We start from the raw sequence: 56,555 nt of genomic DNA, 5'->3' as shown, positions 1-56,555 counted from the left end.
CGGCTGGTGCTGGTCGAGGGCGTCTGGGGTGCGGTGAGCCCGGTCGGCATACCGGCGGACCGCCTCACCGCCCTCCTGGAGCCGCTCGCCGGGCACCTGCGCGTGGAGCCGCTGTCCGGCGAACCGGCGCTGTGGGGGAGGGTGGTGGACGACGAGCGGTACGCGGTGGTGGCGACGGTCTAGTGCCGCGGGGCACTAGGTCAGCAGCGACTCCAGGCCGCCCTCGACGGAGGCGAGCGCCTCCAGTTCGTCGAGCGCGGTGACGGCGGCCGCCGCCGCCTCGGGGTCCCGCTGTGCCAGACCGCTCGCGGCGAACTCGTCCTCGTCCAGGCGCAGTACGTCGGTGCCGTCCGCGGAGCGCCACAGGTCCAGGTCGAGATCCTCCACGACGAGTTCGGCGCCGGAGCGGACGGCGGGGCGCGTGACGTCGCAGTACCAGCCCTTGAGGGTGCCGTCGGCGGCGCGGACCTCCTTCACCGCGTACCAGTGGTCCCGCCAGTAGTGCTCCGTGAAGACGTCCCCGGGCTCGAAGCGGACGAAGCCGAAGTCGCGCACGCCGTCGCCCGCCCAGGCGGCGCGCACCGTGACGTGGTTGCCGTCGTCGCCGACCAGCTCGGCCGGGTAACGGATCTTGGTGCGGCCCGCCTTGACCAGGACCACGTCCAACTGCTCCCGCGTCTCAGCCGAGTTCGCGGACATACCGAACCTCCGTGGCGCAGATCTCGTAGCCGAACCACTTGTTGATCGCGATCATCGGGCCGTTCCCGGTGTCGTTGCCGGTGAACGCCTCCGTGAACCCGGCGGCGCGGGCGCGGTGCAGGGAGTCGTTCTTGGCGAGCTTGGCCAGGCCCCTGCCGCGGTGGGCGCGGGCTGTACCGGTCATGGCGGTGCCGTAGCGCTTGCCGCCGTCGGTCCGCGCCAGGCTGAAGGCGGCGGGGCGCCCGTCGACGACGGCCACCGTGGTCAGCTCAGGGCTCATCAGCGGCTGCTGCCAGGTCTCCCGCAGCCATGCCTCGTAGTCCGTGAACTCCTGGCCGACGTCGCTCGGTTCGTCCGCCATCGTCTCCGCGTCCAGCTCGAACACCGGGCGCGGATCGTCCGCGAAGTCGGCGCCGGTGCGCAGCTCGACACCGGGCGGCGTGGCCTGGAGCGGGGGCAGCGCGCCGCTCGTGAGGTCGAGGCGGAGGAAGTGCGCGGAGCGGCTGGCCCGGTACCCGTGGCGCTCGGCGAAGGCGCGGTGGTCCGGCTCGTCCAGGACCCAGGCGTACAGCTTCCTCGCGCCGCGGGCCGCCAGATACTCCTCCGCGGTGCGCGCCAGCAGGGTGCCGGCGCCGTGCCGGGTCCGTTCCGGGTGGACGTACAGGTTGACATACCCCTGGCCGGGCTCCGGGCTGTCGTACACCAGGCCGACCTGGGCCGTGCCGATCACCTCGCCGTCCTCCTCGGCGAGCAGCGGGCGGTAGTGGGCGTCCGGGTGCGAGCGCGCGATGTCGTAGGCGACGGAGTCCGGGGTGTACAGCATGAACGGCAGGGCGCGGTCCATGACGCGGACGAAGCTCTCCAGGTCGGCTCGTACATCGGGGCGCAGGTCGCGCACGATCACAGTCATGTGGCCGGACGTTACGGGTCGGCCGCGCCCGGCTGCCTCTCATTTTCCGGTGGGCCGAGCGCGGCGGGTCCGGGCCGGGCACAGCGCGTACGGGTCGAGCACCCTCGGGGTGCGGGACAATCGTGCCCGTGACCTTGAAGATCCACATCGACGACAGCGCGCCGTCGTACGAGCAGGTACGGGCGCAGATCTCCGAGCAGGCGCGGACGGGGGTGCTGCCGGTCGGGTACCGGTTGCCGACCGTGCGCGGGCTGGCCGAGTCGCTGGGCCTCGCGCCGAACACGGTGGCCAAGGCCTACCGGGCGCTGGAGAGCGACGGGGTGATCGAGACGCGGGGGCGCAACGGCACGGTCGTCGCCGCCGCGGGGGCCGCCGCGGAGCGGGAGCTGGCGTCGGCGGCGCAGGCCTACGTGGAGCGGGCCCGGCGGCTGGGCGTGGACGAGGACGCGGCGCTGGCCGCCGTGAGCGACGCGGTGCGGGCGGTGTACGGGGCGGGGTGAGGGTGCGGGGCGGGGCGGGGCACACCAGCGGGTGGGCGCCGGGGGTTCAGCCGAGGAGCCGCTCGAAGACCGCGGCGTCCCGCACCGCCGCCCCGTTCTGGTCGTTGTTGAAGTACGCGTACACGTCCTCGCCCTCGCTCCAGGTGTCCGTCACCCGCCCGGCCCATGTCTGGAGCGACCGCCTGCCGTACCGCGGCCACTCCCGCGCGCGGCCCTCGTGGAAGCGGACGTATCCCCAGTCCGCGGTGCGCCACAGCGGGGTCATGGCGCGGGCGCGGCGGTCCGCCCAGCACAGGGCAGCGCCGCGGGCCTCCAGGACCTCGCGCACCCGGGGTGTCCACCACGACTCGTGCCGCGGCTCGACCGCGACGCACACCCCGGAGGGAAAGCAGGCCAGGCAGGCGTCCAGCAACCCGGGGTCGGCCCGCAGCGTAGGCGGGAGCTGGAGCAGCACCGGGCCCAGGCGGTCACCCAGGCCCGCCGCGTGCCGCATCAGCCGGGCGACCGGCTCCTCGGGCTCCTTGAGCCGCTTGATGTGGGTCAGATAGCGGCTCGCCTTGACCGCGACCACGAAGTCCGCGGGCACCCGGTCCCGCCAGGCCTCGAAGTTCTCCCGCGACGGCAGCCGGTAGAACGCGTTGTTGATCTCGACCGTCGGGAAGCGCGCCGCGTACTCCTCCAGCCAGAGCCGCATCGGGCAGCCGTCCGGATAGAGCACGCCCCGCCAGTCCTTGTACTGCCAGCCGGAGGTGCCGACGAACCAGGTCATACGTCCATCAAAGCATCGGACACGGATGACCGGCTCATCCGTCCCTCAACGCGTCGATCGCGGAAAACCGAGTCAGTCGGCCCTCGATGCGTCGGTCACAGAACCGGGGCATGCGTCCCTCGACGCGTCGGTCACGGAACCGGGGCATCCGTCCCTCGACGCGTCGGTCACAGATAGAGGCCCGCCTCCACCCCGTCGCGCGGCTCCGGCAGGGCCGTCGGAGAGGTGCCCCGGCGCAGCGCGTACAGCTCCGCCAGGGTGGCGCCGTCGCGGCCCACGCCCTCCTCCGTGCCCAGCCAGTCCACGGCCTCCCGGCGGGTCAGCCGGCCCACCTCGATACGGGCCAGACAGCGGCCGGGACGCACGACCGCGGGGTGCAGGCGCTCCAGGTCCTCGTTGGTCGTCACGCCGACCAGGACGTTGCGGCCCTGGCCGAGCAGACCGTCGGTCAGGTTCAGCAGCCGCGACAGCGCCTGTCCCGCCGTGTGCTTGGCCTCGCCGCGGATCAGCTCGTCGCAGTCCTCCAAAAGCAGCAGCCGCCAGCGGCCCTTGCCCGTGGAGTCGTCCTCCCCGATGGCGATGTCCATCAGATAGCCGACGTCGGAGAAGAGCCGCTCGGGGTCCAGGACGCAGTCCACCTGGCACCAGTCCCGCCAGGACCGGGCCAGCGTGCGCAGCGCCGAGGTCTTGCCGGTGCCCGGCGGGCCGTGCAGGAGCAGCAGCCGGCCCGCGATGTTCTCGGGCACCGTGTTCATCAGGCCGCTCATCGCCTCGGCCACCGGCGCGGTGTAGTTCTCGCGCACCTCGTCCCAGATGCCGGCGGCGATCTGCCGGGTGGTGCGGTGCGGGCCGCGACGCGGGGAGTAGTACCAGAACCCCATGGTCACGTTCTCCGGCTGCGGTTCGGGTTCGTCCGAGGCGCCCTCGGTGGCCTGGTCGAGGACCTTCCGCGCCAGCTCGGCGCTGGTCGCCGTGACCGTGACGTCCGCGCCGCGGTTCCAGCGGGAGACCAGCAGGGTCCAGCCGTCGCCCTCGGCGAGGGTGGCGCTGCGGTCGTCGTCGCGGGCGATGCGCAGGATGCGGGCGTCGTCCGGGAGCAGCGTCGCGCCGGACCGTACGCGGTCGATGTTCGCCGCGTGCGAGTACGGCTGCTCGCCCGTCGCGAAGCGGCCGAGGAACAGCGCGTCGACGACGTCGGACGGCGAGTCGCTGTCGTCGACGTTGAGCCGGATCGGCAGAGCGTCGTGTGGGTTCGCAGACATGCCGCCATGATCCGGCACGGGCGCGTCCCATGCATCCGGTTTCCGCAGTGCGCCCGGTGTGCCGGATGAGCCCGTTTGCGGAGCCTGTGTCCGGTGAGGAAGCTGTCTGTCCCGAACCTCTGCCGCACGGGTCGATCCCCCGATTACTGTTGCCCTCGATGGGACGTCATGGGTGGGTCTCGGGGGCACGGCGGTGGCGGCTCACCGCACTGCTCGGCGTGGGTGCGGCGGCTCTGGCGCTGGTCGTGACCCTCCTCAACACGCTTCCGGGGAACGGCGCGAGCACCGACGGCACCTCACGCGACGGCGACAAGGTGCACGGCACCCCCACCAGCACACCGGACGCACGGAACCCCGAGGTCGGCTGGGGCTTCACCCACACCCAGTTCAGCGCCGACGAGGGCAGCGCGGCCGCCGTCGAGCGCGTCGGGAGACGGCTGGTGGACATCGGCGGGCTGCCGCAGAACCAGCACCTCATGGGCTGGGGCGCCGACAACCCCGAGCCGGTGAAGGGGCGTTACGCCTTCGAGGACCTGGACCGCAGGATCGACTTCGTCCGCGCCTCCGGCTCCACTCCCGTCGTCACCCTGTGCTGCGCCCCGGACTGGATGAAGGGCGGCGAGCCCGGCGTCGGCAACACCGACTGGAGCCAGACCGCGCTGGAGACCGCGCCGGAGCCCGCGCACTTCGAGGACTTCGCCGCGCTCGCCGCGACGGTGGCCAAACGCTACCCGGACGTACGGCACTTCATCGTCTGGAACGAGTTCAAGGGCTTCTGGAACGACGCCGAGGCCCGCTGGGACCACGAGGGCTACACCCGGCTCTACAACCTCGTCTACCGGGCGTTGAAGAAGGTCAACCCCGAGATCATGGTCGGCGGGCCGTATCTCGTGATGGACAGTGTCGACCCCCGCTCGCCGGACGCCTCCGCCGGCTTCAAGGGCCCCTGGGGCGCCATGGACCAGCGGGTCCTCGACGCCTTCGCCTACTGGAACACGCACAAGGCCGGCGCCGACTTCGTGGTCGTCGACGGCTCCAGCTACACCAACGACGACGAACTCCTGCCCGACGAGTTCGCGGCGACCGACAAGTTCACCGCGGTCAGCCGGTGGGTGCGCGAGCAGACCGGCGACCTGCCCCTGTGGTGGGCGGAGTACTACGTCGAACCCTCCGACAGCAGGGACGAGCGCGAGGGCTGGTCCGAGAGCCGCCGGGTCGCCGTGCAGGCCGCCGGGATGATCGCGCTGGCCAAGGGCGGCACCACCTCCGCCTTCTACTGGAACCCGGAGAACGAGAAGGGCACCGACTGCGCGGGCTGCCTGTGGACGCCGACCAGCGGCAGCGACGGCGGGCAGAAGCTGCCGATGTTCGATCTGGTGAGCCGGTTCAGCACGGCCTTCGCGCCGGGCACCGGCCACAGGACGGTGTCCGTCGCCGCTGACGACCTGCCCCATCTGCGCGTCCTCGCCACCGACGACAGGGTCCTGGTGGTCAACACCCTCGACCGGAGAATCAGCACCGAGGTGGACGGCCGGAAGGTCGCCCTGCAGGCCTACGAGGTCAAGTGGCTCACCCGGTAGGACGGGTGAGCCACCCGGCCCCTACTTCATCGTCAGGAACCGCTGCACCAGCGAGGCCAGCAGCACCGCGAGCAGCGGCAGCGAGAACCAGAAGCTGCTCTGCAACCACTGCAGTTGCCGCACGCTCGGCCGGACCGCGACCCGGACCACCTCGCGTGCCGTGAGCAGCACGACCAGGGCGAGGGCCGCGAGACCGCCGACCACCGACCAGGGCGTCCAGGTCACCTGCGGCCCGATCGGACCCGGATCCGCCGTCGGCGCCCTGCCCGCGGGCTGCTCGGCCAGCGCGTACATGGTGACGTCCGGGTTGACGAAGACCTTCCTCAACTCCGCCCGCTTGTCCAGGTTCCGGATCAGCCGCGGCTCCCAGCTCGCGGAGTAGCCGACGTCCAGCTCCAGATAGGTCACCTGGCTGCGGTTGATCATCAGATACGAGTTCGGCCCCGCGTCCCTGAGCGCCTTGACCAGGCTCGACACCAGGACCGGGTCGGCCGGCGCCGCAGTCGGCAGATACTCGACCTTCTCCATGTCCCGCGCGCCCCACGGCATGGCCGGTGTCACGTTGTCGACCGTGTCGTTGCTGAGCCACAGCAACCGGACCGTCGGGTCGTCGTGGGCGTACACGTACTCCATGGCGGCGACCTCGCCGGGCCGGATCCGCTCGAACGGCTCGTTGCCCCAACGGGCGATCAGGAAACCGCCCATGAGGAGCAGCCCCGCCATGAGCGCGGCCAGCGGGGCCAGGCTCACCCGGTCCTTGTCGCGTTCCTTCGCGGTGATCCCGGTGCGCGGGAACAGCGCGAGGCCCATCAGCAGGGCCGCGCCGGGCAGGGCGAACATGAAGACGCGCAGCGCCATCTCACCGCCGTAGGACTGCATGCCGAAGCCCAGGAACGGTACGAAGGTCAGGGCGAGCAGGGAGCGCTCCTGGTAGTGGTGGTCGCGGCGGCGCCACCAGCCCCAGCAGGCGAACGCCATCACACCGCCGGCGAGCAGCACGCGCGTGTAGAGGACGAGCTTGTGGGTCGAACTGCCGCCCTCGATCCGGCCGCCCACCGAGGACTGCACGTTGCCGCCGACGCCGCCGACGCCGCCGAAGAGTTCGTCGAAGTGCCCCGACCAGTACGGCTCGGCCATGAAGCCGACCCAGACGGCCACCATCACGGCGAACAGGATGGGCAGGCCGCGCAGTTCGGACTTGCCGATCAGCACGAGGGCGGTGAGCAGGCCGAGCATCACGAACGGCGTGAGCTGGTGGGCCGGGACGCTCGCCCCGAACAGCCCTATGACGACCATCAGCAGGACCGCGCGCTGCCGCCGGTTCGTCGGCTCGACCTCCGCCTCGCCGGGCCGCCTCTTCGTCCAGATCACACGCGGGGCGCGGAAGTAGACCAGCAGGAGCGCCGCGAACACCAGATAGAGGAGGTAGGTGAAGCCCTGCGGGGAGAAGTAGTCCTGGCCGACCCATCCGGACAGCACGAAGACCCACAGGCCCGTCCACTTGGCCCGCCAGCTCGCCCGCATCGAGCGGACCAGCAGGAACATCGGCGCCAGATAGAGGAGTTGGATGGCCAGCGGCCACCAGCGGATCACCTCGGTGAAGTCGTCGACCCCACCGGCCTGCGCGACGAACGCGGCCACCGCGAAGAAGCCCGGCCAGCTCCAGCGGGCGTCCAGGTCGGGCACGGCCGACCCGGTCCGGTCGATGAAGTCGAGGAAGCCCAGATGCTGCCAGGCGGTCGCGAACCGGGGCTCGGTCTCGATCACCGCGGGCAGCGCGTGCAGCGACACCACCGTCGCCAGCAGGGTGACGAGCAGCAGCGCCTTGTGCTCACGGCCCAGCCAGAGCAGCGAGGCGAAGGCCACGGCCAGCAGCCCGGCACCGACCAGGGTGGGCAGCGGCAGCACGGAGACCAGCCCGAGCCCGCCCATCTCGTCCAGGTCGGCCTCGCCGAGGCCCAGCACGGGCACCCAGTACAGCAGCAGCGCGGCGGTCAGCAGACAGCCGAGCACGACCCCGGCCCGGCCGGGCCGAAGCCGCTCCCGCCGCGACGCGGGCGGCGGCTCCACGGCCACCGGTACCTCTTCCGGCACGGGCGGCTCCTCCCGCGCGACCGGACGGGCGGGCTCGAACGGCGCGTCCACCTCGGCTCCCGCCGCGAGCCCGGCCGAGGTCTGCACCGGGCCCAGCGACGCCTCCGAGCCCGGTTCGCGCTCCTCGACCGGCAGTCCCACCTCGGGCGGCTTCGCCCAGGTCGGCCGGTGCGGCGGCGCCGCGTGCGGCCGGGGGCGCGCCACCACCGGTGTGCCGGTGGGCGGGGTGCCCGGGCCGGGCCGGACGTCCGGCCGGCGTTCCAGGTGGTCGAAGTCGACGTGGATGCCGAGGCCGAGGGTGTCCTGGTCGAGCGCCCAGGCGGGCCCGCGCCCGCGGACGCCCAGTGGGACGGTCACCTCGCGCGCCCCGAGGTCGGCGAGGTCCCCGTCGGGCGCCGCGTCCTCCGGGACGGCCGACGAGCCCTTGAGGATCCGGTACAGCCTGGGGGCGGCGAGCGCCACGATCACCGCGAGCGCGCAGATCTCCGCGACACCGGCGCCGATCAGCCCCATCCGGGGCAGCAGCACCAGCGTCAGCCCGAGCACCAGCGCGCACAACAGGCCCTGCAACCAGGCCAGTCCGGCGGTGCGGCTCTGCGCGCGCAGCACCGCGAAGTACGTCTCCATCACGACCCGCAGCACCGCGCCGACCGCGAACCAGCGCAGCAGCCCGGTCGCCGCGTCGGCGTAGCCCGCGCCGAACACGCCGAGGATCCAGGGCGCGCCGAAGAACAGCACGGCGCACACCGGCAGCATGATCCGCGCCATGCGCTTCAGCGCCGCCCGGGTGTTGGCGGCGAGCCGGCCCGGGTCGTGGGAGCCCTCCACCGTGAGGGAGGCGCCCATGTTGATGGCGAGCAGGTTGACCGTGCCGCCGATCGTCGTCGTGATGTAGAAGTACGCGTTGTCCTCGGAGCTGACCCGGGCGGCCACGATCACCGGGACCAGGTAGACCACGGCGAGCGAGAACAGGGAGCCGGTGTAGTCGCCCGCGAGGAAGCGCCCGATCTCCCGCAGCGACGGCGGCCGCGCGTGGCCCTCGGTCGCCTTCACATGCCGGGCCACCAGCCGCCGGAACACCAGCCAGCCCAGCGGCAGCACCGACACCGCGATGGCCGCGACCCACGACACGAAGACGCCCATGGTGGGGATCGCGGTGGCGAAGGCGACCAGCAGCACCAGCTTCACCGCGGAGAACACCGTGTTGCCGACCGGCACCCACAGCGCGCTGCGCAGCCCGGTCAGCACCCCGTCCTGGAGGGTCAGCACCGACCAGGCGACCACCGCGAGCACGAAGAACAGGGCGTGCGCGGGATCGTCGAGGAAGCCGTACGACGGCCCCCACAGCCCCAGCGTGAGCAGGAAGACACCCGCGGCCAGCGCCACGATCACCGAACTGCCCGCGTAGGTACGGAAGATCAGCCGCCCGGTGGCGCGGCCCGCGACCGGGATGAAGCGGGCCAGGGCGCCGGTCAGGGTCACCGCGGTCAGGCCCGCGAGGAGTTTCATCGCGGCGATCGCGGCGGAGCCCTGGCCGACCGCGGACTCGGAGTAGTAGCGGGCCGCGGCCAGCCAGAAACCCAGGCCGAGCACGGCGGAGATCCCCGTGTTCAGCATCAGGGCGTAGGCGTTGCGGAACAGCTGGCTGCCACCCGCCGACCGGCCGAGGCCGGGCAGCCGGAGACGGCGCCCCGACCGCTCGGGCGCCTCGGCGGCGGGCTCGGTGGCCTCGGGGGTGGTCGTCGTGTCAGACACGGGAACGGATGGCCTTCCGGCGGACCTGTCGTGCTCTGCGGACCATGGCGTACCCCTTGGTGAACGCGCGGTCCCGGGCGAAGTTGCGGGCGATGGCCCGGCCTTCGATCAGCCGACGGAACTCCTCGGCGTCCGTGGCGCGGCGCACGGTGACCCGCCGCAGCGCGTACGGCCCCTGACGGCGGCGGGCGAGTCCGTTGCCGACGGCGAGGGCCTGGTCGTACCCCGTCTGGCGGACCTTCTCCCGTACCCGGCGGCTGGAGTAGCCGTAGGGGTAGGCGAACGAGGCGGGGACGGTGCCGAGTTGGTCCGACACGATCTCCTTGCAGAGGATCAGCTCACGGCGCAGGCGGTCGTCGTCGAGCTGGTCGAGCTGCGGGTGGGTGTGGCTGTGCCCGCCGATCTCGACGCCGTGCGCGGCGAGTTCGCGCACCTGCGGCCAGTCCAGCATGGTGTCCAGGGCGTGGCCGTTGTCGTGCGGGCCGCGCAGCCAGGCCGTGGAGACGAACAGGGTGGCGGTGAAGCCGTGCCGGGCGAGCGCGGGCAGGGCGTGCCGGTGCACCCCCTCGTAGCCGTCGTCGAAGGTGATCAGTACCGGACGCTCGGGCAGCGGCTTGCCCGAGCGCCAACTCGCCGCCAACTGGGCCGTGGTGAGCGGGGTGTGCCCCGACTCGCCGATGATCTCCATCTGCCGGGCGAACGCCTCCGGGGTCACCGACAGCTCGCGGGTCGCCTCGCCGGGGTCGGTGGCGATCGCGTGGTACATGAGGATCGGCACGGGTGCGTCAGCCATCCGAGCCCTCCTCGATCCGCGCCACCTGGAACGTGGCCCCGCCCCCGCGTGCCCTGACGCTTCCCACCACGTACCCACCGGCGGCCGTCAGCACCCCCGCGACGATCGCGCCGGCCCGCCCCGCGCCGCCCGGCCGGGCCAGCGCGGCGTCCCGCAGCCCGCGGGCGACTCCGGCGGGCAGCACCCGGGTGGCGTACCGGCGCTCCGACTCAAGTCCCTTCTGTGCGCCGACACTTCGCGCCACGAGTGCCTTCGACAGCCCCTCGGCGTAGGCGCGGGTGCGGAAGTACCCGAAGTGCTCGCGCGCCTCGGGCACCCGGTGGTGGATCACCGCGCGGTCGTCGATCAGCAGGACGGCGTCGGGCCGGGCGCGGGTGAGCCGGATGCACAGCTCCGTCTCCTCGCAGCCCAGCGGCCGCTTGTCGCCGTCCCGTCCGATGCCGGTGGCGAACCCGCCGGCCGCGTCGAAGGCGGTACGCCGGAAGGAGGCGTTGCCGCCGAGGACGTTGCGGACGCGGACCAGGCCCGGCGGCAGGCCCTTGTAGGTGCAGCCCACCACCCAGTCGAACTCCTCGGGGAACCAGGCCGGCCGCCGCCCGGAGGCCCAGATCGGCTCCGTACGGCCGCCGACGGCCATCACCCGCGGATCGGCGTAGCCCGCGGCGAAGTGGCGCAGCCAGTCCCGTTCGGCGACGGCGTCGTCGTCGAGGAAGGCGATCACCTCGCCGCGCGCGGCGGCGATCCCGGTGTTGCGGCCCGCGGACAGCCCGCGGGGGCCCGCGTTGGCGAGCACCCGCACGGACCGGACCTCCTTGTACTCCTTGGCCAGCCGGTCCAGGAGGGTCGGGTGGTGATCGACGACCAGCAGCGTCTCCCGCGCCGGGTACGACTGCGCGGCGACCGAGGCGAACGCCGCGAGGATGTCCTCCCAGCGGTCCTCGGTGTAGACGCAGATCACGACGGAGATGTCGGGACCGCTCAAGACACCTCTCCCCGGACCGAGTCGAGCATCGGGGAGTGATGGGCCTGGCGGCGCAGCTCACGCCGGTTGGAGCGTTCGCCGAGGATCACCTTGAGCACCCGGAACCCGTCCCGTACGGCGCGCAGATTGCTGGCCCCGTGGATGCGGAGGTACTCGTAGCTGGGTATCTCCTGCACTCTCAGGCCCGCCTTGACCACCCTGATGTTGATCAGGGTCTCGATCTCGAAGCCCGTGCAGTCGAGGTCGATCTTGTCGAGGCAGTGCCGCCAGAACGCGTTGTACCCGTAGCAGAGATCCGTGTAGCGGGCGCCGAACTTGCGGTTGACGATGGTGCACAGCGCCCAGTTGCCGAGCTTGCGGATGAAGGTCATGTCGTCCGTGCCGCCGCCGTTGGCGAACCGGGACCCCTTGGCGAAGTCGGCGCCCGAGAGCAGGGCGGAGACATAGCTGAGGATCTCGTTGCCGTCGGCCGAGCCGTCCGCGTCGACCATCACGATGATGTCGCCGGTACACGCCTCGAACCCGGTGATCAGCGCGTCGCCCTTGCCCTTCCCGCGCTGCTTGACGACCTTGACCTCCGGCCACAGCCCGCGGGCCACTTCGACGGTGTCGTCCGTGGAGTTGCCGTCCACCAGGACGACTTCGTGGATCCAGTCGGGCAGGGTCTTGAAGACGTACGGAAGATTCTCCGCCTCGTTCATGGCGGGAATCACGACACTCACCGGAGGCGCGATCGCCAGGTGGGTGGAGACAGGCCGGTACTTCGCGGCCGTGGACAGGTGCTGGCCCGGGGTCGCCGAGCGCAGAACAGAGCTCATGAGTCTGGTTCCCTCTCGTCCGGCTGGACCGCCCGCCCCTGGGCGGCCCGGCTGTTGTCCGGTTCGAAAGGGGGGTTGTTTGCACCTACGGCATGCCGAAACGGATCTCCGAACACGCCCGGTGAGCTGGCAAAGCCGGCCGACGGCCCCGACAGGGCCGCCGGTCGCGCGGCACGACTCGGTCACCAGTGCGGTCACCGAGCACGGCACCCCCCTACCGCGCCCCGCTCCGGCCCGTCGCGGTCCTGAGCCCTCCCCTGGTACCGCTGTGACGTTCCGTTGCGGGTGTGATGTATGACGGTATTGACGATTGAACCCCTATGGCAAGACCTGGAACCAGGCCTCACGTTTTTGTTGGTTTGACCGTTACGGAACCTATGTGTTCCGCGATCGGATGCTCCCCATCCGCTTCAGGATCCGGTCCGCCGGCTCGAAGAGCTCCGGCCGCGACTGGACCGTGTTGCGCAGCGCCCGGACCGGGGCGCGGCGCGCCCTGTGCCCGAGTGCGACCGGGTGACGCCGGGTCACCCACCCCTCCGACACGACGATCTCCCGTGTCTTGAGGGAGTCCTTGTACTCCTTCTGGCCCCGCCCGAGATCGAGATGGGCGATGCCGTCGGCGGCGGCCGCCTCGGCCATCCGCAAGTGCAGCACCAGCCCCGGCGAATACTTCGAGAACGCCGGGTCGTACGCCGGGAACCAGCAGGCCAGCACCCGCTCGCTGCGCAGTCCGAAGTGCGCCGCGATCGGCTTGCCGCCCGCGTACAGCACCGACAGGACCCCCGCGAACGGCTCGGAACGGGTGTGGAAGAGCCGCTCCACGAGTCCCGTGATCCAGGCGTGGGCGAAGCGGTCGCTGCGCCCGGTCCTGCGGTACTGCGCGGACTTCCAGCCCATCAGGGTGCGCAGTGCGGCGGGGTCGCGCTCGTCGTGGACGTAACGCACCTCGCCGGCGTCCCGGCCGAGCCTGCGCTCCTTGGCGAGCGTGGTCCTGGTGAACTTCGGTGCCCTGGCGCGCAGATGGGCCAGATAGGCGTCGTAGCCCTGGTCGACGTCCATGACCGGGGACGGGAAGCTGCCGGTGGTACCGGCCGCGAACGGCTGGCTGCCCTCCACCAGATGGTCGAACTCCCAGACGGCGAGCCCGCAGGCACGCAGCAACTCCTGCGCGTCGAAGGTGAACCCGGGCCGGTGCACCAGGCCCTGGGCGTCCGAGACGCCGAGTCCGACGGCCCGGCCGACCCCGGTGGCGCTGCGCTGGAACGGGAAGAACGCGGCGGGCTCCCCGCCCTCGCGCGCCACCGCGATCCGCACGCCCCGGCGGTGGTACCCCACGGCGAGCGCGAACTCGGGGGACAGGAACGGGTTCGCCAGCTCGGGCGATCCCTGGAGGTGGGCCTTGGACTGCAACGACGTCCACGCCGCCCGGTCGGCCGCGCTCAGCTCGCCGGGACGGTACACGCTGATGTCCACGTCAGGCAGTCCGTCCCGTCGTCGTACGGCCGCCTCGGCGCCGTACCCGGACCAGCAGGAGAAGGAGGGCGCTGATCGCGGTCACCGCCACGATCCCGCCCCGCCACGACCAGTGGTGGGTGGCCAGCATGCCCTGCGCGACCAGCATGTTCACGACGACCGAGCCCGCCAGCGCGGTGATCACCCGGGTGAGCGGGGCCAGACCGCGCAAGGCGGCGCCGATGGCCACGGCCGGCGCCGCGAGCAGGAAGAACAGCGTGAACGGGCCCCGCAGCGGTGAGTCCGAGCCGACCAGCGCGAGGACCGCGCCGCATCCGCCGACGGCCGTGGCGGCGCCCGCGAGCAGCGGCGACAGGTCCCTGTGCGGTCCGGTCCGCGCGCGGTCGGCGCCGTCCTTTGATGATGTCCTGATACGTATGGTCTGCATTGGCGACTTTGCCCCCCGAAGCGCCGGATGCGAGGCTTCAATGTCGCGCAGGGCGACCGGGGCCGTCAAGGGCGTGAGGGATCCCGCGGCTCGCGCCGGTCCGCGCCTGGACAGCTGTGCCCCGCAAGCGCTCGGCGCCTGCGGGGCACGGTCGGCCGGGAGTTACTGCACGAGCTTCAGGAGGCGGTTCGGCGAACCGCTGCCGGGGCTGGTGACCGCGTTGGTGGTGGCACCGGCGATCAGGGCGGAGGCGACCTGGGCCGGGCTCGACGAGGTGTGGCCGGCCAGGTAGACGGCGGCCGCGCCCGCGACGTGCGGGGTGGCCATCGAGGTGCCGGAGATGGTGTTCGTCGCGGTGTCGCTGGTGTACCAGCCCGCCGTGATCGAGGAGCCCGGCGCGAAGATGTCCAGGACCGAGCCGTAGTTCGAGTAACTGGCCCGGGCGTCGGTGCTGGTGGTGGCGCCGACGGTGATGGCCTCGGTGACCCGGGCCGGGGAGGACGAGGAGGCGTTGGCGTTGCTGTTGCCCGCGGCCACCGCGTAGGTCACGCCGCTGGCGATGGAGTTGCGGACCGCCGTGTCCAGGCTGGTGGACGCGCCGCCGCCGAGCGAGAGATTGGCGACCGAGGGGCCGGAGTGGTTCTTGGTCACCCAGTCGATGCCCGCGATGACGCCCGCGGTGGTGCCGGAGCCGGCGTTGTCGAGCACCCGGACCGCCACGATCTTCGCCTTCTTGGCGACGCCGTAGGTGGTTCCCGCGATCGTGGTGGCCACATGGGTGCCGTGGCCGTTGCCGTCGGAGGCGGTGGTGTCGCCGTCGACCGCGTCGTAGCCGTACGAGGCACGGCCGCTGATCTGCGCGTGGGTGATGCGTACACCGGTGTCGATGACGTAGGCCGTCACGCCGGCGCCCGCGGTGTCCGGGTAGGTGTAGGTGCCCGAGAGCGGCAGCGCGGCCTGGTCGATGCGGTCCAGGCCCCAGGGGGCGCTGGTCTGGGTGGCGTCCACGTGGACGCGCTGGTCCTGCTCGACGGAGGCCACCGCGGGGTCGGCCGCGAGTCTCTTCGCCTCGGCCGCGGAGAGGGTGGCCGAGTAGCCGTTGAGCGCGGCGCCGAAGGTCTTCCTGACCGTGCCGCCGTACTCCCTGACCAGGCTCTTTCCGGCGGTCGAGGTCGACTTGAAGCCGGTCGGGCCCTTCTTCAGGGTCACGATGTAGCTGTCCTTGACCGCCGTGGGGGAGCCGGCGGCAAGGACGGTGCCCTCGGCCGGGGCGGCCTCGGCGGGAAGGGTGGTGAGCCCGCCGACGAGGGTGGCGGTCGCCAGGCTGGTTATCGCGGCGAACCGGAACTTACGCAGTGGTGCCATGCGAGGGAGTCCTCCTCTGGGCGACACGCGGCGGTGTGGGGCGCGCGTCCGTGGGGGGTGCGCGCGTGATCGCGCACACGACCCGGAACGTCGCGTTCCCGTCCCGGGCTGAGTAAAGCGTGGGTGATCTACGCGCGCGGGCCAAGGGAGTTGAGGAGCTGTCAACAAACCTGTCATGTACGCGCAATCAAACGCGCCATGAACATATGCCGCCGGATGGGTGGGGGCGGAAAAGTCTTGGCATGAACACTTCCCGTCAACACGCGTAGTTGCTACGACGGTTGTGGCAGAGATCCTGCTAAAGGGAGGTTCCATGAGACGTTCCCGACTTACCGCTTACGTCACCTCGCTCCTCCTCGCTGTCGGCGCCGCCCTCGCCGGGGCGACCCCCGCGCAGGCCGCGACAGGCCCGTACGTGGCCCTCGGCGACTCCTACTCCTCCGGGGTGGGCGCCGGCAGCTACCTGTCCTCCAGCGGTGACTGCAAGCGCAGCACGAAGGCGTACCCCTACCTCTGGGCCGCCGCCAACTCACCCTCGTCGTTCGCGTTCACGGCTTGCTCCGACGCTCGTACGGGTGATGTTTTGGCGAACCAGCTGACCCCGCTGAACAGCGCCACCGCCCTGGTCACCATCAGCGTCGGCGGCAACGACGCCGGCTTCGCCGACGTCATGACCACCTGCGTGCTCCAGTCCGACAGTTCCTGCCTGTCCCGCGTCAACACCGCCAAGGCGTACGTCGACTCGACGCTGCCCGGCCAACTGGACAACGTCTACTCGGCGATCAGCACCCGGGCCCCCAACGCCGAGGTCGTCGTGCTCGGCTACCCGCGCTTCTACAAGCTCGGCACCAGCTGCGTGGGCCTGTCCGAGACCAAGCGGAAGGCGATCAACGACGCCGCCGACCACCTGGCCGCCGCCCTCGCCAAGCGCGCCGCCGACCACGGCTTCACCTGGGCGGACGTGCGCCCGACCTTCACCGGCCACGAGATCTGCTCCGGCAGCTCCTGGCTGCACAGCCTGAACTGGCTCAGCGTCGGCGACTCGTACCATCCCACCGCCGCCGGCCAGTCGGGTGGCTACCTGCCCGCACTGAACAGCGCGACCTGACCGCTCACCCGCTCGGCGAAAGAGAGGGGGAGACCCCGTCCGTCGGGGTCTCCGTCTCACAGGTCACCGAGAACGGCACCGAGTTGGACGTCACGTGCTCCGGGTCCTGCACCTCGACACTGATGTCGCTCTCGAACGTCCCGCTGTCGTTGCTTGTCGTCGCGACCACCGTGTCCTGCCGGGACGTGCCGCCGCCCGCCGGGAACGACAGCGTCTTCCAGCCGCTGTCCATCACATCGCCGTCCGAGGACACCCAGCGGTAGCGCACCTCGGCCGGCACCCGGCTCACCGTGATCGTCGCGGTGAACGAGGGCGCCTCGGCCTGCGGCGGCGGACAGGCCCCCGAGTACTCCGTGCGCGACCCCTTGAGCGTGGCCTTGACGGTCACCGGCGCCGGCGCGCTCGTCGTGCTCTTCTCCGGGGTGGAAGCGGGCGGCGGCTCCTCGCTCTCCTCGTCGGACGGCGTCGGCGTGGTCTCGCCCGCCGTACGGCTCGTCTCGGGGCTCCCCTCATTGCCCCCGTCGTCATCGCCGTTCAGCAGGGTGTACGTCAGCCCCGCGATCGCCAGCGCCAGCGCGGCGAGGCCCGCGACCAGGACCACGGCGGCCCGGCGGCTGCGGCCCGGGGGCTCGGTGGCCGTCCGGGCGGTCGCGGGCGAGGCGGCCCTCCTGGGCCCCGTCGGGTAGGAGGTCGTCGGCGGTTCCGCGGGATAGGCGGCCGTCGCCGGCGGGTACGGGCCCGGCGGCGGCGCGTCCGCGCGCAGGGTGCCCCCGGCGCCGATGATCCGCAGATCCTGCTCGGCACGGTCGGCCGGCAGCCGCTCCGCGGGGTCCTTGCGCAGCAGGCCCTCGATGACGGGGGTGAGCGGACCGGCCCGGTGCGGGGGCGGCAGCTCCTCGTCCACGATCGCGCGCAGGGTGCTCAGCGGGGTGTTCTGGCGGAACGGGGAATTGCCCTCGACCGCCGCGTACAGCAGCACCCCCAGCGACCACAGATCGGACTCGGGGCCCGGGGTGCGGCCCAGCGCCCGCTCCGGGGCCAGGAACTCGGGCGAGCCGATGACCTCGCCGGTCATCGTGAGCGCCGAGCTGCCCTCGACCATCGCGATCCCGAAGTCGGTGAGCACCACCCGGCCGTCGTTCGACAGCAGCACGTTGGCGGGCTTCACGTCCCGGTGCAGCACCCCCGCCTCGTGCGCGGCGCGCAGCGCGGCCAGGACCTCGGCGCCGATGTGGGCGGCGCGCTGCGGGGACAGGGGGCCCTCCGCGTCCAGGACGTCGGCCAGGGAGACCCCGCGCACCAGCTCCATCACGATCCACGGGCGCCCGTCCTGCGTGGCCACGTCGTACACCGTCACCACGTTGCGGTTCGCGACCCGGGCCGCGGCCCACGCCTCGCGCTCCAGCCGGGCGTACATCCGCTCGACGTCCGCCCCGGCCAGTCCCGAGGGGGCGCGCACCTCCTTCACCGCGACCTCACGGTGCAGCACCTCGTCGCGGGCGCGCCACACGGTCCCCATGCCGCCCTCGCCGAGCGGGGACAGCAGGCGGTAGCGGCCCGCGATCAGACGTTCACTGCCCGGCTCTTCGGACACGGGCGTCCCCCATTCGCAGCTCCGCGTGACTTCGTGTCATTTCTCCCCAAAAGTAACTCAGCCAAGTGCGGATGCCGCCCCCTTGAGCACCAATCCGACTCCGAGCGCCACGACGAGGAACGCGGACATCAGCGGCGCGGACCTGCGGACGAGCACCGTGGCCGGGTGGGTGGTCCAGCGGGGGCGCCGGTCCAGCAGCCGGTTCATTCCGGTACCCAGCCTCACGACGGCGAACCCCGCTGCGGTGAGGGTGAGCGCGAGGCCGACGCCGTACGCGACGACGAGCAGGAAGCCGAACCAGGCCTGCCCCAGCGCCATGGCCCCGACCAGCACGACGACCGCCGAGGGACTCGGGACGAGACCACCGGCGAACCCGAGCAGGATCGTGCCGCGCAGGGTGGGGGCGGTGGAGTGGGTGTGGGTGAACCCGCCGTGCGTGTGCTCGACGGTCTGCGGGTGGGGCGCGTGGTCGCGGGGGCGGGGGTGGTCGTGGCTGTGCGGGGCGGGGGTGGGCGCGGGGGGCCCGGCGGTCGCGTGACTGTGCGCGGACACCAGCACCGGCACGCGTTCGGGCGCCTCGGCGGGCTCGTGGTCGTGGGGGTGACCGTGACCGCCGTCGTCTCCGTGGTCGTGGGTGTGCCCGTGCGCATGCCCGTGGTCGTGGTCGTGGTCATGATCGTGGGGGTGCCCGTGGCCCTGACCCCGCGCGTGCTTCCGCTGGTGCCAGGCCCGTCGTACGAGGGTCAGACCCGCCCCGGTCACCAGCGCCCCGCTCGCGACGCCCAGCCAGGTGATCACCGAGGGCGCCGCGCCCGAGCCCGCCGTGACCAGCAGGCCCAGAGCGACCACGCCCAGGGTGTGGGTGACCGTGACCGACGCGGCGAGCGGCATGACGTCCCTCAGCCGGGCCCTGCCGCCGCGAGCCGTCGCCACCGCCGCCATCAGGGTCTTGCCATGGCCGGGGGCGAGCGCGTGCAGCGCGCCGAGGGCCACCGCGATGAACAGGGCCAGCGCCGCGAAGCCGACGGTGAGGTCGTGGCGGGCCACCAGGGAGTCCAGCGCCCGGGTCCAGCGGTCGGCGCCGCGCGGGAGCACGGACGCCGCCGGCGCGTCCGCACGCTCCTCGGCGAGGGCAGGCCCGCCGGGTCGTACCCGCAGCTCTGCCGTCGTGGTGTCGGCTGGGGAGGACAGCAACTCCTGCGGATACGTGCGCAGTTCACCGGACACGGACGTCCTCGGCACGTCCGAGGCGGTGAGCGTCACGCGGTCGCCGCGCGCGGTGATCTCCCTCCACCCGGGCCCGGAGTCCGCACCGGCGCTGCGAAAGCCCAGGCCGACGGTGGCGCCCTCGGGGAGCGGCGCCGTCAGTTCGCACTCCACGCGCAGGGTGTCGAGCCCCGCCTGCCCGGGCCGCACCCGCGCCACGCCGCTGCGGACCGTCAGGGCCACGCCGCGGCCGTCGACGGTGACCTCGCTGTCCCGGGCGGCCGTCGCGCACCGGTCGGCGGCCCACCCGGTCAGACCCTGCCGCTCGATGTCCGGCTTCGCCTGGGTCGCCGGGATCTCGGCGAGGTCCTCGACGTGGTCGACGCGGAGCCGGCCCGGGGCGGCGACGAGACCGTCGTAGCGGTTGACGGTGAAGTTGCCCAGCGGGTGCGCGCTCGCGTCCTGGGAGGGGAGGAGCACGAGCGCGCAGGCGGCCGTGAGAGCGGCCGCACCGGAGGCGAACAGTCGACGGGACCTCACGCGGCCGCCTCCAGGTCCTTGAGCGCCTCGCGGGCCTCGGCCGCGCCGAGGGGCGAGAAGCCGGGGTTCAGCTTCAGGGCCGCCGCCAGGTGGGTGCGGGCGTCCTTGTCATGGCCGGTGGCGCGTTCGATGACGCCCCGGTGGTAGAGGAACGCGGCGTTGCGGTAGCCGGTCGCGGTGGCCCGGCGGGCGTAGGGCAGGGCTTCGTCGTCCTGGCCGTTGACGTGCAGGGCCCAGGCGAGGGCGTCCGCCGTGTGCACGGTGTGCCGGCGGTCCCACTCGGCGCGGGCCGCGCGCAGGGCCGCCTTCCGGTCACCGTGGTCGGCGGCGGCGAGCGCGGTGTCGAGGTCGGCGTTGACGCCGTTGGCCCGGGCGAGCGCCGTCCAGGCGTCGACGAGGGCGTACTGGTCCTCGGCCTTCGCCCGGTCGCCGCGCTGGTCGTACAGCTCGCCGAGCGCCACGAGCGGGCCCGGCAGCGGGAAGCGGGCGACGACGTCCTCCAGGCCGCGGACCGCCGCCTTCTCGTCGCCGCTCGCGGCCTGGGCGCGGGCCCGGCCCTCCAGAGCGGGGAGGTAGGCGTCGTCGGCGGCCAGAGCCCGCGCGTAGTGGGTGAGCGCGTCCTTGTACTCGCCCTGGTTCCAGGCCAGTTGGCCGAGCTGGGAGGCGACGTACGCGATGTCCCCGGGAGTCGAGGCCGACCTCAGTGCCTGCTTCAGCACCCGCTTGGCCGTGGTCACGTCGCCGCGCAGTTCGTGGACGTACGCGTACCGCGTGAACACCGGGATGCCCGGCCTGCGGGAGTCGGCGGTGTCGGCGGCCTTCGCCGCGTCGGCGTAGCGGCCGAGCTCGACGAGGGCGTCGATACGGGAGGACAGCGCGCGTTCGTTGTAGGGGTTCTGCTCCAGTGTGCGGTCCGCGTACGTCAGGGCGCCGTCGAAGTCGTGCCGGGCGGCGGCGAGGGCGGCCCGGCCGGCGAGGGCCTGCTCGTTGCCGGGCCTGATCCGAAGCGACCGCTTCAGCGCCTGCTCGGCCCGCGGGTAGCGGGAGGGGTCGCCCTGGGTGCGGGCCTGCTCGACGTAGGCGAGCCCGAGGGTGGCCCAGCCGCCGAAGTCCCGCGGCTGGGAGCGGAGATGGGCCTGCAGGGAGGAGACGCTCGCGGCGAGGTCCCCGCCGGAGAGCATCGCCGGTGAGACGGCGCTCGGCGCGGCCGCGACGGACGTGCCGCCCTCGTCGCGCAGGGCGCCGACCGCGATCGAGCCGGCCGTGAGGGCGATGGCCAGCAGAACGGCGGAGCCGCCGAGTCGCACGGCGTGCAGCCGTCGTCCGGCGGTGGCCGTCTCGTCGTCGTTCGTACCCGGGGCCATGGCCCTCTCCTGGAGTTCGGTCGGCTGGATGTGAAGGCGCGGCCCGCGCCGTGGGGGGATGAGTACGCGGGCCGCGCCGGTTCGGGGTGGCCTGGGCCGGGTCGTCTAGTAGGCCCGGGTCCGCATGCGGCGCCACCACATGAGCGCGGCGCCGATCAGCGCGATACCGGCCGCGCCCGCCCCGGCGGAGGCGGCGACCAGCGTGGTGTCGTCCATCCCGGTCGAGGAACCCGCGGGCTGGAGCGCGTCGCCCAGCTGGTTGCGGACGTCGTTGCCGCCGCTCGTCCCCTTGGCCAGCGCGCCACGGGACCCCGCGGTCGGGTTGGCCAGGTACGGGAAGGACTTGCCGAACTTCTTGTCGTTCTTGTCGACCGCGTCGCCCAAGTCGTTCTTGGCGCCGACCAGTTCACCCTCGACGACCTGGAGGGCGGCGTCGAGCACGTCGTCGGAGAGCCGGCGTCCGTTCGGGAAGCCCGCGTTGTCGCCGTCGAGCACACCGAGCCGCTTGGGGTTGTGGGTGGGCTTGATCGAGGTGTTCAGGCGCAGTTCCTCCGCCGGCCGCACGTTCGGCGGCTGGTTGAGGCCCTCGACGCCCTTCAGGAAGACGTCGACCAGGTCGTTGCGCGGCTCGGCGGGCGCCTTGATCTTGTAGATCGCCTCGATGAGCTTCGGCAGCTCGGGGTTGGTCACGTTCTGCAGGAACTGGGCGTCCGCACCGGGCGTGGACGCGTTGAACTTGTCCTTGTCCTTGAGGGGGTTGACGACCTCGTTCACCAGCGGCATGCCCAGCCGCGAGACCTGGCTGTAGTAGCCCTGCGCGTTCTTGCGCTGGGTCGTCGACCAGATGCCCACGACCGGCTGCTCGTGCGACTCGGCGATCATGTCCGTCGGGACCTGGAGGGCGATGGAGTTGACGTTGTAGCCCTTGAGGGTGTCCCGGCCGACCTCGGAGAGATTCCCGCCGTACAGGAGGTCGAAGACCCGCAGGTCCAGGAAGAACGGGTCGTCGGCCTGGCCGGCGAAGGTCGTCGAGCCGCCCGGCAGCTCGTGGACCGCCTCCTTGCGCAGCTTGTTGTAGTCCGGCATCGACGCCTTGCCGACGTTCGACGGCGCCACGGGCACGTCGTCGGCGACCTTCGTCCTCGACACCTCGTGCTGGTTCTTCAGCTTGACGAGGTCGATGTCGTAGGTCTGCGTGATGTTCAGGTCCGGGTCGTCGAGGCTCTCCACCGGCCCGGTGTTGTACAGGAAGGTCTTGTCGTTCTTGACGTGCGTCTTGAACGTGTAGCGGTAGAGCAGGTCGCCCTGCGCGTCACCGTTGTTGTCGATGTGGAGGTCGTACTGGGCGTCCTCGGCGAACGTGAAGAAGTTCGGTCCGCCGGCCGGCTCCTCGAACGGGATCCAGTTCGCGATGATCGTCGTCGTGTCCGGCTTGTCCGGGCTGACGAAGGCGTACACGTCGGTGTTGTCGTACTGCGGGTCCCCGGAGATGAGCGGGGCCTCCCGGTGACTGGAGGCGTTGGCCGCCCCCGGTTCCAGCGCGGCCACGCCGGCTGCTGCGAGCCCCCCGGCGGCCAGCGAAGCGCATATGAGGGTCGCGACGCTCCTGCGCCCCGCACCGCTCCTGGAGTTAGGTGTCATGCCGTCCGTCCTCAGTCCCAGCTTGTCTGACGAACGCTCATTCGGAGCGGCCGGCAGGGTGGATTGGTCGAATCCCAAAGGTTCTTACGGCGGAACGCGGATCATGTTTCATCGATCGGCGACCCGCGTTTTCGGCGATCCGATCCGTAACCCCATCCGGAGGTGTGTGCGTTGCGAATACCTCGCGGGGCGGGACGGCCCAGATGCGGATTGGCGGGAGGGGGAGACGAGGTGGAGGCGGACGAGCTTCTGGTGCTCGTGGCGGGCGGTGACCAGAAGGCATTCGAGGAGCTGTACGGGCTGGTCTCCGGCCCGGTGTACGGGCTGGTGCGCCGGGTGGTGCGGGACCCGGCCCAGTCCGAGGAGGTGGCCCAGGAGGTGCTCCTCGAACTCTGGCGGTCCGCCGCGCGGTTCGACCCCGGCCGGGGCAGCGCCCTGTCCTGGGTCCTCACCCTGGCCCACCGCCGGGCGGTGGACCGGGTGCGCAGTGCCCGCGCGGCCGGCGAGCGCGAGCTGCGGGAGGCCAGGCGGTCCGAGGGCCCCGCCTTCGACCAGGTCACCGAGGAGGTCGAGGCGGGCCTCGAACGCGAGTGGGTGCGCCGGTGCCTGGACCGGCTCACCGAACTCCAGCGCCAGTCCGTCACCCTCGCCTACTACGACGGCTACACGTACCGTGAGGTGGCCGAGCGGCTCTCGCTGCCGCTGGGCACCGTCAAGACCCGCATGCGTGACGGGCTCACCCGGATGCGCGAGTGCCTGGGAGGTGTGGCATGAGCGTTCTCGCCCGGCTGCTCGGCCGCGACGACCCGCACTCGCTGGCCGCGCCCTACGCCCTCGACGCGCTGGAACCCGCCGAACGGGTCCGCTTCGAGAGGCACCTGAAGACCTGTCCGCTCTGCGCCGCCGAGGTCCGCGCCCTGTCCGAGGACGCCGCGCGCCTCGCCTGGTCGACGGTCGCCCCGGCGCCGCCGGCCATGCGCGACCGGGTGCTGGCCGCCGTACGCACCACCGCGCAGGAGCCGGTGCGCGCGCACGAGCCGCAGCTGCCGCCGCACGTGTGGGGCGCCCAGGCGCCGCGCTCACGCGCCCGTGCGCCCCGGGAGCGCCGCCCGCTGTTCGTGCCGTTCGCCACCGCCACGGCGGCCGCCGCTCTCGTGGTCGCCTCCCTGTTCGCGGTACAGGCGAACGACACCCGGGAGCAGTTGAACGCCGAGCGGGCTCAGGCGCGTGAGATCGCCCACGTTCTCGCGGCTCCCGACGCCCGGGCCGGCACCGGCAAGGACGCGCGGGGCCGCGGTATCGGTGTGGTCGCCTCGGCGTCCGAGGGCAGCGCGGTGGTCACGCTCAGCGGATACGACGACATCCCGGGCGACCGCGTCAACCAGCTGTGGCTCATGCGCCCCGGCGCACAACCGCGCTCCCTCGGGCTCTTCGCCGCCGACACGCCCTTGGTCGCCACCGGTCTCGACCCGTCAGGGACGTCACTGGCTGTAACCGTCGAGCCGGACGGGGGTTCGGCGCAGCCCACTACGCAGCCGGTTGTCCAACTCGCCCTGAAATCGGTTGGATTCGGAGAGTAACCGAGGAGGGGTCGTCAACGCCCTTACGGGGAAGGTGAATCCTGTGACCGCGATACACGAGTGCCCCATGAGGGCGATAGGGTTACCCTGCCCGGGCCGGGTGGACTCGTACGGGTGGGGAGTGACATGGAACAGATAACAGTGCGCAGCAGGGCGCGGGTCCCTGCGATCACCTGCGGGAGCAGCGCGACCAGTTCGCGTCTCGACCGGCATCTCGCGGTGCTGGGGGGGCCTGCCGTCCCGCAGCGGGAGGCGGCGGAGGCGACCTCGCTGATGCGTGAGCTGACCGCCCGTGAGCCCGCGCAGCGCAGCGACAGGGGTGCGCGCGTCCGTCGCGTCTCGCTCTTCGCGCCGCTGCGTCGCCTGCGCCGGTCGCTGTTCGGCGGGCACTAGCCCGCACGCTCAGGCGTTTTTTGACCCGCGCCCGGTCGGCCGTGCCGCTCCGGCGTCACGCCGCGCCTTGTCGTCCGTCATCCCCACGGCAGGCGGCAGCGCCAGGCACGTCCACCGTGCGCGGGTACACCACCACTCCACCCCGCTCCAATCCATCGGCAGGGCACGGCAGTTGGGGCACAGGCGCCCCGACGTCACATTCGGCGAACATCAGTTCAGCGCACGTCGGTTCCTCGCGGCGCGCCGGTTCACTCCAGGCCGGTCGCCCGGTCCCCGTGCCCCTGGGGGGCCAGTGCCGCGGCAGGCAAGGTCCGCCCCGGCGCGACGCCCGGCACTAGATGAGCCCCAGTTGGCCCTCCGGCCCCTCCTCGTGGTGGTCCAGTACCGAGGCGGGCCTTCGTGCCGTCTCCGGTACCGGGAACACCCCCGCCCCGCGCAGCTCCGCCGCGGTGATCCGCGAGGCCACCGTCAACTCGCTCTGGCGCTGCGCCACTTCCGCGACCAGGGCCAGCACCGTGATCAGTTCCAGCAGCTCAGAGGTCCAGGTCTGGGGCCAGGTCGGCGGGCGGATCGCGGCCAGCGTGCCCGGTTCCGGCTCGGCGGTGCGGGTCGTGAACCACTCCTCCAGGACCCGCACACCGCTCACCTCGAAGTCCCAGGCCTCCGGCGGCACCGGGGAGACGCGGCCCTCGTCGAGGTGGAGGGTCTCCGCGTCGCGGTCGTAGTGCAGAGAGAGGGGGCGGGGCGGGAGCGGGGCGCGGACGTAGGGGCGGCGGCCGCCCGGGAGCCTGGGACGGTCGCCGTCGCGGCGCATCAGCCACAGCAGACGGTGGCCGAGTTCGGTGCCCCGGTCCCAGAGTTCGGGGTCGTCGGTGAGGGGGACGGTGAGGTCGGGGCGGACGGCGGTGAGGGTCCACGCCAGGACGTCCGCCGGGTCGACGGGCCGGTCGAGCCGCTCGCCGAGATACGCCGGCAGGCCCGGCGCCAGGTTCGGTTCCTCGGCGTCCGGCCTTCGGTACAGCGGGCGGATCCGGCCGGGGCGGAGCAGGGGGAGCAGGGAGGTGGCGATCAGCACCGGGCCGGCGCCACCGGCGGTCTCCGCCACGAAGATCTGGCGGTCGTCCGCGACCCGCCACAACTCGGGCCGGGCGGTGTCGATCAGCCGGTGGTCGGGGATCAGCCACTGCTCGTCGAACGGGGCGCGCAGGACGCGTACCGGCTCGGGACAGGGCCCGGCGGCGCGGGCGAGTCTCTCGGTACCGCCCGGCTGCCCCGGCAACTGCCCGACCGCCGAGCGCAGGGTGCGTGAGCGCGTCGGCTCGAACAGGGCCTCCCGGTCGGGCCCCTCGGCCTTCAACAGGGCGTCCCAGCGGGCCTTCAGGGATGCCGCGTCGGGGCCCGTCGGCCACCCCCGGCCGAGCCGCGGCGGTGCGACGGACCACGGCATGAGGTCCGCCAGCAGCGGAGCGTCGTCGTGCGTCACGCTGGGCATCGTACGACCTGTCGCCGGCCCGCGGGTCAGGTGGCGTCCAGCGTCACCGTGAAGGAGAAGCGGTCGCCGCGGTAGTGGATGACCGCCGCGTCCAGCACCCGGCCCGCCGTGTCGTAGGTGACGCCCGTGTAGCGCAGGATCGGGCTGAGCAGCGGGACTTCCAGCAGCCGGGCGGTCTCCGGGTCCGCGAGCCGCGCCTCCACGGTGTCCGTGATGCGGCTGATGTCCGCCCCGACGATGTCCCGCAACACCTTGGTCATCGGCCAGCGGACCAGGTCCTCCGGGTCGATACGGGCGGCGAGTTCGGGGCGGACCCAGTTGCGGGCGTGGTTGGTCGGCTCGCCGGTCTTCTCCTCGCCGCGCAGCCGGTGGTACGTCGCCAGCTCCCTGATGTCCGGGAAGTACTCGGCGAGTTCCCCGGGGACCGGGCCGCGGCCGTGCTCCAGCAGTTGTGTGACCATCCCCGACTGCTGGGCCACGATCGCGTCCACCGAGCCGAGCAGCCGCACCGGCGCGGCCCGGAGCGCGTGCGGCTCGATGAACGTGCCCCGTCGGCGGTGGCGGGTGATCAGCCCCTCGTCCTCCAACTCCTTCAGCGCCTGCCTCATGGTCAGCACGCTCACCCCGTAGTGGCCCGCCAACTGCTCCTCGGTGGGCAGCCGCAGCGGTTCCTCGGGCGAGCGGCCGAGTATCGAGGCGCGCAGCGACTGCGAGACCTGGTACCAGAGCGGCAGCTTGCGGTTCAGGACGATCGAGTCCGGGGCGAAGGAGGTCACGGGTCAATCCGTACCGGTCGTCGCCGATCAGTGCAACGGAGCGAGCGGAAGGGGCGCCGGTGTCGAGAGCGCGAGCGCGCGGAGGCCCGAAGGGTCGAGCACGGTCGTGGACTCGACACCGGCTTTGGCGCCCCGTAGACGAACGAGGTCATGAAGGCGCGCGGAAGTGACGCTCCAGCCCCCGCCACACGTCGTCGTAGTGCCGTTGCAGATGGTCCGCCTGGGCCGCGTGCGCGGTGAGCGTCACCGGCCAGCGGGTCTCGAACATGAACGCCAGCCCGTCGTCCACCTTCTGCGGCTCCAGCTCGGCCGTGCTCGCCCGGTCGAACGTCTCCCGGTCCGGACCGTGCGCCGACATCATGTTGTGCAGCGAGCCGCCGCCGGGGACGAAACCCTCCGCCTTCGCGTCGTAGGCGCCCTCGATCAGGCCCATGTACTCGCTCATCACGTTCCGGTGGAAGTACGGCGGCCGGAAGGTGTCCTCGCCCACCAGCCAGCGCGGCGCGAAGACGACGAAGTCCACACCCGCCAAGCCCGGGGTGTCCGACGGGGACGTCAGCACCGTGAAGATCGACGGGTCGGGATGGTCGTACGAGATGGACCCGATGACGTTGAAACGGCGCAGGTCGTAGACGTACGGGACGTGGTTGCCGTGCCAGGCGACCACGTCGAGCGGGGAGTGGTCGTAGGTGGCCGTCCAGAGGTTGCCGCAGAACTTGTTGACCACCTCGACCGGGCCGTCGACGTCCTCGTACGCGGCGACCGGGGCCTTGAAGTCCCGTGCGTTGGCGAGGCCGTTGGCGCCGATCGGGCCGAGGTCGGGGAGTTGGAAGGGGGCGCCGTAGTTCTCGCAGACATAGCCGCGCGCGGAGGCGTCGAGGAGTTCCACGCGGAAGCGGACGCCGCGGGGGATCAGGGCGACATGGCCGGGCTCGGCGTGCAGCAGGCCGAACTCGGTGCGCAGCAGCAGGCCGCCCTGTTCGGGGACGATCAGCAGTTCGCCGTCGGCGTCGCTGAAGACGCGGTCCATGGAGTCGGTGGCGTGGTAGAGATGCACGGCCATGCCGGTGCGCTGGGTCGTGTCGCCGTTGCCGCCGAGGGTCCACAGGCCGGCCAGGAAGTCGGTGCCCTCGACCGGCTCCGGCAGGGGGTTCCAGCGCAGCCGGTTCGGGTCGGGCACGGACTCGGTGAAGGGCGCCGAACGGATCCAGCCATTGTGCGTGTGCGTGAACGCCGGGTGGGCGGCCGACGGGCGGATCCGGTACACCCAGGACCGGCGGTTGTGCGCGCGGGGCTCGGTGAACGCCGAGCCGCTGAGCTGTTCCGCGTAGAGGCCGAGAGGTGCGCGCTGCGGTGCGTTGCGGCCCTCGGGCAGCGCGCCGGGGACGGCCTCCGAGCTGTGCTCGTTGCCGAAACCGGAGAGGTAGGCCAGCCCTTCCGCGGTCTTCCGCGCTCCGCCACGCTCGAACCCGCTCGCGCGGGAGGTGCCCCCATCGCTCATGATCGCTCCCTTGCGACTCTGATTCCTATGTATCACCGTAGGATTGCGGTTTCGGTGGCGCAAGGGGGTTCCGGGAGCGGGTTGTGAGGGCGGGCCTCCTCATCAGGGAGGAGGAGAACCAGACTCCAGGTGGATTCGAGGTTCGGAACATTGTTCTAGTCTCCCGGGCATGTCGTGGACGCGGACGCTGCCGGCCGCGCTCGCGGTCTGTGTCCTGCTGCTGACCGGAACCGCGAGCTGTGGATTCGGTGATGCGCACAAGGAGCAGGAGGGGGCGGTGTCGCCGACCCCCGTGGGCAAGGTGCTGGACGACACCGACGAGGACGGCCGGCACTACCGGGAGGTCGACGGTGAGGACGCCCCCGAGGTGGGCATCGAGGTGCAGCCCGACACCGACGACGGCTGGGACGTCCGCCTGACCGTGCGCAACTTCCGCTTCTCCCCGCCGGGCGCGAAGCCGAAGGCGGCGGAGGGCCGCGGTCTGGTGTACCTCTTCGTGGACGGCAGGCTCGTCTCCCGGCTGCGCAGCCCCGACTGCCACATCCCGGGCAAGCTCGTCCCCCGCGGCACGCACACCGTCACCGCACGGCTGCACGCCGACGACGGCACCGTGTGGGCTGTCGAAGGCGAGCCCGTCGAGAGCGCGGCCGACATCACCGCCTCCGGCGCGCAGGCCTCACCGCAGACCACGTCCGGGCCCTCCGCGCTGAGTGCGCCGGCCACCCTCGCGCGTACCGGGGGGCGAGGTTCACCGGACCGCGGCGGACAGGCATCATGATGCCCGTGCCCCACGCGACATCGCTACGCCGAGCGCCCGTGCAGCGGCGCAGCGCCGAACGGCTGACCAGGATCCTCGACGCCTGCGCCGACCTCCTCGACGAGGTCGGCTACGACGACCTCAGCACCCGGGGCGTCGCCCAGCGCGCGGGCGTGCCCATCGGCTCCGTCTACCGCTTCTTCGGCAACAAACGGCAGATGGTCGACTCCCTCGCCCAGCGCAACCTCGAACGCTTCACGGCCCGGGTCGCCGAACGCCTCGAGGAGACGCCGGACGGCGGCTGGCGCTCGGCCATGGACGCCGTCCTCGACGAGTACCTCGCCATGAAACGCACCGCCCCCGGCTTCTCCCTCGTCGACTTCGGCAACCAGATCCCGGTCGGCGCCCGCCACGCCGAACCCAACCACCGCGTCGCCGACCGCCTCACCGACCTCCTCTCCGGATACCTGCGCCGCGCGCCGGACGACGACCTGCGCCGCACCTTCCTCATCGCCGTGGAAACCGCCGACACCCTCGTCCACCTCGCCTTCCGCGTGGCCCCGGAGGGGGACGCGAAGATCATCGGGGAGGCCCGGGAGATGTTGCGGGCGTATCTGGCACGCGTGCTGGACTGACCGCGCCTCGCGGTTTCGCGACCTCACCCCCCGCCACCCCTCCCCAGCACACCTACCGGTCGGTATGCTCGCCCGCACAGGCATCGTCGCCCCGGGAGGACCCGTGCCCCGCACCGCTCTGCGTATCTGCCCGCTCTGCGAGGCCACCTGTGGTCTGACGCTGACGATCGAGGGGAGCGCGGTCACCGGCGCCCGCGGGGACCGCGACGACGTGTTCAGCAGGGGGTTCATCTGCCCCAAGGGCGCCTCCTTCGGGGCCGTCGACCAAGACCCCGACCGGCTGCGGGCCCCGCTCGTGCGCAAGGACGGGGAACTGCGGGAGGTCAGCTGGGAGGAGGCCTTCGACGCGGTCGCCGCCGGGATCCGGCCGGCCGTCGAGCGGTACGGGGCGAACTCCGTCGGCGTCGTGCTCGGCAACCCCAACGTGCACACCATGGCCGGCGCGCTGTACCCGCCCGTGCTGCTCGCCGGCCTCGGCACCCGCAGCGTCTTCACCGCCTCCACGGTCGACCAGATGCCCAAGCACGTCTCCAGCGGCCTCCTCTTCGGCGACGCCAACGCCATCCCGGTGCCCGACCTCGACCGCACCGACCATCTGCTGCTGATCGGCGCCAACCCCCTGGAGTCCAACGGCAGTCTGTGCACCGCCCCCGACTTCCCCGGCAAGCTCAAGGCGCTCAAGGCCCGCGGCGGCACCCTCACCGTGATCGACCCGCGGCGCACCCGCACCGCCCGGCTCGCCGACCGCCACCTCGCCATCCGCCCCGGCGCCGATGCCCTGCTCCTGGCGGCGATGACGTACACGCTCTTCGAGGAAGACCTCGTGGACACCGGGGAGTTGACCCCCCACCTCCAGGGGCTGGACGAACTCCGGGAAGCCGTCCGGGACTTCACGCCCGAAGCCGCCGCCGGAGCCTGTGACATCGACGCCGGCACCATCCGCACGCTGGCCCGCGAACTCGCCGCCGCCCCCACCGCCGCCGTCTACGCCCGCATCGGCAGCTGCACCGTCCCGCACGGCACCCTCGCCAGCTGGCTCGTCGACGTCCTCAACATCCTCACCGGCAACCTCGACCGCCCCGGCGGCGCCCTCTTCCCGCAGGCGGCCACCGACCGGACCCCCCGGCCCGCCGGACCCAGCCACGGCTTCGCGCTCGGGCGCTGGCACTCCCGGGTGAGCCGGCACCCCGAGGCCAAGGGCGAGCTGCCGATCTCCGCGCTCGCCGAGGAGATCGACACCCCGACCCCGGACGGCGAGCCGATCCGCGCCCTGATCGCCGTCGCCGCCAACCCCGTGCTCTCCGTGCCGGACGGCGACCGGCTCGACAAGGCGCTCGACTCGCTCGACTTCATGGTCAGCGTCGACCCCTACCTGAACGAGACCTCCCGCCACGCCGACGTCGTGCTGCCCCCGCCGCCGCCCTCGCAGAGCCCGCACCACGACTTCGCCTTCAACACCCTCGCCGTGCGCAACCAGGTCCGCTACACCCGCCCCGCCGTCCCCCTGGAGCCCGGACGGATGGCCGAGACCGAGATCCTGGCCCGGCTGGTCCTCGCCGTGACCGGCATGCACGGCGCCGACCCCTCGGCCGTCGACGACCTGGTCATCGGGCAGACCCTCGGCAAGGCGGTCAAGGAGCCGTGGTCCCCGGTGCACGACCGCGACCCGAAGGAACTCGCCGCGCGGCTCACCGGAGTCAGCGGCCCCGAGCGGCGGCTCGACATGATGCTGCGCCTCGGCCCCTACGGCGACGGGTTCGGCGTCCGACCGGACGGGCTGAGCCTGGAGACGCTGCTGGCCCATCCGCACGGCATCGACCTCGGGCCGCTCGCGTCCCGGCTGCCGCAGCCGCTCAAGACACGCAGCGGGAAGGTCGAGCTGCTGCCGGGGCCGATCGCCGACGATCTGCCGCGGCTGCGGCGCGCCCTGGCCGAGCGGCCCGAGGGGCTCGTCCTCGTCGGCCGCCGCCATCTGCGCTCCAACAACAGCTGGATGCACAACGTCCCAGCCCTCACCGGCGGCACCAACCGCTGCACCCTGCACATCCACCCCGAGGACGCCGAGCGGCTCGGGGTGGCGGACGGGGCGGCCGTACGCGTGAAGGGGGCCGGGGGAGAGGTGATCGCTCCGGCCGAGGTCACCGACGGCGTGCGCCCGGGCGTGGTGAGCCTGCCGCACGGCTGGGGCCACGACCGGCCCGGCACCCGGCTGAACCACGCCCTCAAGGAGCCCGGCGTCAACGTCAACCAGCTCCTCGACGGCAGCCTGCTCGACCCCCTGTCGGGCAACGCGGTCCTCAACGGCGTACCCGTGCTGCTTTTTCCCGGGGGATAACCCCCGGACCCCCAGCCGAAAAACAGCCACCGTCGCGGCCCTGTGAGCAGCGCAAAGCTGTGACCAGCAGTTTTGCGCTTATTGCTCGCATGTCAACGTCTTGTTAACGCCGCTTGACGGGACCTAACGTCAACGCACTGCCGACTCCGGTGGGAGTTCAAGGGCGAACGTTAGGTATCCACTCATGCTGACCATCCTTGGCTTCGCCATGATCGCGACCTTCCTGGTCCTGATCATGCTGAAGAAGATGTCGCCGATCGCGGCGCTCGTACTGATCCCGGCGTTGTTCTGCGTCTTCGTCGGGAAGGGCGCCAAGCTCGGTGACTACGTCATCGACGGCGTCACCAGCCTCGCCCCCACCGCGGCGATGCTCATGTTCGCGATCGTCTACTTCGGTGTGATGATCGACGTCGGCCTCTTCGACCCGGTCGTCCGGGGGATCCTGAAGTTCGCCAAGGCCGACCCGATGCGGATCGTGGTCGGCACGGCGATCCTCGCCGCGATCGTCTCGCTCGACGGCGACGGCTCGACCACCTTCATGATCACGGTCTCGGCCATGTACCCGCTGTACAAGCGCCTGAAGATGAGCCTGGTCGTGATGACCGGTGTGGCCGCCATGGCCAACGGCGTCATGAACACCCTGCCGTGGGGCGGCCCGACCGCCCGCGCCGCCACCGCGCTCAAGGTCGACGCCAGCGACATCTTCGTCCCGATGATCCCGGCCCTGCTCGTCGGCCTGCTGGGCGTCTTCGTCCTCGCGTACTTCCTGGGCCTGCGGGAGCGCAAGCGGCTGGGTGTGCTGACGCTGGGCGAGATCCTGGTGGAGGAGAAGGCCGAGGAGAAGGAGCCCGAGACGGTTCTCGTGGGTGCCGGTTCCGGCTCCGGCGCGTCCGGCACCGAGAAGGTCACCGGCGGCTCCGGCTCCGGCACCGACGCCGAGGAGGGCGACGAGGAGCGCTTCGCGGTGCTCGACCCGAACCGCGCCACCCTGCGTCCCAAGCTCTACTGGTTCAACGCGCTGGTCACCGTCACCCTGCTGACCTCCATGATCATGGAGTGGCTGCCGATCCCGGTGCTGTTCATCCTCGGCGCCGCGCTCGTGCTCACCGTGAACTTCCCGCACATCCCCGACCAGAAGGCCCGGCTCGCCGCCCACGCCGACAACGTCCTGAACGTCTCCGGCATGGTCTTCGCCGCCGCCGTCTTCACCGGCGTCCTCCAGGGCACCGGCATGGTCGACCACATGGCCCGCTGGATGGTCGACGTCATCCCCGAGGGCATGGGCCCGCACATGGCCCTCGTCACCGGTCTGCTGAGCCTCCCGCTCACCTACTTCATGTCGAACGACGGTTTCTACTTCGGTGTCCTCCCCGTCCTCGCCGAGGCCGGTGCCGCGCACGGGGTCTCGCCGCTGGAGATGGCCCGCGCCTCCCTCGTCGGCCAGCCGCTGCACATGTCGAGCCCGCTCGTCCCGGCCGTCTACGTCCTGGTCGGCATGGCCAAGGTCGAGTTCGGTGACCACACCAGGTTCGTGGTCAAGTGGGCCGCGCTGACCTGCCTGGTCATCCTGGTGGCGGGGATCGTGTTCGGCATCATCTGACCGATCCGATCAAGGCCCTCCGACCGAACCGACGAAGGCCGTTCGACCGAACCGACGAAGGACTCGACCATGGCGCCCGGCAGGAACCGCGGCTGGCTGCTCCGTCTCGTCATCGCCTTCGCCTTCGCGCAGGGGGCGGTGTCGATGGCCCGGCCCGCCGTCTCCTACCGGGCGCTGGCGCTGGGCGCGGACGAGCGGGCGATCGGTGTGATCGCGGGGGTCTACGCCCTGCTCCCGCTGTTCGCCGCGGTCCCTCTTGGGCGCCGTACCGACCACGGCCGGTGCGCGCCCCTGCTGCCGGCCGGCGTGGTGCTGATATCCGGCGGCTGTGTGCTGAGCGGCATGGCGAACTCCCTCTGGGCGATGGCCGTCTGGAGCGGCGTGATGGGCCTGGGCCACCTCTGCTTCGTGATCGGCGCCCAGTCCCTCGTCGCCCGCCAGTCCGCCCCGCACGAACAGGACCGCAACTTCGGCCACTTCACCATCGGCGCCTCCCTCGGCCAACTGGCCGGCCCGATCGCCGCGGGCGCCCTGATCGGCGGCCGGGACATGGCGGGCACGAGTGCGCTCGCGCTGATCGTCGCGGGGGCGGGCGGCGCGGTCGCCCTCACCTCGCTGTGGCGCGTCGAGCACCGCGACACCGCGGCCAAGTCCCGTGCGGGGCACGGCGATCGGGTGCCCGTCCAGCGCATCCTGCGCACCCGGGGAGTGCCCGCCGGCATCTTCGTCAGCCTCGCCGTGCTCTCGGCGACCGACATCCTCACGGCCTATCTGCCGGTCGTCGGCGAGCACCGCGGCATCGCGCCCTCCGTCATCGGACTGCTGCTCAGCCTTCGCGCGGCGGCGACCATCGCCTGCCGGCTGGTGCTGACCCCGCTGCTGCGACTGCTGGGCCGCAGCCTGCTGTTGACGGTCACCTGCCTGATGGCCGCCGTGCTGTGCGCGGGCATCGCCCTGCCGGTCCCGGTGTGGGCGCTGGCCCTGATCCTCGCGCTCCTCGGGTTCTGCCTCGGTGTCGGACAGCCGTTGTCCATGACGACGGTGGTCCAGGCGGCCCCCGACGGCGCCCGCTCGACGGCACTGGCCCTGCGCCTGACCGGCAACCGTCTGGGCCAGGTCGCCGCGCCGGCCGCCGCGGGCCTGGTCGCGGGCGTCGCGGGGGTGGCGGCGCCGTTCGTGATGCTGGGCGCGCTGCTGCTGCTCTCCTCGGGCGTGGCGCTGCGCTCTCCGGCGAGGACGGTCGCCGGGTCCGCCGGGTCCGCCGGGTCCGCCGGGTCCACCGAACCCGCCGAGTCCCCCGGGTCCGCCGAGTCCCCCGGGTCCGCCGAGTCCGTCGCGCCCCCTCGGTCCGGGACGACGTTGGGCCGGAAGAGCGATGGCTGACGCGCCGTAGGGCGGGCCTCCCCCCTTTCGTCATGGATATGTGACAGAGAGTCAGGTGAAGTGCGATTTGTACGAAAATCGTCTGACTCGGAGGCTTCGCATGTCCACCACGTCTCTTCCACGCCGCGCCGGTGCGCGCGCCGCCGCCCTCGCCGCCCTGACCCTCGCCGGCTCCGTCGCCGTCGGGGCGCCCGCCGCCCTCGCCGCGCCCGGCGACAACGGCGACGTCAAGGTCCACGAGGTGGGCACCCCCTTCAGCGACCAGCGCGACCAGCCGAAGGTCTGCGACTTCTACCTCTCCGCCTTCAAGTTCGACCCGAACGAGAAGGTCCACTGGATGATCGACGAGCACCCCATGGGCCAGGGTGCCCCGCACGACCTGGAGGGCGACTTCACCGCCGGCGCCGACGGCTCGGGGCAGACCATCCCGCTCGGGCTGCCCAACGGCATGTACAAGCTCACCTGGACGACCGACAAGGGCCATGGGGCGGGCAAGTTCAAGGTCTTCAAGGTCGACTGCGTCACGCCCAAGCCCAGCCCGAGTGTGCCGGGCGGCCCGAACGGCGGCCCGCCGGCCGGCGGTGGCGGGATCGCGCGCGACCAGGCGTTCGGGCCGGTCGCCGGCGCCGCGGCCGTGGGCCTGGCCGCGGTCGGCGGGACGGTGTGGTTCCGTCTCCGTCGCCGCCCGCATGGCGCGTAGACGCCGACGCAGGCCCTGGTACCGGACGCGCGCCTACCGCCTGGCGAGAACGGTCGTGGTGACCGTCTCGCTGGTGGTGGGCGGCGTCTGGTGGGCCCAGGGCGAGGAGTCCGGCCGGGCGGTCGAGGCCGCCCGGCCCGGCTCCCCGGCGGCCCCCGCCCGCGACGCGACCGACGCGCGCGGCACCGCCCAGCGGCGCCCCACCGCGGCGCCGCGCACCCGGGCGGAGCCCCCGCGCCGCCGGGCCGCACCCCGGCGGCCCCCGCCGGCGACACCGCCGAGGGTGGCCCCGCCCCCGAGCGCCGCCCCCGCCCCGAGGGCCGTCCCGCCCCGGGCTCCCGCGCCGCGGCCGCGTCCCCTGCCGCGCTCCCGCGCCACCCGCCTCGTCATCCCCTTCCTGAGCCTGGACGCCCCGGTCATGAGCCTCCGGCTCGACCGTGACCGGCGGCTGCCCGCGCCTCCCGACGACGACGAGAACCTGGTCGGCTGGTACGAGGGCGGCCCGTCCCCCGGACAGCAGGGCACCGCCGTCGCCGTCGGCCACCTCGACACCGACACCGGTCCCGCCGTCTTCGCCGGCCTCGGCGAACTCAGGCGCGGCCGCCTGGTCCAGGTGCGGCGCGCGGACGGGCGTACGGCCGTCTACGCGGTCGACACCATCAAGACGTACGAGAAGGACCGGTTCCCCAACCGCGAGGTGTACGGCGCCCGGGGCCGTCCCGAACTGCGCCTGATCACCTGTGGCGGCAGCTATGACCGCAGGACCGGATACTCGGGCAACGTCGTCGTCTTCGCGCACCTCGTCACGATCCGCGAACCTCCGGCGAGGACCGCGACCCGCGAACCCCCGGCGAGGACGGCGACCCGCAAGCCCCCGGCGGGGACCGCGACCCGCAAGCCCTCTGCGGGAACCGCGACCCGTGAACCCCCTGCGCGGGCCGCCCGGCGCTGAATGTGGCCGTCCGTTTTCTCACTTGCTGGACGGTGGCGTCCGATCTTGCCCGTTCCCTTCCCCCGGCTGCGCACATTCCGTTAACTTCCGTGACCCACAGGCCCCGTTCGACCCGTTCGGGGCGTCAGGCCACGGAGCATTCAGCGCTCAGTCAGCCCCCGGGGGCACCTGTCATGACACGCGCCATCTCTCTGCACGACGTGAGCAAGAGCTACACCCGGGGCAACCGCGTGGTGGAGCGACTGTCCCTGGACATCGAGCCCGGCGAGTTCCTCGTCCTGCTCGGGCCCTCCGGCTGCGGCAAGTCCACCGTGCTGCGGATGATCGCCGGGCTCGAGGAGATCGACGAGGGCGAGCTGCTGCTCGACGGCGAGTACGCCAACGAGCTGCCGCCGGCCGGCCGGGACATGGCGATGGTCTTCCAGAACTTCGCCCTCTATCCGAGCATGACCAGCCGCGACAACATCGGCTTCCCGCTGCGCTTCGAGTCCCCCGGCGCCGATCCGCGCCCCCGCGTGGACGCCACCGCCCGCATGCTGGGCATCGAGGAGCTCCTGGACCGGCTGCCCGCCCAGCTCTCCGGTGGCGAGCGCCAGCGCGTCGCCATGGGTCGGGCCATCGCCCGCCACCCCTCGGCGTTCCTGATGGACGAGCCGCTGTCCAACCTCGACGCCAAGCTCCGCAACCACCTGCGGGCCGAGATCTCCTCCCTCACCCGGAAGCTGGGCGTCACCACGGTCTACGTCACCCACGACCAGGGCGAGGCCATGTCCCTCGGCGACCGGGTCGCCGTCCTGCGCGGGGGAGTCCTGCAACAGGTCGGCACCCCGCGCGCGGTGTACGCCCTGCCCCGCAACGTCTTCGTCGCCGCCTTCATCGGCACCCCGCGCATCAACCTCCTGCGCGGTCTGGTCCGCGCCCCGCTCGACGGCGCGATGACCATCAGCCTCGGCAAGCAGTTCCTCCGGCTGCCCGAACCCCTCTCCCTGGACCACCAGATGCTCCGCGTCCAGCAGGGCCGGGAGGTCATCGTGGGACTGCGCTCGGAGGCGGTGCGCATCGCCAAGCCGTCCGCCGCGCGGCCGGGCGAGATGGTGCTCACCGGTCTGGTGGAGCACGTGGAGTTCCAGGGGCACGAGGTCCTCGTCCACTTCGACACCGGCTCCAGCCCGGCCGTCGTCCCCGACCTGGAGGCCCCGCGCCCCGCCGTCCGCCCCGCCCGGCGCCGCCGTCGCGAGGGTGCCCCCGGTGTGCTGGACCGGCTCAGGAACCGCGCGGACGCCCTGCGGGCGGGCCCGGTCGTGGTCCTCGACCACCCCACCGGCCCGCCCCCCGCCCCGGCGCCCCCGGACGGCCGCCTCCCCGGGGACCTCATCGTCCGCACCACCCCCGACATCGACCTCCGTCACGGCATGCAGGTCCCTCTCCTGGTCGACCTCGCCCACCTGTTCGTCTTCGACCAGCACGGCGAGCGGATCTGCCCGGCCCCGGCGCGGCGGCCCGATCTGGAGCAGTGACTCCCATCAGGGGCGGTGCGCGTCCGTCGCGGGCGGGAGGCCGTGGGGAGGGTGGACGACAGGGCCCGGGACGGCTTCTGATGGCATGAGTCACGTACCGGGACGTCTGGCGCCCGAAAACTATCGTCGCTAGTTTATGAACCGGACTGCGCCGGACGGTCGCTGGTTGGGCACCGGGCCGCGCCGGACGTACGACACGGCCCCGCCGGGAGGAAAGCACGATGAAGGCACACGACGGCATGTACATCGACGGCGAGTGGCGGCCCGCCGCGGGCCGGGACACGATCGAGGTCGTCAACCCGGTCGACGAGCAGGTGATCGGCCGGGTCCCGGCCGGTACCGCCGAGGACGTCGACACAGCCGTACGGGCCGCCCGCGCCGCCCTTCCCGCATGGGCGGCGACGGCACCCGCCGAGCGCGCCGCCCGGCTGGCCGCCCTCCGGGACGTCCTGGTGGACCGCAAGGACGAGATCGCCGAGACGGTCACCGCCGAACTCGGCTCGCCCCTGAAGTTCTCCGAGAACGTCCACGCCGCCGTCCCCCTCGCGGTCGCGGGCTCCTACGCCGAACTGGCGGCCACGTACGCCTTCGAGGAGCAGGTCGGCAACTCGATCGTCCGCCAGGAGCCGATCGGCGTGGTCGGCGCGATCACGCCCTGGAACTACCCGCTGCACCAGATCGTCGCCAAGGTCGCCCCGGCGCTCGCGGCGGGCTGCACGATCGTCCTGAAGCCCGCCGAGGACACCCCGCTGGTGGCCCAGCTCTTCGCCGAGGCGGTCCACGAGGCGGGCGTCCCGGCGGGCGTCTTCAACCTGGTCACGGGCCTCGGCCCGGTCGCGGGCCAGGCCCTCGCCGAGCACCCGGACGTCGACCTGGTCTCCTTCACCGGCTCCACGGCCGTCGGCAGGCGGATCGGCGCGACGGCCGGTGCCGCGATCAAGAAGGTGGCCCTGGAGCTCGGCGGCAAGTCCGCCAACGTCATCCTGCCCAGCGCCGACCTCGCCAAGGCGGTCAACGTCGGCGTCGCCAACGTGATGTCCAACTCCGGCCAGACGTGCAGCGCCTGGACACGGATGCTCGTCCACCGGGACCGGTACGACGAGGCGGTCGAGCTCGCCGCCACCGCCGCCGCGAAATACGGCGACCGCATCGGCCCGGTCGTCAACGCCAAGCAGCAGGCCCGCGTGCGGGGTTACATCGAGAAGGGTGTCGCCGAAGGTGCCCGGCTGGTCGTCGGTGGCCCCGAATCCCCGCGTGAGCGGGGCTGGTTCGTGGCACCGACGGTCTTCGCCGACGTCACCCCCGACATGACCATCGCCCAGGAGGAGATCTTCGGCCCGGTCCTGTCGATCCTGCGCTACGAGGACGAGGAGGACGCCCTGCGCATCGCCAACGGCACGGTCTACGGTCTCGCGGGCGCCGTCTGGGCGGGCGAGGAGGCGGAGGCGGTGGCCTTCGCGCGCCGGATGGACACCGGCCAGGTCGACATCAACGGCGGACGCTTCAACCCCCTTGCCCCGTTCGGCGGTTACAAGCAGTCCGGCGTCGGCCGCGAGCTCGGCTCGCACGGTCTCGCCGAGTACCTCCAGACCAAGTCCCTCCAGTTCTAGGAGCGTTTTTCGTGGTTCGCGCAGCAGTCCTTCCCGTCGTGGGCGCTCCGTTGGAGGTCACCGACATCGAACTCCCGGACCCCGGCCCCGGCCAGGTCCGCGTCCGCCTCGCCGCCGCCGGCGTCTGCCACTCCGACCTGTCCCTGTCCAACGGCACCATGCGACTGCCGGTCCCGGCCGTACTGGGTCACGAGGGCGCCGGGACGGTCGTCGCCGTCGGCGAGGGCGTCGGCGGGGTCGCGCCCGGCGACGGTGTCGTCCTCAACTGGGCCCCCTCCTGCGGAACATGCCACGCCTGCTCGCTCGGTGAGGTCTGGCTGTGCGCCAACGCGCTGAACGGCGCCGCCGAGGTCCACGCCCGCGCCGCCGACGGCACCGACCTGTACCCCGGCCTGAACGTCGCCGCGTTCGCCGAGGAGACGGTCGTGTCCGCGTCCTGCCTGCTGCCCCTGCCCGAGGGCATCCCGCTCACCGACGCGGCCCTGCTCGGCTGTGCCGTCCTCACCGGCTACGGCGCCGTCCACCACTCGGCGCGGGTCCGCGAGGGCGAGACGGTCGCGGTCTACGGCGTCGGGGGAGTCGGCCTCGCCGCCCTCCAGGCCGCCCGGATCGCGGGCGCCTCGAAGATCGTCGCGGTCGACGTCTCGCCGGCCAAGGAGGAACTGGCCCGTGAGGCCGGCGCCACCGACTACGTCGTCGCCTCGGAGAACACCGCCCGCGAGATCCGCGGCCTGACCGGCAAGCAGGGTGTCGACGTCGCCGTGGAGTGCGTGGGCCGCGCGACGACCATCCGCACCGCCTGGGACTCCACCCGCCGCGGCGGCCGTACGACGGTCGTCGGCATCGGCGGCAAGGACCAGCAGGTGACCTTCAACGCCCTGGAGATCTTCCACTGGGGCCGCACCCTCTCGGGCTGCGTCTACGGCAACTCCAACCCGGCCGAGGATCTGCCGGTACTCGCCGAGCACATCCGCGCGGGCCGTCTGGACCTGGGCGCCCTGGTGACGGAACGGATCGCCCTGGACGGCATCCCGGCGGCCTTCGAGAACATGCTCGCGGGCAAGGGCGGCCGGGCGCTGGTCGTCTTCTAGGACCAGCGGCGGCTCAGGCCCAGGCCCCGTCCACCCGTTCGCGCCGTGTCCCCGGTCCCGCAGGAGGCCGGGGACACGGCATGTCCACCGGCCCCCCGAGTGCTCAGGGCGACCTCCCGTCCGGGGCGTACGGTCGCCGCGGGCCAGGCGCGTTCACACCGATCCGGTGACCTTCGCGGGCCGCCCTCGCCCAGCCGCGGGGGTCCGCGAACGGGACACCGCCACACCGGCCAGACACAGCGCCCCGCCCGCCAGCGTCAGCGGCCCCGGCACCTCGTCGAGCGCCAGCCAGGACATCAGCACGACCAGCGCGGGCACGGCGTACGTGGTCGCGCCCATGCGTCCCGCCGTCGTACGGGCCAGGGCGTACGCCCACGTGGTGAAGGCCAGCGCGGTCGGGAAGACGCCCAGATAGACCATGTTGAGCGTCGCGGACACCGGCGCCCGCGCCGCCTCACCGGCCAACTGCCCGGCGAAGGGCAGGCACAGCACCGCGCCGACGAGACAGCCGTACGTGGTCACCTGGAGCGCGCTCGCCGACGCCAGGGCCGGCTTCTGGGCCACGACCCCGCCGGCGTAGGCGACGGCCGCGAGCAGACACAGCGCGACGCCGAGCACGGACGCCCTGCCCTCGCCCGACATCGACAGCCCCACGGTGACCGCTCCCGCGAACGACACGGCCATCCCCGCGAGCAGCCTCGGCGGCAGGGCGTCGCCGAGCAGCCGCGCGCCGAGCAGGGCGATGAGGATCGGGCCGATGTTCACCACGAGGGCCGCCGTCCCGGCGTCGACCTGCTGCTCGCCCCAGTTGAGGGCGACCATGTAGACGCCGAACCAGAGGACGCCCGAGGTCAGGATGCCCGGCCAGGCGGCCCTCGGCGGCGGCCTCTCGCCGCGCACGAGACAGATCAGCCCCAGGGCGAGGGTTCCCGCCAGCAGCCGTCCCAGTGCCAGGGCGCCGGGCGAGTACGCGGCTCCCGCGCTGCGGATGGAGACGAAGGCGGAGGCCCAGAGGACGACCGTGACGGTGGCGGCTCCGGCGGCCAGGAGGCCGGGACGGCGGGAGTTCATCATGCTCCTGAGGCTAGGAAGGGCGGCGAGGAAGAACTCGCGGTTCTCGGACGGTGTGTGTCCGCGGGCGAGGGGGACGCGCTCGCGCCGCTGAAGGGAGGCTCAGCCGACAGTGCGCGCATCGATGCCCAGCAGGTGGGCATCGATGCCCAGCAGGTCGGCCAGGGCCCGCTCACCGGCCGCCGTCACCTTCACCGCCCGCTCGGACCCGATCCGTACGCACCAGCCCGAGTCCAGCGCGTGGCGGCACAGCGCGGCGCCCGCGACCCCCGCGAGGTGAGGCCGGCGCTCGGTCCAGTCGAGGCAGGCACGGGCCAGCGGCCGTCGGCTCGTGCGGTCGAGGGCGACCCCGGCGTCGTCGAACCACGCCAGGCCCGCCTCCGTCAGCGCGAACCCGGTGTCCTGACGCAGCAGTCCACGGGAGGTCAGCGCGTCCGTCACCGCGATCCCGAGCCGCCCCGCGAGATGGTCGTAGCAGGTACGCCCCCGTGCCATCGCCGATCCGGCGCTCGACTCCCGCAGCGTGCGCGGCCGTACCGCGGAATCCGGCGCCAGATGAGAGGCCAGCTCCTCCACCAGTTGGGCGGCCCGCACATCCGCGAGGCGCACGTACCGGTGCCGTCCCTGCCGCTCCTCGGTCAGCAGACCGCCGGCCACGAGCTTGCCCAGGTGCTCGCTCAGGGTCGACGCGGCGACCCCGGCATGGCGGGCCAGCTCGCTCGCGGTCCAGGCCCGCCCGTCGAGCAGGGCCAGCAGGCACGAGGCGCGGGTCTCGTCGGCGACGAGCCCGGCGAGGCGGGCCAGCTCCGCCGCCCGGGGATTCCGTGAGGTCATGCCTCCCAGGATGGGCCCCGGACGGTTCGGCGCCCGCCGAAGCGTGTCAGGCCGTGCGCCGGACCCGCTCGTACTGCTGGACCAGCCCGTCCAGCAACGCGGTGAGGCCCGTCTCGAAGGCGCGCTCGTCGATCTTCTCCTGCTGCTCGGCCAGCAGATGGGCCTGCCCGAGGTGGGGATAGTCGGCCGGGTCGTACGCGCTCTGGTCGTCGACGAAACCGCCGGCGAAGGAGCCGAGCGCGGAGCCCATGATGAAGTAGCGCATCAGCGCGCCGATCGAGGTGGCCTGGGCGGGGGGCCAGCCGGCGGCGACCATCGCGCCGTAGACCGCGTCCGCGAGCCGCAGTCCGGCGGGCCGGCGTCCCGGGCCCCGGGCGAGCACCGGGACGATGTTCGGGTGGTCCCGCAGGGCGGCCCGGTAGGAGACCGCCCAGTCGTGCAGCGCGGTCCGCCACTCCCGTCCGTCCTCGAACATCGACAGGTCGACCTGCGCGCTGACCGAGTCGGCGACCGCTTCCAGGATCTCGTCCTTGGTGCGGAAGTGGTTGTACAGCGAGGGCCCGCTGACCCCCAGCTCCGCGGCGAGGCGGCGCGTGGAGACGGCCGCGAGGCCCTCCGCGTCCACGAGCGCGCGTGCCGTCTCGACGATCCGGTCGGTGCTGAGGAGGGGCTTGCGCGGTCGGGCCATGGCGCACATAGTAGGGCTGCGGTCAGAAACTAGCAGTGCTAATTTAAAACGCTGCTTTCCTGGATGTGCGGCCTTCGAAGGGGTGGTCTCGTGGTGAACCTGGAACTCGGTGCGGAGCAGGAGGCCGTACGGCAGCTCGCCCGGGACTTCGTGGCCCGCGAGATCGCCCCGCACGTCATCGCCTGGGACCGTGCCGAGGAGGTGGACCGGGGGATCGTCAAGAAGCTCGGCGAGGTCGGCTTCCTGGGCCTGACGATCGACGAGGAGTACGGCGGCTCGGGCGGCGACCACCTCGCGTACTGCCTGGTCACGGAGGAACTCGGCCGGGGCGACTCCTCGGTCCGCGGCATCGTGTCGGTCTCCCTCGGCCTGGTCGCCAAGACCATCGCGGCCTGGGGGAGCGAGGAGCACAAGCGCCGGTGGCTCCCCGGCCTCACCTCCGGCGAGCAGGTCGGCTGCTTCGGCCTCACCGAGCCGGGCACGGGCTCCGACGCGGGCAATCTCACCACCCGGGCGGTGCGCGACGGCGACGACTACGTCATCAACGGCACCAAGATGTTCATCACCAACGGCACCTGGGCCGACGTGGTCCTCCTCTTCGCCCGCTCCACCGACGCCCCCGGCCACAAGGGGGTCTCCGCCTTCCTCGTCCCGACCGACACCCCCGGTCTGACCCGCCGCGCGATCCACGGCAAGCTCGGCCTGCGCGGCCAGGCGACGGCGGAACTGGTCCTTCAGGACGTGCGCGTCCCCGCGACGGCGATGCTGGCCCCCGAGGGCAAGGGCTTCTCGGTGGCGATGTCGGCCCTGGCCAAGGGGCGGATGTCGGTGGCGGCGGGCTGCGTGGGCATCGCCCAGGCCGCGCTGGACGTGGCGGTGCGGTACGCGGGGGAGCGCGAGCAGTTCGGCAGGTCGATCGCCCATCACCAACTGGTCCAGGAACTGATCAGCGACATCGCTGTCGACGTGGACGCGGCCCGCCTGCTCACCTGGCGGGTCGCCGACCTGATCGACCGGGGCGAGCCCTTCGCCACCGAGTCCTCCAAGGCCAAGCTGTTCGCCTCCGAAGCCGCCGTGCGGGCCGCCAACAACGCCCTTCAGGTCTTCGGCGGCTACGGCTACATCGACGAGTACCCGGCGGGCAAACTCCTGCGGGACGCCCGCGTGATGACCCTCTACGAGGGCACCAGCCAGATCCAGAAACTGCTCATCGGCCGCGCCCTCACCGGCGTCTCCGCCTTCTGAGTCCTCGGCCCGCCCCGCGTTCTGAGTACGGCATCTGAGTACCTCGGCGGATGTGGCGGGGGCCGGACCCGCCGAGACTCGACCCCATGAGTGACACCACGGGCAAGCCCCAGAACACCGCCGCCTTCTACGGCCAGGCGGTCGCCTCCTTCGCCGTCGCCATGGCCGCGACCGCGATCGGCATCTTCAAGCTGCACGCCGACGCCTGGGTGCGAGGCTTCCTGGCGATCGCCGTCCTGTACCTGGTCACCTCCGCCTTCACCCTCGCCAAGGTCATCCGCGACCGCCAGGACGCGCAGACCCGCGCGTACGGCCCCTTCGAAAAGCTCTGAGCGGCCACGCTAAGCGCTCGCTCACCCTCGGCGGTATGGTGGTGCCTCTGTCAGTGGAGAGGGGCAAGCGATGAGTACGGCGGAGGAGACGGCCGGCGGCGAGACGTCGGCGTGGGGCGAGGTCACGCCCGACGCGGCACGGAGGCTGCTGGTCGCCGCGGTGGAGGCCTTCGCCGAGCGCGGCTACCACGCCACCACGACCCGCGACATCGCGGGGCGTGCCGGCATGAGTCCCGCGGCCCTCTACATCCACTACAAGACCAAGGAGGAGCTCCTCCACCGCATCAGCAGGATCGGCCACGCCAAGGCCCTGGAGATCCTGCGGACGGCGGCCCGCCGTGAGGGCACGGCGACCGAGCGCCTCGCGGACGCGGTCAGCTCCTTCGTCCGCTGGCACGCGGGCGGCCGCACCACCGCCCGGGTCGTCCAGTACGAACTCGACTCCCTCGGCCCGGACGCCCGCGCCGAGATCCTCGCCCTGCGCCGCCAGTGCGACGCCGAGGTGCGCGGCGTCATCGAGGACGGCGTGAACTCCGGCGAGTTCGACGTCCTGGACGTCAAGGGCACCACCCTCGCCGTGCTGTCCCTCTGCATCGACGTGGCCCGCTGGTTCAGCGTCGACGGCCCCTGGACGCCCGACGAGGTCGGCGCGCTCTATGCCGACCTCGTGCTGCGGATGGTGGGCGTCGACCGGTAGCGCACCGGGACCCGTCGACCACGTGCGGCGGCGCACTCCTGTGCTCGACGGTCCCTACAGGTAGTACCGGGCCCGGTCGACCATGTGCACCGGCGCACGCCCGCGCTCGACGGTCCCTACAGGTAGTACCGGGCCACCGACTCCGCGACGCACACCGGCTTGTCGCCGCCCTCGCGCTCCACGCTGAAGGCGACGGTGACCTGCACGCCGTCCGGCACGTCGTCGACCCCCGTGATCACGGCCGTGGCCCGCAGGCGCGACCCGACCGGCACCGGGGCGGGGAACCGCACCTTGTTGGTGCCGTAGTTGACCCCCATCGTGACGTTCTCGACCTTGATCAGCTGCGGCCCGAACAGGGGCAGCAGCGACAGGGTCAGGTACCCGTGCGCGATGGTGGTCCCGAAGGGTCCGGCGGCGGCCTTCTCGGGGTCGACGTGAATCCACTGGTGGTCGCCGGTGGCCTCCGCGAAGAGGTCGATCCGCTTCTGGTCGACCTCCAGCCAGTCGGTGTACCCCAGCTGCTCGCCCACCGCGGCCTTCAGTTCGTCGGCCCCCGCGAACACCCTCGGCTCCGCCATGTCCAGCCTCCCGCATCGCAAACGTCATGTCTAAGCAACTGCTTAGCATGGTCGTCGGCGACCCCCCTGTCAACGGACCTCCCAGGTAGGGTCCGAGGGGTGCCCCAGATTCCTGAGAAGATCCACGAGCTCACGGTCGGCCAGCTCTCCGCGCGCAGTGGCGCGGCCGTCTCCGCCCTGCACTTCTACGAGTCCAAGGGCTTGATCACCAGCCGCCGCACCACGGGCAACCAGCGCCGCTACCACCGGGACACCCTGCGCCGCGTGGCCTTCGTCCGAGCCGCCCAACGTGTCGGCATCCCGCTGGCCACCATCCGGGAGGCCCTGGCCCAGCTCCCCGAGGAACGCACCCCCACCCGGGAGGACTGGGCCCGCCTCTCCGAGACCTGGCGTTCCGAACTGGACGAGCGCATCAAGCAGCTCAACCGCCTGCGGGACCACCTGACCGACTGCATCGGCTGCGGCTGCCTCTCCCTGGACACCTGCGTCCTGTCCAACCCGGACGACGCCTTCGGCCAACGCCAGGCAGGGTCCCGCCTGTTGGTGGAGCGGGGCACCCCGAGGTCACCGCGGCGCGAGGACGCCGGGCGCTGCGGCTGACGCACCCCGGAGGCACCCCGGGCATGCCCCGGAGGCACCCCCGGGACACGCCCCCGCGGCAGCCCGAACGCCCAGCCGCCGAGACCGCGGGGCCTTCACGCCCAGGGCGAGCATAAGTTGGCGACCCGCGCGGAAGCCCTCGCCCTGTCTGCGGAAGACCTCATCCTGCTCACGGAAGCCCTCGCCCCGCCCGCGGAGGCCCTCGCCCCGCCCTACGACGAGCGCTGGGCCCACCCGTACTGCACGAGTGCCGCGGCCACCAACTGGGCGTTGGACACCGCCGGTTCACCGTCGGGGAGGAGCAGCGTGTCCTCCAGCCCCACCCGGGTGTCCAGCCGCAGCCGTCCGGCCAGGCGCAGCACCGGCCAGGCCCCGCCGTCCTCGCCGTGCAGCAGGACCGGGCGACGGGGGTCGGCGACCCTGATCCCGGCCAGCAGCTCACGCGCCGTGTTCTCGGCGGTGTCCGCGGACGTGTCGGTCACCTCGGCCAGCACCCGCAGCACCCGGGGCGCGAGCGGTGACGCGGCGAACCGGGCGACCGCGTCGGTCCCGGACCACAGGCCGGCCTCCACGCCCACGCCCCGGTCGAGCAGGGCGGCGGCCAGTTCCTCGGCCCCCTCCTCGTGCCAGTTGACGGAGGCGTGGTCGGGGAGCACGGTCCACTCCCGCACCCGCTCCAGCCGACGCGCGGGATCCGGCTCCGCCCACGCGCCCGTGGTCACGCCGACCGGCACGGAGACCCGGGCCCGTATCGCCCGGAGAGTCTCCGCCAGCACGCGAGGGGACAACGTGTCCTCGCCGCAGGGCGACTTGGGGTGGACATGGATGTCCGTGGCACCGGCCGCCACCGCCGCGGCCGCGGACTCGGCCATGTCCTGCGGCGACAGCGGCACGCCCGCGCCGGCGGAGGCCCCTCGGGAGCCGTTGAGACACACTTGCATCATGTCTCGATGGTGCCAGCCACCACCGACAACGGACCCGGTGAGAGCGGCTCCTGTGGACAACCGCCCCCGGCGGGAGCGGTTTCTGTGGACAATCCGGCGGGCCCGGCAGACACCCGCCCCGGCCCCGGTACGCGACCGTCGCTCACCCGCCCGTGCGGCCGGGCTGTTCGAAATGGGGGTGCGGCATCCCCGGCGCACCCCCGGTCGCGCTGCTCAGGCGGACACCAGCAGCCGTCCCCGTCGGGAGGCCGCCAGCGCCTCGGGCGTCAGCACCGGACTGGGCACCAGGATCCCGCAGTCCGTGCAGACAGGGCCCGAGGAGGGCTCGTGGGCCAGGTCGTAGGTCCAGGTCAGCTGTTCCCCGTCGCACACCGGGCACTCCGAGCCCGGCTCGCGCTCCAACGCGGAGATCAGCCTGCGCAGCACCTCGGCCAGCGGTTCCCGGGGGTGGCGCCGCGGGTTGTCGCACCACGCGACACCGAAACCGCCCCAGGTCAGCCGGTGCCAGTCATCGACACTGCCCGGCCTGCGCAGCCCGTCGTGCTTCTCCTTCTTGCGCCGCTCGGCGAACTCGACCTCGTAGGCCAGCCAGACCGAGCGCGCCTCCTCCAACTCCTCCAGCGCGGCCACGAGCCGCGCCGGATCGGGGGACCGGTCCTCGGGACCGAACCCGGCCCGGGAGCACAGATGGTCCCAGGTCGCCCTGTGCCCGTAGGGAGCGAATCGCTCAAGGCACTTACGCAGCGAGTAGCGTCGCAGCGCCAGATCGCACCGCGGATCGCGCACCTGTCTCGCCAGACTCCGGAAACCGGCCATCGCCCTGCACCTCCGTCACACCTGCACCTGTACTTCGGTCACTTCGGCGTCGTCGCTTCGGACATCGCCGAATAGACGTATCGACACGCGATTCGGCTCCATCCGATTTCCGATGCCTCCCATCAGCCTCCGGACCGGCTACCAAAACTTGACGCATGTTCATCTTCGAACCCGGGGATACCGCCGGTAACGCCAGACCCCACTCCCGTCGGTAGGAGCCGCCATGCCACGGCGCACCTCACGCACCGCACTCGACAGCCTGAGAACTCCCGGCAGACTCACCGGGTTCCTGAAGACCGCATCGGTATGCGCGCTGATCGCCGGTCTTTTGTCCCCTCTTGGCCAAGCGGCCGCCGCACCCGAGGCCACCGCCGCCAGCGACCACTGCGGCAGCCAGTGCTCCGACATCCTGCCGCCGGGCCAGAACGGCAACGCCACCCTCGCCCAGATCCTCCTCAACCAGGCCTTCGGCTCCCAGCCCGAGCACGCCGAGGACCAGCTCGGTCCCTACGCCAACCTGGCCAAGGGCTACCCCTCGCTCACCAACACCACGATCAACACCTTCTTCAACGACGCCTCCTTCGGCGTCCCCTCCGACCAAGTCGCCTCCACACTCAACCCCGGTGGCCGCAGCGATGTGACGATCGTCCGCGACAAGAAGACGGGCGTTCCGCACATCACCGGTACCACCAGATACGGCACTGAATACGGAGCGGGCTATGCGGCGGCTCAGGACCGCCTGTGGTTGATGGACGTCTTCCGCCACGTCGGACGCGGCCAGTTGACCTCCTTCGCGGGCGGCGCCCCCTCGAACCAGGGCCTGGAGCAGCAGTTCTGGCGCAACGCCCCCTACACCGAGGCCGACCTCCAGGCCCAGATCGACAGCGCGGCAGCCAAGGCCGGAGCCCGCGGCCGGCAGGCCCTCGCCGACGTCGACGCCTACGTGGCCGGCATCAACGCCTACATCGACGCATCCGACAGCGGCCGTTACTTCCCCGGCGAGTACGTCCTGACCGGCCACAAGGACTCCGTCACCAACGCCGGGACCATCGAGCACTTCAAACCCACCGACCTGGTCGCCCTCGCCTCCGTGATCGGCGCGCTGTTCGGCTCGGGGGGCGGCGGCGAGGTCGACAACGCGCTCTCGCTGCTCGCCGCGCAGGAGAAGTACGGCGTGGCCCAGGGCACGGCCGTCTGGGAGTCCTTCCGTGAGCGCAACGACCCCGAGGCGGTCGTCACGGTCCACGACAAGAGCTTCCCGTACGCCACCAAGCCCGCCGACCCGCAGGGCGGGGCGCTCCCGGACGACGGCTCGGTGCGGACCGAGCCCCTGATCTACGACGCCACCGGCACCGGCGCCGGCCAGAGCGCCTCCTCGGCCTCCGCGACGGCGACGGCGGCCGCCCTCGGCTCGGCCCGGCGCGGGATGTCCAACGCCCTCGTCGTCAGCGGCGAGCACACCGCCGGCGGCCACCCGGTCGCCGTCTTCGGCCCGCAGACCGGCTACTTCGCACCCCAGCTGCTCATGCTCCAGGAGATCCAGGGCCCCGGCCTGAGCGCGCGCGGCGCCTCCTTCGCGGGGCTGAGCATGTACGTCGAACTCGGCCGCGGCCAGGACTACGCGTGGTCCGCCACCACCTCCGGCCAGGACATCATCGACACCTACGCCGTGGAGCTGTGCCAGGACGACTACCACTACCTCTACCGCGGCACCTGCACGGCGATGGAGAAGGTCGAGCACAGGAACTCCTGGACCCCGACCACCGCCGACGGCACCGCCGCCGGCTCGTACACGATGCGCGTCTGGCGCACCGCGTACGGCCCCGTCGAGTACCGGGCTACCGTCGGCGGCAAGAAGGTCGCCTACACCACCCTGCGCTCGTCGTTCCTGCACGAGGCTGACTCGATCATCGGCTTCCAGATGCTGAACGACCCGGACTACGTCAAGAGCCCGGAGACGTTCCAGAGCGCGGTGCAGCACATCAACTACACCTTCAACTGGTTCTACGCCGACTCCGAGCACACCGCGTACTACAACAGCGGCGACAACCCGGTGCGTGCCACCGGCGTCGACGCCGACTTCCCGGTCTGGGCGCGGTCGGCGTACGAGTGGAAGGGCTGGAACCCGACGACGAACGCCGCGGAGTACACCCCCGCCTCCGCCCACCCCCACTCCATCGACCAGGACTACTACATCTCCTGGAACAACAAGCAGGCCGCCGACTACTCGACCGCGCCCTGGGGCGACGGCTCGGTGCACCGCGGCAACCTGCTGGAGGACCGGGTCAGGAAGCTGGTCGCGGCGGGTGGTGTGACCCGGGCCTCGCTGGTGAAGGCCATGGCCGACGCGGGCCTGGCCGACCTGCGGGCCGAGGACGTGCTGCCGGACCTGCTGAAGGTGATCAACAGCAGCACGGTCACCGACTCCACGGCCGCGGCCGCCGTGGGCAAGCTCCAGACCTGGCTCAAGGCGGGCGGCAAGCGCACCGAGACCTCGGCGGGCTCCAAGGCGTACGCCGACGCCGACGCGATCCGGATCATGGACGCCTGGTGGCCGCTGCTGGTGAAGGCCGAGTTCGAACCCGGCCTCGGCACCGAGCTGTACAGCGCCCTCACCACCAACCTGCCCGTCGACGAGGCCCCGTCCGCCGCGCACGGCCCGACCGGCTCGCACGCGGGCAGCTCCTTCCAGTACGGCTGGTGGTCCTACGTCGACAAGGACATCCGGGCGGTGCTCGGGGAGACCGTGCGGGGCCCGCTGGCGCGGAAGTACTGCGGTGGCGGCAGCCTCAGCGCCTGCCGGGACCTCCTGATCAGCACGCTGAGGACGGCGGCCGGCAGGACCGCGGCCCAGGTCTACCCCGGTGACGACCTGTGCGCGGCGGGCAACCAGTGGTGCGCCGACTCGATCGTCCAGCGCACCCTGGGCGGCATCAAGCACTACAACATCAGCTGGCAGAACCGGCCGACCTACCAGCAGGTCGTGGAGTTCACGTCACACCGGTGACGCGTCAGCGGCGGCGGGTCACCCGATACGGCCCGCCGCCAGCACCACCCGCGCCAGCTCCCGGTGCACGATGTCGCTGTGCGCCCCGGCCGGCGCCCCACCCCGCCTGACCACCTCGGACGCGTCGATGTTCACGCACCCCGAGGTGGGCAGCGGCGTCCGCAGCGCCTCGGCGAGCGTCCACGCGCGCGTGCCCGGGACCGCCTGCACCCCGTCGAAGCCCATCGCACCCCACTTGGCGCCCAGCACCCGGCCCACGTCCGCCCCGGCCACCCCGCGCGCGTCCCCCGCCATGCGGGAGGCCAGCGGGTACAGGGTGCCGAGCGCGCAGTCGTGCCGGGAGAAGCAGCACACCAGGGGGCCGTCGACACGGTTCTGCTGACCCTGCAACACCCCGCCCGCGCGCGGGTCGTGCGGCAGCCGGGTCGCGAACGCGTAGTGCGAGAAGGCGCCTTGGAGCAGTGTCACGGACTTCACCGTGCGCACCCCCTCGGGCAGCCCGCGCAACGCGAACGACACCAGCCGCCCGCCGAAGCTGTGCCCGATCAGATGCACTCGCACGCCGGGCGCCGCGGCGGCGAGTTGCCCGATCACCCGCCCGAGCCCCCGCTCCCCGACGGTCCCCGCGCGGCGCTTCATGGCGTAGTAGGTCGCCTGCCGCAGCAGTTCGTGGGCGCCGTCCCAGGGGTCGGGGATCGTGAAGCCCGCAGCCCCGTCCGGTGACTCCACGTGCGCCAGCGCCCGCGCGAAGTCCTCGCACACCTCCGCCACCGGCCCGGAGAACATGTCCGGCTCGCTCTGCGGCACGCCCTCCGCCAGCGTGTCCGCCCCGAACAGCGCCTGCGGCCCCGGCGGCACCAGCTCGACCAGCATCCGCACCAGCCGGCCGAACTCCTCCAACTCCGTGTCCTCGCGCGGCTGCTGGTCCAGCAGCCGGGTGATCTGCTCCACCACGGTCGTGCGGCCCGGGAACGTCTCCAGCAGGGCGTGCCGGGTGTCCTTGTCGAGCGCCGGCCGCCGCGTGGACTGGGCCGCGACCGACCGCGGGACGTCGGGGACCGGCTCGTCGGCGAACCGCATCGACGGCCACACCACCCCGGCGAACCCGAGACGGGCGTCCGGCGCGAGCTCGGGGATCGGCTCGAAGAAGCGGCTGTAGAGGCGGGTCGCGGTGGAGCGGTCGCTGTTCCAGCCGTGCGCGAAGACGATCAGATCCCGCACCCCGCGCTCCACGACACCCGCCAGCAGCCGGTCTTGCCGCCTGCCCTCCGGGTCGCCGTCCGCGTCGAACGTCAGCTCCCAGTACGGCCTCACGCTCATCGCCGGTTCCGCCATGACGGGCCCCCTTGTCCCCCGTAGTGGTGCGATGCGGTCGCATCGTCCTGCCAAGGGGCGGGGTTGGCCATACGTAACGGCTCAACTACTTCGGGTTCACCGATAGACGAGATACTTCCGCCGGACCGCCCGGAACGCGGCCAGCTCCGCCCGCCAGCCGGCGACCACCTCGTCCGGGTCGGCCCCCGCGTCGATCGCGGTACGCACCTGGGTGGACCCGGTCAGCCTGTCGATCCAGTTGTCGGGCCGCCAGGCGAAGCCGCTCCACACCCGTTTCGCGGTCACCAGCAGGGCGATCCCGGTGCGCACCGGGTCGTACGTCGCCCGGTCGTGCACATGGATCTGCACCCCGCCGACGGTCCTGCCCTGGAACTTGGAGAACGTGGGCGCGAAGTACGCCTCCCTGAAGTGCACGCCCGGCAGCCCGAGTTCGTTCGCGGCGGCGGCCCAGCGCCCGTCGATCCCCTCGGCGCCGAGCAGTTCGAAGGGGCGGGTCGTGCCCCGCCCCTCCGACAGGTTCGTGCCCTCGAAGAGACAGGTCCCCGAGTACACCAACGCGGTGTCCGCGGTGGGCATGTTGGGGCTCGGCGGCACCCAGGGCAGCCCGGATGCGTCGTAGAACTGCGCACGCCTCCAGCCGGTCATGAGGACGGTGCCCAGGGACACGGGGGCGGTCAGGAACTCCCCGTTGAACAGGCGCGCCAGCTCCGCGACGGTCATGCCGTGCGCCTGTGAGATCGGCTGCCGTCCCACGAAGGTGGCGAACTCCCGGTGCAGTACCGGCCCTTCGGCGGAGCGTCCGGTGACCGGGTTCGGCCGGTCCAGCACCACGAACCGCTTGCCCGCCAGCCGGGCCGCCTCCATGCAGTCGTAGAGCGTCCAGATGTAGGTGTAGAAGCGCGCGCCCACGTCCTGGATGTCGAAGACGACCGTGTCGACGCCGGACGCGGTGAAGACGTCCGCGAGCGCCTGGCCGCTCTTGAGGTAGGTGTCGTAGACGGGCAGGCCGGTCGCCGGGTCGTCGTAGCGGCCCTCGGAGCCGCCGGCCTGGGCGGTGCCGCGGAAGCCGTGCTCGGGGCCGAAGACGGCGATGAGGTCCACGCGGTCGTCGGCGTGCATGACGTCGACGATGTGGCGGGCGTCGCGGGTGATGCCGGTGGGGTTGGTGACGATGCCGACGCGCTGGTCGCGCAAGGGGGCGTAGCCGGTCGCGGAGAGGTTCTCGAAACCGGTGCGCAGGCGGGGGGCCGCGGAGGCCGGGGGTGCGCCGGCGAGTGCGCTCGCCGTCGTTGCTGCCGTGGTCGCCGCGAGGAGAGCTCGTCTGGAGAGGCGCATGGGGGCACGGTATTGCTCCCGCGGGTCGCGGGGAAGGTGCGGGCGACCCGCGGCCTGTCGCACCCCGCGGCGCAGCCGCACACGGACCCGGTCACGCGGCCCCGCGGTGCAGCCGCGCACGGACCCGGTCACGCGGCCCCGGGGGCGGGCGTCCTACCCTTCCTTTCCTACATACCGACTGGTTAGTCTGGCCGTCTTCGCAGAGCCGCAGTCGAAGGAGACCGATGGTGGAAGCCGTTCAGGGTGCTGGTGTCGTCGTCACGGGGGCCGGAGGGGGCATCGGTGCCGCCCTCGCCCGGCGGTTCGCCGCCGAAGGGGCCCGGGTGGTCGTGAACGACCTGGACGGCGACCGCGCCACGACCGTCGCCGAGGAGATCGGTGGGATCGCGCTGCCCGGTGACGCCTCCGCCGTCGTCGACGACGCCCGCGACGCCCTCGGCGGCACCGTCGACGTCTACTGCGCCAACGCCGGTGTCGCCTTCGGCGGGGAACTCGACGAGCAGCTCGACGAGACGGGCTGGGCCACGTCCTGGGACGTCAACGTGATGGCCCACGTGCGGGCCGCCCACGCGCTGCTGCCCGGCTGGCTGGAGCGGGGGAGCGGACGGTTCGTGTCCACCGTCTCCGCGGCCGGGCTGCTGACCATGATCGGCGCCGCGCCCTACAGCGTCACCAAGCACGGGGCGTACGCCTTCGCCGAGTACCTGTCGCTGACCTACCGGCACCGCGGGGTCAAGGTGCACGCCATCTGTCCGCAGGGCGTGCGCACGGACATGCTGGACGCGACCGGCAGCGCCGGTGACCTGGTGCTCAAGCCGACGGCCGTGGAACCGGACGACGTCGCGGAGGCTCTCTTCCAGGGCATCGCCGAGGACCGGTTCCTGATACTGCCGCACCCCGAGGTCGCCGGGTACTACCGGGCCCGGGCAGCCGAACCGGACCGCTGGCTCGGCAACATGAACCACCTTCAGCGCAAGTGGGAGGAGACGCGGTGACCGAGTCCCGTTACGCGGGCAAGCCCTGGGTGGCGCTGCTCGACGACGCCCAGCGCGCCCCGATCGACCCCGCCGACTCCCTGGTCCACGCCCTGCGACGGTCCGCCGCCGAGGCCCCGGACCGCCCCTTCCTCGCCTACTTCGACGGCCGCCTCACCTACCGCGAGGTCGACGCGCTGAGCGACTCCGTCGCCGGGCACCTCGCCGCGCGCGGTCTGGAGCGCGGCGACCGGGTGGCGATCCTGTTGCAGAACTCCCCGCACTTCGTGCTCGCCCTGCTGGGCGCGTGGAAGGCGGGCGCGGTCGTGGTGCCCGTCAACCCCATGTACAAGTCCGGGGAGGTCGGCCACGTCCTGCGGGACGGCGAGGTGGCCGCGCTGATCTGCTCCGACCGGGCCTGGGAGTCGTACCTGCGCGAGACGGCCGCCGGCTCGCCGGTGCGGATCGTGCTCACCGGCTGCGAGCTGGACTTCCAGACCCGCGACGACGCGCGCGTGCTGACCTTCGAGCGGCTGCCGCGGGCCGCCGACGCCGACGACCTGGCCGCGGTGGCCCGCGCGGACCACCCCGCGCCTGAGGGCCGCGACCCGGCACCGTCCGACATCGCGCTGATCAGCTACACCTCGGGCACCAGCGGCACCCCCAAGGGCGCCACCAACACGCACGGCAACATCATGTACAACGCCGAGCGGCAGCGCACCGGGCTGGCCCTGCCCGAGGGGCCCGTCTACTACGCGCTGGCGCCGCTGTTCCACATCACCGGGATGGTCTGCCAGCTCGGCGCGTGCCTCAACAGCGCGGGCACCCTGGTGCTGACGTACCGCTTCGAGACCGGGGTCGTCCTGGAGGCGTTCGCCGAGCACCGGCCGCACTACA

General features: G+C 72.3%; 50 protein-coding genes (2 of these 50 only partly in view). 24 read left to right on the top strand and 26 right to left on the bottom strand.

From position 1 onward, the window contains the following. Positions 1–183, top strand: partial view of a class I SAM-dependent methyltransferase gene (locus tag ACZ56U_RS34120; RefSeq protein WP_469087860.1) — the end only. It extends 396 nt beyond the left edge of the window; only the last 183 of its 579 coding nucleotides appear in the window; its start codon lies off the left edge, out of view; it ends in the stop codon at positions 181–183. Between the two features lie 12 nt (positions 184–195). On the opposite strand, the gene ACZ56U_RS34115 is transcribed toward ACZ56U_RS34120, so the two are convergent. Together ACZ56U_RS34115 and ACZ56U_RS34110 are read right to left on the bottom strand one after the other, a co-directional pair. After that, positions 196–699, bottom strand: coding sequence for a ribonuclease FAU-1 family protein (locus ACZ56U_RS34115; protein ID WP_469087793.1), 504 nt, complete (start codon positions 697–699; stop codon positions 196–198). Continuing rightward, positions 680–1,609, bottom strand: a complete 930-nt coding sequence (locus ACZ56U_RS34110) for a GNAT family N-acetyltransferase (RefSeq protein ID WP_469087792.1) — start codon at positions 1,607–1,609, stop codon at positions 680–682. Before ACZ56U_RS34110 ends, ACZ56U_RS34115 begins: the two co-directional genes overlap by 20 nt. A gap of 128 nt (positions 1,610–1,737) precedes the next feature. Here ACZ56U_RS34110 and ACZ56U_RS34105 point away from each other — a divergent pair, with 128 nt between their 5' ends. Beyond that, complete coding sequence (locus ACZ56U_RS34105) at positions 1,738–2,109, top strand: GntR family transcriptional regulator (RefSeq protein ID WP_398837513.1); 372 nt, start codon at positions 1,738–1,740, stop codon at positions 2,107–2,109. Between the two features lie 46 nt (positions 2,110–2,155). On the opposite strand, the gene ACZ56U_RS34100 is transcribed toward ACZ56U_RS34105, so the two are convergent. Continuing rightward, a complete protein-coding gene (locus ACZ56U_RS34100) occupies positions 2,156–2,878 on the bottom strand; it encodes a DUF72 domain-containing protein (protein ID WP_469087791.1) in 723 nt (240 codons plus the stop codon). 167 nt (positions 2,879–3,045) lie between these two features. Continuing rightward, positions 3,046–4,140: a DUF5925 domain-containing protein gene (locus tag ACZ56U_RS34095; RefSeq protein ID WP_469087790.1), complete on the bottom strand. Its 1,095-nt coding sequence runs from the start codon at positions 4,138–4,140 to the stop codon at positions 3,046–3,048. A 158-nt stretch (positions 4,141–4,298) separates the two neighbouring features. Between ACZ56U_RS34095 and ACZ56U_RS34090 the strand changes: the two genes are divergently transcribed. Beyond that, positions 4,299–5,720, top strand: coding sequence for a GH39 family glycosyl hydrolase (locus ACZ56U_RS34090; protein ID WP_469087789.1), 1,422 nt, complete (start codon positions 4,299–4,301; stop codon positions 5,718–5,720). A gap of 21 nt (positions 5,721–5,741) precedes the next feature. Here the strand turns inward: ACZ56U_RS34090 and ACZ56U_RS34085 are convergent, their stop codons facing one another. The 7 genes from ACZ56U_RS34085 to ACZ56U_RS34055 form a co-directional block, all read right to left on the bottom strand. Beyond that, positions 5,742–9,569 (bottom strand): lipopolysaccharide biosynthesis protein, encoded by a 3,828-nt coding sequence (locus ACZ56U_RS34085; RefSeq protein WP_469087788.1) that lies wholly within the window; start codon positions 9,567–9,569, stop codon positions 5,742–5,744. Continuing rightward, positions 9,562–10,362, bottom strand: coding sequence for a polysaccharide deacetylase family protein (locus tag ACZ56U_RS34080; RefSeq protein ID WP_469087787.1), 801 nt, complete (start codon positions 10,360–10,362; stop codon positions 9,562–9,564). Before ACZ56U_RS34080 ends, ACZ56U_RS34085 begins: the two co-directional genes overlap by 8 nt. Beyond that, complete coding sequence (locus ACZ56U_RS34075; RefSeq protein ID WP_469087786.1) at positions 10,355–11,344, bottom strand: glycosyltransferase family 2 protein; 990 nt, start codon at positions 11,342–11,344, stop codon at positions 10,355–10,357. Before ACZ56U_RS34075 ends, ACZ56U_RS34080 begins: the two co-directional genes overlap by 8 nt. Beyond that, positions 11,341–12,162 (bottom strand): glycosyltransferase family 2 protein, encoded by an 822-nt coding sequence (locus tag ACZ56U_RS34070; RefSeq protein ID WP_469087785.1) that lies wholly within the window; start codon positions 12,160–12,162, stop codon positions 11,341–11,343. The genes ACZ56U_RS34075 and ACZ56U_RS34070 overlap by 4 nt, the downstream gene beginning before the upstream one ends. A gap of 375 nt (positions 12,163–12,537) precedes the next feature. After that, positions 12,538–13,635 (bottom strand): GNAT family N-acetyltransferase, encoded by a 1,098-nt coding sequence (locus tag ACZ56U_RS34065; RefSeq protein WP_469087784.1) that lies wholly within the window; start codon positions 13,633–13,635, stop codon positions 12,538–12,540. 1 nt (position 13,636) lies between these two features. Then, the gene (locus ACZ56U_RS34060; RefSeq protein ID WP_469087783.1) at positions 13,637–14,062 is read right to left on the bottom strand and encodes a hypothetical protein; all 426 of its coding nucleotides are present in this window, start codon (positions 14,060–14,062) and stop codon (positions 13,637–13,639) included. Between the two features lie 162 nt (positions 14,063–14,224). Next, a complete protein-coding gene (locus ACZ56U_RS34055) occupies positions 14,225–15,427 on the bottom strand; it encodes a S8 family peptidase (protein ID WP_469087782.1) in 1,203 nt (400 codons plus the stop codon). Between the two features lie 313 nt (positions 15,428–15,740). Here ACZ56U_RS34055 and ACZ56U_RS34050 point away from each other — a divergent pair, with 313 nt between their 5' ends. Further along, positions 15,741–16,535, top strand: a complete 795-nt coding sequence (locus ACZ56U_RS34050; RefSeq protein ID WP_469087781.1) for an SGNH/GDSL hydrolase family protein — start codon at positions 15,741–15,743, stop codon at positions 16,533–16,535. A 4-nt stretch (positions 16,536–16,539) separates the two neighbouring features. On the opposite strand, the gene ACZ56U_RS34045 is transcribed toward ACZ56U_RS34050, so the two are convergent. From ACZ56U_RS34045 to ACZ56U_RS34030, 4 genes are all read right to left on the bottom strand, one after another. Continuing rightward, positions 16,540–18,129 (bottom strand): serine/threonine-protein kinase, encoded by a 1,590-nt coding sequence (locus tag ACZ56U_RS34045; RefSeq protein ID WP_469087780.1) that lies wholly within the window; start codon positions 18,127–18,129, stop codon positions 16,540–16,542. 57 nt (positions 18,130–18,186) lie between these two features. Further along, positions 18,187–19,875: a nickel/cobalt transporter gene (locus ACZ56U_RS34040; protein WP_469087779.1), complete on the bottom strand. Its 1,689-nt coding sequence runs from the start codon at positions 19,873–19,875 to the stop codon at positions 18,187–18,189. Beyond that, positions 19,872–21,239, bottom strand: a complete 1,368-nt coding sequence (locus tag ACZ56U_RS34035; RefSeq protein WP_469087778.1) for a tetratricopeptide repeat protein — start codon at positions 21,237–21,239, stop codon at positions 19,872–19,874. Before ACZ56U_RS34035 ends, ACZ56U_RS34040 begins: the two co-directional genes overlap by 4 nt. A 105-nt stretch (positions 21,240–21,344) precedes the next feature. Beyond that, positions 21,345–22,880 (bottom strand): DUF4331 domain-containing protein, encoded by a 1,536-nt coding sequence (locus ACZ56U_RS34030; RefSeq protein ID WP_469087777.1) that lies wholly within the window; start codon positions 22,878–22,880, stop codon positions 21,345–21,347. A gap of 231 nt (positions 22,881–23,111) precedes the next feature. On the opposite strand from ACZ56U_RS34030, the gene ACZ56U_RS34025 reads away from it, so the two are divergent. The 3 genes from ACZ56U_RS34025 to ACZ56U_RS34015 all read left to right on the top strand — a co-directional run bounded on the left by ACZ56U_RS34025 (position 23,112) and on the right by ACZ56U_RS34015 (position 24,853). Continuing rightward, entirely contained in the window at positions 23,112–23,654 is a 543-nt protein-coding gene (locus tag ACZ56U_RS34025) for a sigma-70 family RNA polymerase sigma factor (RefSeq protein ID WP_469087776.1), read from the top strand. Next, positions 23,651–24,460 (top strand): anti-sigma factor, encoded by an 810-nt coding sequence (locus ACZ56U_RS34020; protein WP_469087775.1) that lies wholly within the window; start codon positions 23,651–23,653, stop codon positions 24,458–24,460. Before ACZ56U_RS34025 ends, ACZ56U_RS34020 begins: the two co-directional genes overlap by 4 nt. A gap of 126 nt (positions 24,461–24,586) precedes the next feature. After that, positions 24,587–24,853 (top strand): hypothetical protein, encoded by a 267-nt coding sequence (locus ACZ56U_RS34015; RefSeq protein WP_469087774.1) that lies wholly within the window; start codon positions 24,587–24,589, stop codon positions 24,851–24,853. A gap of 334 nt (positions 24,854–25,187) precedes the next feature. Here the strand turns inward: ACZ56U_RS34015 and ACZ56U_RS34010 are convergent, their stop codons facing one another. The 3 genes from ACZ56U_RS34010 to hmgA all read right to left on the bottom strand — a co-directional run bounded on the left by ACZ56U_RS34010 (position 25,188) and on the right by hmgA (position 28,622). Beyond that, the gene (locus tag ACZ56U_RS34010) at positions 25,188–26,345 is read right to left on the bottom strand and encodes a type ISP restriction/modification enzyme (protein ID WP_469087773.1); all 1,158 of its coding nucleotides are present in this window, start codon (positions 26,343–26,345) and stop codon (positions 25,188–25,190) included. A gap of 26 nt (positions 26,346–26,371) precedes the next feature. Then, complete coding sequence (locus tag ACZ56U_RS34005; protein ID WP_469087772.1) at positions 26,372–27,121, bottom strand: GntR family transcriptional regulator; 750 nt, start codon at positions 27,119–27,121, stop codon at positions 26,372–26,374. A gap of 148 nt (positions 27,122–27,269) precedes the next feature. Continuing rightward, on the bottom strand, positions 27,270–28,622 hold the full coding sequence (gene hmgA / locus ACZ56U_RS34000) for a homogentisate 1,2-dioxygenase (RefSeq protein ID WP_469087771.1): 1,353 nt from the start codon (positions 28,620–28,622) through the stop codon (positions 27,270–27,272). Positions 28,623–28,791: 169 nt separating this feature from the next. On the opposite strand from hmgA, the gene ACZ56U_RS33995 reads away from it, so the two are divergent. The 10 genes from ACZ56U_RS33995 to ACZ56U_RS33950 all read left to right on the top strand — a co-directional run bounded on the left by ACZ56U_RS33995 (position 28,792) and on the right by ACZ56U_RS33950 (position 41,202). Next, entirely contained in the window at positions 28,792–29,400 is a 609-nt protein-coding gene (locus ACZ56U_RS33995) for a hypothetical protein (protein ID WP_469087770.1), read from the top strand. Further along, a complete protein-coding gene (locus tag ACZ56U_RS33990) occupies positions 29,397–30,014 on the top strand; it encodes a TetR/AcrR family transcriptional regulator (protein WP_469087769.1) in 618 nt (205 codons plus the stop codon). The genes ACZ56U_RS33995 and ACZ56U_RS33990 overlap by 4 nt, the downstream gene beginning before the upstream one ends. Before the next feature lie 103 nt (positions 30,015–30,117). Next, entirely contained in the window at positions 30,118–32,349 is a 2,232-nt protein-coding gene (locus ACZ56U_RS33985; RefSeq protein ID WP_469087768.1) for a molybdopterin oxidoreductase family protein, read from the top strand. Positions 32,350–32,533: 184 nt separating this feature from the next. Next, positions 32,534–33,949, top strand: a complete 1,416-nt coding sequence (locus ACZ56U_RS33980; protein ID WP_469087767.1) for a CitMHS family transporter — start codon at positions 32,534–32,536, stop codon at positions 33,947–33,949. A 69-nt stretch (positions 33,950–34,018) separates the two neighbouring features. Continuing rightward, the gene (locus ACZ56U_RS33975; RefSeq protein ID WP_469087766.1) at positions 34,019–35,332 is read left to right on the top strand and encodes an MFS transporter; all 1,314 of its coding nucleotides are present in this window, start codon (positions 34,019–34,021) and stop codon (positions 35,330–35,332) included. Between the two features lie 100 nt (positions 35,333–35,432). After that, a complete protein-coding gene (locus tag ACZ56U_RS33970) occupies positions 35,433–36,032 on the top strand; it encodes a hypothetical protein (RefSeq protein ID WP_469087765.1) in 600 nt (199 codons plus the stop codon). Next, on the top strand, positions 36,022–36,984 hold the full coding sequence (locus ACZ56U_RS33965; RefSeq protein ID WP_469087764.1) for a class F sortase: 963 nt from the start codon (positions 36,022–36,024) through the stop codon (positions 36,982–36,984). The genes ACZ56U_RS33970 and ACZ56U_RS33965 overlap by 11 nt, the downstream gene beginning before the upstream one ends. A 173-nt stretch (positions 36,985–37,157) precedes the next feature. Continuing rightward, the gene (locus ACZ56U_RS33960; RefSeq protein WP_469087763.1) at positions 37,158–38,501 is read left to right on the top strand and encodes an ABC transporter ATP-binding protein; all 1,344 of its coding nucleotides are present in this window, start codon (positions 37,158–37,160) and stop codon (positions 38,499–38,501) included. 221 nt (positions 38,502–38,722) lie between these two features. Beyond that, positions 38,723–40,111 (top strand): aldehyde dehydrogenase family protein, encoded by a 1,389-nt coding sequence (locus tag ACZ56U_RS33955; protein ID WP_469087762.1) that lies wholly within the window; start codon positions 38,723–38,725, stop codon positions 40,109–40,111. Between the two features lie 11 nt (positions 40,112–40,122). Next, entirely contained in the window at positions 40,123–41,202 is a 1,080-nt protein-coding gene (locus ACZ56U_RS33950) for a zinc-binding dehydrogenase (RefSeq protein ID WP_469087761.1), read from the top strand. Between the two features lie 153 nt (positions 41,203–41,355). On the opposite strand, the gene ACZ56U_RS33945 is transcribed toward ACZ56U_RS33950, so the two are convergent. The 3 genes from ACZ56U_RS33945 to ACZ56U_RS33935 all read right to left on the bottom strand — a co-directional run bounded on the left by ACZ56U_RS33945 (position 41,356) and on the right by ACZ56U_RS33935 (position 43,795). After that, the gene (locus ACZ56U_RS33945; protein WP_469087859.1) at positions 41,356–42,273 is read right to left on the bottom strand and encodes a DMT family transporter; all 918 of its coding nucleotides are present in this window, start codon (positions 42,271–42,273) and stop codon (positions 41,356–41,358) included. A gap of 102 nt (positions 42,274–42,375) precedes the next feature. Continuing rightward, on the bottom strand, positions 42,376–43,107 hold the full coding sequence (locus ACZ56U_RS33940; protein WP_469087760.1) for an ArsR/SmtB family transcription factor: 732 nt from the start codon (positions 43,105–43,107) through the stop codon (positions 42,376–42,378). A 46-nt stretch (positions 43,108–43,153) separates the two neighbouring features. Next, a complete protein-coding gene (locus ACZ56U_RS33935) occupies positions 43,154–43,795 on the bottom strand; it encodes a TetR/AcrR family transcriptional regulator (RefSeq protein WP_391240402.1) in 642 nt (213 codons plus the stop codon). A 93-nt stretch (positions 43,796–43,888) separates the two neighbouring features. On the opposite strand from ACZ56U_RS33935, the gene ACZ56U_RS33930 reads away from it, so the two are divergent. The 3 genes from ACZ56U_RS33930 to ACZ56U_RS33920 all read left to right on the top strand — a co-directional run bounded on the left by ACZ56U_RS33930 (position 43,889) and on the right by ACZ56U_RS33920 (position 46,069). Further along, complete coding sequence (locus tag ACZ56U_RS33930) at positions 43,889–45,040, top strand: acyl-CoA dehydrogenase family protein (protein WP_469087858.1); 1,152 nt, start codon at positions 43,889–43,891, stop codon at positions 45,038–45,040. Between the two features lie 86 nt (positions 45,041–45,126). Further along, positions 45,127–45,372: a YiaA/YiaB family inner membrane protein gene (locus ACZ56U_RS33925; protein ID WP_469087759.1), complete on the top strand. Its 246-nt coding sequence runs from the start codon at positions 45,127–45,129 to the stop codon at positions 45,370–45,372. Positions 45,373–45,442: 70 nt separating this feature from the next. Then, the gene (locus tag ACZ56U_RS33920; protein ID WP_469087758.1) at positions 45,443–46,069 is read left to right on the top strand and encodes a TetR/AcrR family transcriptional regulator; all 627 of its coding nucleotides are present in this window, start codon (positions 45,443–45,445) and stop codon (positions 46,067–46,069) included. A gap of 116 nt (positions 46,070–46,185) precedes the next feature. On the opposite strand, the gene ACZ56U_RS33915 is transcribed toward ACZ56U_RS33920, so the two are convergent. Continuing rightward, positions 46,186–46,647, bottom strand: coding sequence for a MaoC family dehydratase (locus tag ACZ56U_RS33915; protein WP_469087757.1), 462 nt, complete (start codon positions 46,645–46,647; stop codon positions 46,186–46,188). Positions 46,648–46,746: 99 nt separating this feature from the next. Between ACZ56U_RS33915 and soxR the strand changes: the two genes are divergently transcribed. Beyond that, positions 46,747–47,247, top strand: coding sequence for a redox-sensitive transcriptional activator SoxR (gene soxR, locus ACZ56U_RS33910; RefSeq protein ID WP_469087756.1), 501 nt, complete (start codon positions 46,747–46,749; stop codon positions 47,245–47,247). A gap of 212 nt (positions 47,248–47,459) precedes the next feature. On the opposite strand, the gene ACZ56U_RS33905 is transcribed toward soxR, so the two are convergent. Both ACZ56U_RS33905 and ACZ56U_RS33900 read right to left on the bottom strand, forming a co-directional pair. Beyond that, complete coding sequence (locus ACZ56U_RS33905; RefSeq protein WP_469087755.1) at positions 47,460–48,191, bottom strand: 3-keto-5-aminohexanoate cleavage protein; 732 nt, start codon at positions 48,189–48,191, stop codon at positions 47,460–47,462. Between the two features lie 213 nt (positions 48,192–48,404). Beyond that, positions 48,405–49,007 carry a hypothetical protein gene (locus tag ACZ56U_RS33900; RefSeq protein WP_469087754.1) on the bottom strand — a complete coding sequence of 201 codons (603 nt, stop codon included), beginning with the start codon at positions 49,005–49,007 and terminating at the stop codon, positions 48,405–48,407. A 223-nt stretch (positions 49,008–49,230) separates the two neighbouring features. Here ACZ56U_RS33900 and ACZ56U_RS33895 point away from each other — a divergent pair, with 223 nt between their 5' ends. Then, entirely contained in the window at positions 49,231–52,014 is a 2,784-nt protein-coding gene (locus ACZ56U_RS33895) for a penicillin acylase family protein (protein WP_469087753.1), read from the top strand. 18 nt (positions 52,015–52,032) lie between these two features. Here the strand turns inward: ACZ56U_RS33895 and ACZ56U_RS33890 are convergent, their stop codons facing one another. Both ACZ56U_RS33890 and ACZ56U_RS33885 read right to left on the bottom strand, forming a co-directional pair. Beyond that, positions 52,033–53,349: a serine-threonine protein kinase gene (locus ACZ56U_RS33890; RefSeq protein WP_469087752.1), complete on the bottom strand. Its 1,317-nt coding sequence runs from the start codon at positions 53,347–53,349 to the stop codon at positions 52,033–52,035. A gap of 96 nt (positions 53,350–53,445) precedes the next feature. Further along, positions 53,446–54,684 (bottom strand): exo-beta-N-acetylmuramidase NamZ family protein, encoded by a 1,239-nt coding sequence (locus ACZ56U_RS33885; RefSeq protein WP_469087751.1) that lies wholly within the window; start codon positions 54,682–54,684, stop codon positions 53,446–53,448. A 224-nt stretch (positions 54,685–54,908) separates the two neighbouring features. Between ACZ56U_RS33885 and ACZ56U_RS33880 the strand changes: the two genes are divergently transcribed. Together ACZ56U_RS33880 and ACZ56U_RS33875 are read left to right on the top strand one after the other, a co-directional pair. Next, complete coding sequence (locus ACZ56U_RS33880; RefSeq protein WP_469087750.1) at positions 54,909–55,679, top strand: SDR family oxidoreductase; 771 nt, start codon at positions 54,909–54,911, stop codon at positions 55,677–55,679. Then, a protein-coding gene (locus ACZ56U_RS33875) for a class I adenylate-forming enzyme family protein (RefSeq protein ID WP_469087749.1) crosses the window boundary here: on the top strand, positions 55,676–56,555 show its 5' portion. Its footprint extends 788 nt past the window's final position; only the first 880 of its 1,668 coding nucleotides appear in the window; the start codon lies at positions 55,676–55,678; the stop codon falls past the right edge of the window. Before ACZ56U_RS33880 ends, ACZ56U_RS33875 begins: the two co-directional genes overlap by 4 nt.

Source organism: Streptomyces sp. NPDC034103, from assembly GCF_055575395.1.
The sequence above is the reverse complement of the archived record's forward strand: the minus strand, read 5'-3'. Positions and strand labels throughout refer to the sequence as shown.

Coding starts and splice junctions, on each gene's coding strand:
- ACZ56U_RS34115 (WP_469087793.1), bottom strand. CDS start 699: ATGTCCGCGAACTCGGCTGAGACGCGGGAGCAGTTGGACGTGGTCCTG.
- ACZ56U_RS34110 (WP_469087792.1), bottom strand. CDS start 1,609: ATGACTGTGATCGTGCGCGACCTGCGCCCCGATGTACGAGCCGACCTG.
- ACZ56U_RS34100 (WP_469087791.1), bottom strand. CDS start 2,878: ATGACCTGGTTCGTCGGCACCTCCGGCTGGCAGTACAAGGACTGGCGG.
- ACZ56U_RS34095 (WP_469087790.1), bottom strand. CDS start 4,140: ATGTCTGCGAACCCACACGACGCTCTGCCGATCCGGCTCAACGTCGAC.
- ACZ56U_RS34090 (WP_469087789.1), top strand. CDS start 4,299: ATGGGACGTCATGGGTGGGTCTCGGGGGCACGGCGGTGGCGGCTCACC.
- ACZ56U_RS34080 (WP_469087787.1), bottom strand. CDS start 10,362: ATGGCTGACGCACCCGTGCCGATCCTCATGTACCACGCGATCGCCACC.
- ACZ56U_RS34070 (WP_469087785.1), bottom strand. CDS start 12,162: ATGAGCTCTGTTCTGCGCTCGGCGACCCCGGGCCAGCACCTGTCCACG.
- ACZ56U_RS34060 (WP_469087783.1), bottom strand. CDS start 14,062: ATGCAGACCATACGTATCAGGACATCATCAAAGGACGGCGCCGACCGC.
- ACZ56U_RS34055 (WP_469087782.1), bottom strand. CDS start 15,427: ATGGCACCACTGCGTAAGTTCCGGTTCGCCGCGATAACCAGCCTGGCG.
- ACZ56U_RS34050 (WP_469087781.1), top strand. CDS start 15,741: ATGAGACGTTCCCGACTTACCGCTTACGTCACCTCGCTCCTCCTCGCT.
- ACZ56U_RS34035 (WP_469087778.1), bottom strand. CDS start 21,239: ATGGCCCCGGGTACGAACGACGACGAGACGGCCACCGCCGGACGACGG.
- ACZ56U_RS34030 (WP_469087777.1), bottom strand. CDS start 22,880: ATGACACCTAACTCCAGGAGCGGTGCGGGGCGCAGGAGCGTCGCGACC.
- ACZ56U_RS34020 (WP_469087775.1), top strand. CDS start 23,651: ATGAGCGTTCTCGCCCGGCTGCTCGGCCGCGACGACCCGCACTCGCTG.
- ACZ56U_RS34015 (WP_469087774.1), top strand. CDS start 24,587: ATGGAACAGATAACAGTGCGCAGCAGGGCGCGGGTCCCTGCGATCACC.
- ACZ56U_RS34010 (WP_469087773.1), bottom strand. CDS start 26,345: ATGCCCAGCGTGACGCACGACGACGCTCCGCTGCTGGCGGACCTCATG.
- hmgA (WP_469087771.1), bottom strand. CDS start 28,622: ATGAGCGATGGGGGCACCTCCCGCGCGAGCGGGTTCGAGCGTGGCGGA.
- ACZ56U_RS33995 (WP_469087770.1), top strand. CDS start 28,792: ATGTCGTGGACGCGGACGCTGCCGGCCGCGCTCGCGGTCTGTGTCCTG.
- ACZ56U_RS33990 (WP_469087769.1), top strand. CDS start 29,397: ATGATGCCCGTGCCCCACGCGACATCGCTACGCCGAGCGCCCGTGCAG.
- ACZ56U_RS33980 (WP_469087767.1), top strand. CDS start 32,534: ATGCTGACCATCCTTGGCTTCGCCATGATCGCGACCTTCCTGGTCCTG.
- ACZ56U_RS33975 (WP_469087766.1), top strand. CDS start 34,019: ATGGCGCCCGGCAGGAACCGCGGCTGGCTGCTCCGTCTCGTCATCGCC.
- ACZ56U_RS33970 (WP_469087765.1), top strand. CDS start 35,433: ATGTCCACCACGTCTCTTCCACGCCGCGCCGGTGCGCGCGCCGCCGCC.
- ACZ56U_RS33965 (WP_469087764.1), top strand. CDS start 36,022: ATGGCGCGTAGACGCCGACGCAGGCCCTGGTACCGGACGCGCGCCTAC.
- ACZ56U_RS33960 (WP_469087763.1), top strand. CDS start 37,158: ATGACACGCGCCATCTCTCTGCACGACGTGAGCAAGAGCTACACCCGG.
- ACZ56U_RS33955 (WP_469087762.1), top strand. CDS start 38,723: ATGAAGGCACACGACGGCATGTACATCGACGGCGAGTGGCGGCCCGCC.
- ACZ56U_RS33945 (WP_469087859.1), bottom strand. CDS start 42,273: ATGAACTCCCGCCGTCCCGGCCTCCTGGCCGCCGGAGCCGCCACCGTC.
- ACZ56U_RS33940 (WP_469087760.1), bottom strand. CDS start 43,107: ATGACCTCACGGAATCCCCGGGCGGCGGAGCTGGCCCGCCTCGCCGGG.
- ACZ56U_RS33935 (WP_391240402.1), bottom strand. CDS start 43,795: ATGGCCCGACCGCGCAAGCCCCTCCTCAGCACCGACCGGATCGTCGAG.
- ACZ56U_RS33925 (WP_469087759.1), top strand. CDS start 45,127: ATGAGTGACACCACGGGCAAGCCCCAGAACACCGCCGCCTTCTACGGC.
- ACZ56U_RS33920 (WP_469087758.1), top strand. CDS start 45,443: ATGAGTACGGCGGAGGAGACGGCCGGCGGCGAGACGTCGGCGTGGGGC.
- ACZ56U_RS33915 (WP_469087757.1), bottom strand. CDS start 46,647: ATGGCGGAGCCGAGGGTGTTCGCGGGGGCCGACGAACTGAAGGCCGCG.
- ACZ56U_RS33905 (WP_469087755.1), bottom strand. CDS start 48,191: ATGATGCAAGTGTGTCTCAACGGCTCCCGAGGGGCCTCCGCCGGCGCG.
- ACZ56U_RS33900 (WP_469087754.1), bottom strand. CDS start 49,007: ATGGCCGGTTTCCGGAGTCTGGCGAGACAGGTGCGCGATCCGCGGTGC.
- ACZ56U_RS33895 (WP_469087753.1), top strand. CDS start 49,231: ATGCCACGGCGCACCTCACGCACCGCACTCGACAGCCTGAGAACTCCC.
- ACZ56U_RS33890 (WP_469087752.1), bottom strand. CDS start 53,349: ATGGCGGAACCGGCGATGAGCGTGAGGCCGTACTGGGAGCTGACGTTC.
- ACZ56U_RS33885 (WP_469087751.1), bottom strand. CDS start 54,684: ATGCGCCTCTCCAGACGAGCTCTCCTCGCGGCGACCACGGCAGCAACG.
- ACZ56U_RS33880 (WP_469087750.1), top strand. CDS start 54,909: ATGGTGGAAGCCGTTCAGGGTGCTGGTGTCGTCGTCACGGGGGCCGGA.